The 57,671-nt window shown below is 63.4% G+C and carries 47 protein-coding genes (1 of these 47 only partly in view); 34 read left to right on the forward strand and 13 right to left on the reverse strand.

What is annotated here, in order from left to right; all coding sequences use genetic code 11:
• Together treY and treZ are read left to right on the forward strand one after the other, a co-directional pair.
• Nucleotides 1-606 carry the end of a malto-oligosyltrehalose synthase gene (treY, locus tag PALO_RS09585; RefSeq protein WP_015583379.1) on the forward strand. The gene continues 1,929 nt to the left of window position 1, outside the view, so the window shows 606 of its 2,535 coding nt (coding positions 1,930-2,535); its start codon lies beyond the left edge, outside the window; the stop codon is at nt 604-606.
• On the forward strand, nt 606-2,357 hold the full coding sequence (gene treZ / locus PALO_RS09590) for a malto-oligosyltrehalose trehalohydrolase (RefSeq protein ID WP_015583380.1): 1,752 nt from the start codon (nt 606-608) through the stop codon (nt 2,355-2,357). The genes treY and treZ overlap by 1 nt, the downstream gene beginning before the upstream one ends.
• A gap of 209 nt (nt 2,358-2,566) precedes the next feature.
• Here treZ and PALO_RS09595 read toward each other — a convergent pair whose 3' ends face one another.
• A complete protein-coding gene (locus PALO_RS09595) occupies nt 2,567-3,313 on the reverse strand; it encodes a twin-arginine translocation signal domain-containing protein (protein ID WP_023032273.1) in 747 nt (248 codons plus the stop codon).
• 589 nt (nt 3,314-3,902) lie between these two features.
• On the opposite strand from PALO_RS09595, the gene PALO_RS09600 reads away from it, so the two are divergent.
• The 10 genes from PALO_RS09600 (at nt 3,903) to PALO_RS11605 (ending at nt 17,363) form a co-directional block, all read left to right on the forward strand.
• A complete protein-coding gene (locus PALO_RS09600) occupies nt 3,903-5,285 on the forward strand; it encodes a sugar transferase (protein ID WP_015583382.1) in 1,383 nt (460 codons plus the stop codon).
• Complete coding sequence (locus tag PALO_RS09605; protein WP_015583383.1) at nt 5,285-5,782, forward strand: hypothetical protein; 498 nt, start codon at nt 5,285-5,287, stop codon at nt 5,780-5,782. The genes PALO_RS09600 and PALO_RS09605 overlap by 1 nt, the downstream gene beginning before the upstream one ends.
• 115 nt (nt 5,783-5,897) lie before the next feature.
• Nucleotides 5,898-6,581, forward strand: a complete 684-nt coding sequence (locus tag PALO_RS09615) for an acylneuraminate cytidylyltransferase family protein (RefSeq protein ID WP_004810342.1) — start codon at nt 5,898-5,900, stop codon at nt 6,579-6,581.
• Nucleotides 6,582-6,622: 41 nt separating this feature from the next.
• The gene (locus PALO_RS09620) at nt 6,623-8,887 is read left to right on the forward strand and encodes an N-acetylneuraminate synthase family protein (protein WP_015583385.1); all 2,265 of its coding nucleotides are present in this window, start codon (nt 6,623-6,625) and stop codon (nt 8,885-8,887) included.
• Nucleotides 8,887-9,930 (forward strand): glycosyltransferase family 4 protein, encoded by a 1,044-nt coding sequence (locus tag PALO_RS09625; protein WP_015583386.1) that lies wholly within the window; start codon nt 8,887-8,889, stop codon nt 9,928-9,930. Before PALO_RS09620 ends, PALO_RS09625 begins: the two co-directional genes overlap by 1 nt.
• Nucleotides 9,927-12,095: a glycosyltransferase family 4 protein gene (locus PALO_RS09630; protein ID WP_015583387.1), complete on the forward strand. Its 2,169-nt coding sequence runs from the start codon at nt 9,927-9,929 to the stop codon at nt 12,093-12,095. The genes PALO_RS09625 and PALO_RS09630 overlap by 4 nt, the downstream gene beginning before the upstream one ends.
• A 209-nt stretch (nt 12,096-12,304) precedes the next feature.
• A complete protein-coding gene (locus PALO_RS09635; RefSeq protein WP_231097128.1) occupies nt 12,305-13,243 on the forward strand; it encodes a polysaccharide pyruvyl transferase family protein in 939 nt (312 codons plus the stop codon).
• A gap of 311 nt (nt 13,244-13,554) precedes the next feature.
• Nucleotides 13,555-14,487 (forward strand): glycosyltransferase family 2 protein, encoded by a 933-nt coding sequence (locus tag PALO_RS09640; RefSeq protein ID WP_015583389.1) that lies wholly within the window; start codon nt 13,555-13,557, stop codon nt 14,485-14,487.
• 3 nt (nt 14,488-14,490) lie between these two features.
• A complete protein-coding gene (locus PALO_RS09645) occupies nt 14,491-16,383 on the forward strand; it encodes an ABC transporter ATP-binding protein (RefSeq protein ID WP_015583390.1) in 1,893 nt (630 codons plus the stop codon).
• 89 nt (nt 16,384-16,472) lie between these two features.
• The gene (locus PALO_RS11605; RefSeq protein ID WP_015583391.1) at nt 16,473-17,363 is read left to right on the forward strand and encodes a glycosyltransferase family 2 protein; all 891 of its coding nucleotides are present in this window, start codon (nt 16,473-16,475) and stop codon (nt 17,361-17,363) included.
• Between the two features lie 38 nt (nt 17,364-17,401).
• Here the strand turns inward: PALO_RS11605 and PALO_RS09655 are convergent, their stop codons facing one another.
• From PALO_RS09655 to rfbA, 7 genes are all read right to left on the reverse strand, one after another.
• Nucleotides 17,402-18,769 carry a glycosyltransferase gene (locus PALO_RS09655; protein ID WP_015583392.1) on the reverse strand — a complete coding sequence of 456 codons (1,368 nt, stop codon included), beginning with the start codon at nt 18,767-18,769 and terminating at the stop codon, nt 17,402-17,404.
• 79 nt (nt 18,770-18,848) lie between these two features.
• Nucleotides 18,849-19,898 (reverse strand): hypothetical protein, encoded by a 1,050-nt coding sequence (locus PALO_RS09660; RefSeq protein ID WP_015583393.1) that lies wholly within the window; start codon nt 19,896-19,898, stop codon nt 18,849-18,851.
• Nucleotides 19,895-20,896, reverse strand: a complete 1,002-nt coding sequence (locus PALO_RS09665; protein ID WP_015583394.1) for a CgeB family protein — start codon at nt 20,894-20,896, stop codon at nt 19,895-19,897. The genes PALO_RS09660 and PALO_RS09665 overlap by 4 nt, the downstream gene beginning before the upstream one ends.
• Nucleotides 20,897-20,984: 88 nt before the next feature.
• Nucleotides 20,985-22,229, reverse strand: coding sequence for an O-antigen ligase family protein (locus tag PALO_RS09670; protein ID WP_015583395.1), 1,245 nt, complete (start codon nt 22,227-22,229; stop codon nt 20,985-20,987).
• The gene (locus tag PALO_RS09675) at nt 22,226-23,803 is read right to left on the reverse strand and encodes a tyrosine-protein kinase domain-containing protein (RefSeq protein WP_004810326.1); all 1,578 of its coding nucleotides are present in this window, start codon (nt 23,801-23,803) and stop codon (nt 22,226-22,228) included. The genes PALO_RS09670 and PALO_RS09675 overlap by 4 nt, the downstream gene beginning before the upstream one ends.
• A 211-nt stretch (nt 23,804-24,014) precedes the next feature.
• Nucleotides 24,015-25,280, reverse strand: a complete 1,266-nt coding sequence (locus PALO_RS09680) for a hypothetical protein (protein WP_231097127.1) — start codon at nt 25,278-25,280, stop codon at nt 24,015-24,017.
• Nucleotides 25,281-25,413: 133 nt separating this feature from the next.
• The gene (rfbA, locus tag PALO_RS09685) at nt 25,414-26,280 is read right to left on the reverse strand and encodes a glucose-1-phosphate thymidylyltransferase RfbA (RefSeq protein WP_015583397.1); all 867 of its coding nucleotides are present in this window, start codon (nt 26,278-26,280) and stop codon (nt 25,414-25,416) included.
• A gap of 373 nt (nt 26,281-26,653) precedes the next feature.
• Here rfbA and PALO_RS09690 point away from each other — a divergent pair, with 373 nt between their 5' ends.
• From PALO_RS09690 to pknB, 15 genes are all read left to right on the forward strand, one after another.
• On the forward strand, nt 26,654-27,892 hold the full coding sequence (locus PALO_RS09690) for a hypothetical protein (protein ID WP_231097126.1): 1,239 nt from the start codon (nt 26,654-26,656) through the stop codon (nt 27,890-27,892).
• Between the two features lie 300 nt (nt 27,893-28,192).
• Nucleotides 28,193-29,191 carry a dTDP-glucose 4,6-dehydratase gene (gene rfbB, locus PALO_RS09695; protein ID WP_004810321.1) on the forward strand — a complete coding sequence of 333 codons (999 nt, stop codon included), beginning with the start codon at nt 28,193-28,195 and terminating at the stop codon, nt 29,189-29,191.
• Nucleotides 29,191-30,579: a sugar nucleotide-binding protein gene (locus PALO_RS09700; RefSeq protein ID WP_015583399.1), complete on the forward strand. Its 1,389-nt coding sequence runs from the start codon at nt 29,191-29,193 to the stop codon at nt 30,577-30,579. Before rfbB ends, PALO_RS09700 begins: the two co-directional genes overlap by 1 nt.
• On the forward strand, nt 30,579-31,295 hold the full coding sequence (locus PALO_RS09705; RefSeq protein ID WP_015583400.1) for a hypothetical protein: 717 nt from the start codon (nt 30,579-30,581) through the stop codon (nt 31,293-31,295). Before PALO_RS09700 ends, PALO_RS09705 begins: the two co-directional genes overlap by 1 nt.
• A complete protein-coding gene (locus tag PALO_RS09710; RefSeq protein ID WP_004810318.1) occupies nt 31,289-31,546 on the forward strand; it encodes a hypothetical protein in 258 nt (85 codons plus the stop codon). The genes PALO_RS09705 and PALO_RS09710 overlap by 7 nt, the downstream gene beginning before the upstream one ends.
• A 28-nt stretch (nt 31,547-31,574) precedes the next feature.
• The gene (locus PALO_RS09715; protein ID WP_015583401.1) at nt 31,575-32,510 is read left to right on the forward strand and encodes a nucleotidyltransferase family protein; all 936 of its coding nucleotides are present in this window, start codon (nt 31,575-31,577) and stop codon (nt 32,508-32,510) included.
• Nucleotides 32,507-32,776 carry a PqqD family protein gene (locus PALO_RS09720; protein ID WP_004810316.1) on the forward strand — a complete coding sequence of 90 codons (270 nt, stop codon included), beginning with the start codon at nt 32,507-32,509 and terminating at the stop codon, nt 32,774-32,776. Before PALO_RS09715 ends, PALO_RS09720 begins: the two co-directional genes overlap by 4 nt.
• A 5-nt stretch (nt 32,777-32,781) precedes the next feature.
• On the forward strand, nt 32,782-33,360 hold the full coding sequence (locus tag PALO_RS09725) for an arsenate reductase/protein-tyrosine-phosphatase family protein (protein WP_015583402.1): 579 nt from the start codon (nt 32,782-32,784) through the stop codon (nt 33,358-33,360).
• A gap of 5 nt (nt 33,361-33,365) precedes the next feature.
• Nucleotides 33,366-34,427, forward strand: a complete 1,062-nt coding sequence (locus PALO_RS09730) for a glycosyltransferase (RefSeq protein WP_015583403.1) — start codon at nt 33,366-33,368, stop codon at nt 34,425-34,427.
• 170 nt (nt 34,428-34,597) lie between these two features.
• The gene (locus PALO_RS09735; RefSeq protein WP_015583404.1) at nt 34,598-35,287 is read left to right on the forward strand and encodes an FHA domain-containing protein; all 690 of its coding nucleotides are present in this window, start codon (nt 34,598-34,600) and stop codon (nt 35,285-35,287) included.
• A gap of 2 nt (nt 35,288-35,289) precedes the next feature.
• Nucleotides 35,290-35,778, forward strand: coding sequence for an FHA domain-containing protein FhaB/FipA (locus PALO_RS09740; RefSeq protein ID WP_015583405.1), 489 nt, complete (start codon nt 35,290-35,292; stop codon nt 35,776-35,778).
• A gap of 3 nt (nt 35,779-35,781) precedes the next feature.
• Complete coding sequence (locus PALO_RS09745) at nt 35,782-37,236, forward strand: PP2C family protein-serine/threonine phosphatase (RefSeq protein WP_015583406.1); 1,455 nt, start codon at nt 35,782-35,784, stop codon at nt 37,234-37,236.
• A complete protein-coding gene (locus PALO_RS09750) occupies nt 37,236-38,642 on the forward strand; it encodes an FtsW/RodA/SpoVE family cell cycle protein (protein ID WP_015583407.1) in 1,407 nt (468 codons plus the stop codon). Before PALO_RS09745 ends, PALO_RS09750 begins: the two co-directional genes overlap by 1 nt.
• Nucleotides 38,639-40,066 (forward strand): peptidoglycan D,D-transpeptidase FtsI family protein, encoded by a 1,428-nt coding sequence (locus tag PALO_RS09755; protein ID WP_015583408.1) that lies wholly within the window; start codon nt 38,639-38,641, stop codon nt 40,064-40,066. The genes PALO_RS09750 and PALO_RS09755 overlap by 4 nt, the downstream gene beginning before the upstream one ends.
• 57 nt (nt 40,067-40,123) lie before the next feature.
• The gene (gene pknB / locus PALO_RS09760) at nt 40,124-42,004 is read left to right on the forward strand and encodes a Stk1 family PASTA domain-containing Ser/Thr kinase (RefSeq protein ID WP_015583409.1); all 1,881 of its coding nucleotides are present in this window, start codon (nt 40,124-40,126) and stop codon (nt 42,002-42,004) included.
• Between the two features lies 1 nt (nt 42,005).
• Here the strand turns inward: pknB and PALO_RS09765 are convergent, their stop codons facing one another.
• Nucleotides 42,006-42,635: an anthranilate synthase component II gene (locus PALO_RS09765; RefSeq protein WP_004810307.1), complete on the reverse strand. Its 630-nt coding sequence runs from the start codon at nt 42,633-42,635 to the stop codon at nt 42,006-42,008.
• Between the two features lie 66 nt (nt 42,636-42,701).
• On the reverse strand, nt 42,702-43,580 hold the full coding sequence (locus PALO_RS09770; protein WP_015583410.1) for a DUF881 domain-containing protein: 879 nt from the start codon (nt 43,578-43,580) through the stop codon (nt 42,702-42,704).
• A gap of 123 nt (nt 43,581-43,703) precedes the next feature.
• Here PALO_RS09770 and PALO_RS09775 point away from each other — a divergent pair, with 123 nt between their 5' ends.
• Nucleotides 43,704-43,985 carry a cell division protein CrgA gene (locus tag PALO_RS09775; protein ID WP_015583411.1) on the forward strand — a complete coding sequence of 94 codons (282 nt, stop codon included), beginning with the start codon at nt 43,704-43,706 and terminating at the stop codon, nt 43,983-43,985.
• 92 nt (nt 43,986-44,077) lie between these two features.
• Here the strand turns inward: PALO_RS09775 and lysS are convergent, their stop codons facing one another.
• Together lysS and PALO_RS09785 are read right to left on the reverse strand one after the other, a co-directional pair.
• Nucleotides 44,078-45,610, reverse strand: a complete 1,533-nt coding sequence (lysS, locus tag PALO_RS09780) for a lysine--tRNA ligase (protein ID WP_015583412.1) — start codon at nt 45,608-45,610, stop codon at nt 44,078-44,080.
• A 92-nt stretch (nt 45,611-45,702) separates the two neighbouring features.
• Nucleotides 45,703-46,992, reverse strand: a complete 1,290-nt coding sequence (locus PALO_RS09785) for an ABC transporter substrate-binding protein (RefSeq protein WP_015583413.1) — start codon at nt 46,990-46,992, stop codon at nt 45,703-45,705.
• 177 nt (nt 46,993-47,169) lie between these two features.
• Between PALO_RS09785 and PALO_RS09790 the strand changes: the two genes are divergently transcribed.
• Together PALO_RS09790 and PALO_RS09795 are read left to right on the forward strand one after the other, a co-directional pair.
• Nucleotides 47,170-48,906, forward strand: coding sequence for an ABC transporter ATP-binding protein (locus PALO_RS09790; RefSeq protein ID WP_015583414.1), 1,737 nt, complete (start codon nt 47,170-47,172; stop codon nt 48,904-48,906).
• On the forward strand, nt 48,903-50,963 hold the full coding sequence (locus PALO_RS09795; protein ID WP_015583415.1) for an ABC transporter ATP-binding protein: 2,061 nt from the start codon (nt 48,903-48,905) through the stop codon (nt 50,961-50,963). Before PALO_RS09790 ends, PALO_RS09795 begins: the two co-directional genes overlap by 4 nt.
• Before the next feature lie 102 nt (nt 50,964-51,065).
• Here PALO_RS09795 and PALO_RS09800 read toward each other — a convergent pair whose 3' ends face one another.
• Nucleotides 51,066-51,629, reverse strand: a complete 564-nt coding sequence (locus PALO_RS09800) for a YdcF family protein (RefSeq protein ID WP_231097124.1) — start codon at nt 51,627-51,629, stop codon at nt 51,066-51,068.
• Nucleotides 51,630-51,761: 132 nt separating this feature from the next.
• Between PALO_RS09800 and PALO_RS09805 the strand changes: the two genes are divergently transcribed.
• The 4 genes from PALO_RS09805 to cydC all read left to right on the forward strand — a co-directional run bounded on the left by PALO_RS09805 (nt 51,762) and on the right by cydC (nt 57,620).
• Entirely contained in the window at nt 51,762-53,282 is a 1,521-nt protein-coding gene (locus PALO_RS09805; protein ID WP_004810298.1) for a cytochrome ubiquinol oxidase subunit I, read from the forward strand.
• Nucleotides 53,283-53,295: 13 nt separating this feature from the next.
• Nucleotides 53,296-54,369 carry a cytochrome d ubiquinol oxidase subunit II gene (cydB, locus tag PALO_RS09810; RefSeq protein ID WP_004810297.1) on the forward strand — a complete coding sequence of 358 codons (1,074 nt, stop codon included), beginning with the start codon at nt 53,296-53,298 and terminating at the stop codon, nt 54,367-54,369.
• 75 nt (nt 54,370-54,444) lie between these two features.
• Nucleotides 54,445-56,019 carry a thiol reductant ABC exporter subunit CydD gene (cydD, locus tag PALO_RS09815; RefSeq protein ID WP_015583417.1) on the forward strand — a complete coding sequence of 525 codons (1,575 nt, stop codon included), beginning with the start codon at nt 54,445-54,447 and terminating at the stop codon, nt 56,017-56,019.
• Entirely contained in the window at nt 56,016-57,620 is a 1,605-nt protein-coding gene (gene cydC, locus PALO_RS09820) for a thiol reductant ABC exporter subunit CydC (RefSeq protein WP_015583418.1), read from the forward strand. Before cydD ends, cydC begins: the two co-directional genes overlap by 4 nt.
• Nucleotides 57,621-57,671 lie beyond the last annotated feature (51 nt).

A 57,671-nucleotide genomic window follows, 5' to 3' on the forward strand; every position in this document is an offset into this window, starting at 1 on the left:
AGTGACGAGTCGGTGGCTGAGGCGCTCGACGAATTCACCGAGACGACTCAGACGGCGGTCCGTGCGGCGATCCTTGGACGCGTTCTGGTGCAGTTGACGATGCCTGGGGTGCCCGACACCTACCAGGGCTGTGAGGTCGTCGATCTGTCCTTGGTGGACCCGGACAACCGTCGCCCGGTCGATCATGACCGGTCAGCTCGGCTGCTCAAGGTGGTGGCGTCCAATGGCCTTGACGCTGTGGCTGACGAGGATCGTCTGGATGCCGAGAAGTTGCTGGTGGTCCATCGAGCCCTGGACGTTCGCCGTCGCCATGCCAACGCCTTCCGTGGTGAGCATGCGAGCTACCGCCCGGTCGCGACGACCACCGGTCACGCGGTCGCTTTCGCCCGCGGAATTGACGATGAGCCCCCGACGGTCATCACCGTCGCCACCCGCCTGGCTGGAGCTCTGGAGGGGCGTGGCGGCTGGGCCGACCACCAGATCGTGCTGCCCGAGGGGACGTTCACTGATGTCATCACCGGGAAGACGATTGAGGGAGGCATGGTGAAGCTCGCCGATCTGCTGGACGAGATGCCAGTTGCGCTGCTGGTCGAGGAGGAGAGGTGATGACGAATCAGTTGACGGTCTGGGCCCCCGCTGTCACGAAGGTTCAGACCCTTCTCGATGGAGACCTCCTGAACATGACCCGAGCCGGGGGCTGGTGGACACTCCCCCGACCAGTGAAGGCCGGCCAGCGCTATCAGTTCGTCCTGGACGGGGGTAACCCCCTGCCGGATCCACGCAGTCGATACCAACCCGAAGGCGTCCATGGGCCATCGCAGGTGTACGTCCCGCGCGAACCAGCCCCCTGGGACGGCTTAGACCTCAAGGGACGAGTGCTCTACGAGATGCACATCGGCACCTTCACCGAGCAGGGCACCTTCACCGCCGCCATCGATCGCCTCGACGACCTCGTCGAACTCGGGGTGGAGGCCGTCGAGGTCATGCCGGTCGCCCAGATTCCCGGCACTCGCGGCTGGGGATACGACGGGGTGGATCTGTACGCCACCCAGAACACCTACGGCGGCCCGGCCAGCTTCCAGCAGTTCATCGACGCTGCCCATGCCAAGGGACTCGGGGTCATCCTCGACGTCGTCTACAACCACCTCGGACCGGAGGGGAACTACCTGGCCGAGTTCGGCCCCTACTTCAATCACCATCACCCGACCCCGTGGGGCGACGCGGTGAATTTCGACGGGGACGGCAACGAGCCCGTCCGTCAGTTCGTCATCGACAATGCCCATCAGTGGCTGGTGGAGTACGGGGTCGACGGGCTTCGGCTGGATGCCGTCCATGCCCTCGTCGACGGATCCGAGACCCACATCCTCGCCGAGTTGTCCACGAAGGTCGCCGAATGGTCCACGCAGATCGGCCGTCCGCTGACTCTCATTGCCGAGTCTGACCTCAACCAGCCCGACATGGTCACACCGGTCGGCGTCACGGAGGGGTCGCGCGGCATGACGATGCAGTGGGACGACGACATCCACCACTCCCTGCACGCGTTCTTCACCGGCGAGACCGACGGCTACTACTCCGATTTCGGGACCGCCGAAACCCTCGCCAAGGCCTTCACCAAGGTATTCGTCCACGACGGTGGATGGTCGTCGTTCCGGGAGCAGAACTGGGGAGCCCCGGTTGACGTCAGCAGTGCTTCCTACGACGCTACATCTTTCGTGAGCTTCATCCAGGATCACGATCAGATCGGCAATCGCGCCGTCGGAGACCGTCTGGGCCACAACGGAGCCGACCCGAATCTTCAAGCGGCAGCCGCCGCACTGTACCTACTGGGGCCTTTCACTCCCATGATCTTCATGGGCGAGGAATGGGCGGCCTCAACCCCATTCCCATTCTTCAGCGACCTGGGCCCCGATCTTGGCCCCTTGATCACTGCTGGACGCCGTCAAGAATTCCAGAAGATGGCGTGGCAGGGGGCCATCCCAGACCCTCAAGCCATGATGACCTTCCGGTCAGCGCGACTGAAGTGGGATGAGCGTCACGACCCAGAACACGCACGGATGCTCGACTGGTACCGCACTCTGCTAGGGATCCGCGCATCACTTCCACCCCACGTCGCTCATAGCCTGACGGCCACGACGATGACCGTGATCTCCCCCGATGCCGTCGTCATGAGGCGTCCCGGTGTCATCGTCGTGGCGAATCGAAGCGATGCTCCTGTCACGGTCGCGGGTCTGGTTGACGATCCAGCCCACACTGTGGCGAGGGGAAGCTGCGACGTCGAAGACAGCTCGCTCACCCTGCGTGGCCCAGGGTGCGTCGTCCAGACTGATCTGGGGATCCATGCCCAGTGGGCAGTGTGAGCTCACCCTGTGACGCCGAGACGCAGAACCACATCCCAGCTCAGCGGGCGAAACCATCATCGCTATGCGCGAGCTTTACCTGTACTGAGCGAATCTCTTCAGCCGCAACGACAGGACAAAGACAGAAAGACGAGGGCATCCCTCGTCTTTCTGGCACCAATTCTCATATCCGGGGCCATCCCCGATCAATGATGTCGGCCCGATGCCTCTCACACCTCGCAGCCGCAGGGATCCTTCGACCAGCGGATGGTACTAAGAGCTATCTGCTGGTAATTGTGGTCGGTATACTCGAGAGTGTCCTCATTTAGGTACAGGATGGAGAAACGATTGATCGGACCCTTGATCTTGATGAGCACGGTCCCCTTGGTGTCGCGGTTCATATTCCACTCATGAGTTTTGTCGGTCTCCTCGTGCTCGAAAGGAGACTCAACCTTGACACGATTACTTCCATTACCAGTGACGCGCAGGAAGTCTGGCTCAAGAGGCGACGCCGTGATCGGTGCACCATCAGCTGTAACGGTCACAGAATCCCGATAGTGATCTCTCTTGCCTGAGCCCTGTGAATCGATGTCATGAAGCAAGAACTGCACACAACTGACTGGGCCAGGGAAGTTAACATGCAGCAAAGTACCAGCAGTGCCGTCACCATTCTGAGCGATGGCAATCATCTCAGAGACCCAAGGGTAATCACTCTTAACCTTGACAAGCTTCCTCGGGTCAATGATGTCGCCATCCAAATTGGATGCATAGATACCGCCGGTGGTAATTTCCGCACCCGGGCGTGCTTCCCTTTGTGCCACCAGCCCGGAGGTAACGAAGCTCTCCTCCCAATGCGCCTCCGTGTACACGCAGTCCTGGCTGGCAGCTACCGAGGGCAGCGCAGTCGAGGCAGTTACTGCAGGCACAGCCCACGCCGCACCCTTGACCACATTACGCCGACTCAAGTTGTTGTTCATTTCTCTCCCCACGAATGCGAGATAACGCTGATGAGATCAGATGGGTGTCGGACTCGACGCACCACGTAACTGAAAGAATCTTTACATGGCCGTTTCGTGACTGTCAAGTCCCACGAACATGCCAGCAGCTGGTCATCTGTACATGCGAGGACATCGGTTCTGCTGATGCCGACCCATTCCGTGGTCAACCGTACATGCAGGAGCACCCCATCTCGCCGGCGGCACCCTCATCCTGAAACACCTTGCCAACACCGCCACTCCCGGACCGACTGCGCACAGATCTGAGATCCTGGCCATGATGCACGCGTCACCCCACCCTCCACGCAGGGATCGTGAAACGTCACCATACAATGATTTTTGACACCCAGAATACACGTGATACCCTAGTCTTCATCGGAGTTACACCGCCAGCAGTGATAACACCCTAAGAGATGCCCATTACGAGTCCCATTATCAAAATCGGGGAGGATGGTTCTTTTTGATGCCATCACCGAGCCTCCTGTCCCCGAGCCCACAGACGTTCGGCCTCCGGCCGGAGCCCCCTCCACGACAGCGGAACCACAACCGGGACAACCTTGGTCAGTACCGGGTGCGCATCGTCGTTGCCGACTTCATCATCATCGCCTTGGCGTCGTTCATCGCAGTGCGAGCACGAACGGCAATGACCATATTCCCAAAGAACACCGACGTGCAGGACAATGTCCTTCCATGGTCCGGGGGGATCATTTTCGCATGGTTGGTCATCATGGGACTCGTCGGCGCGTACCGGACAAAATACTTGGATTCAGGCGCGGCGCAGTACCGCGCCGTTTTTGAGGCTTCGGCCATCACAGCTGCCTTGCTCGGCGTCTCAGCGTACCTGTTCATGTATCCACTGCCCCGTGGATTCTACTTTCTACTGTTCCTCTTCAGCATTCCCGCGCTGCTCCTCGAACGGTTCTTCATGAGGCGCTGGTTGCACCACGAAAGACGCCGTGGCCGGTTCCGCAGCAGCATCATCATCGCCGGTGACTGCACTCATATTGACGACCTGGCCAAAGTACTCCAGCGTGAGAAATGGCTGGGGTATGACATCGTTGGCGTATTAACCCGTGGGCAAGAAAGGTGTCACAATGTCAACGTGCCAGTCCTGGGGACGCCTGAGGATGTCGTGGCCGCGTGCCAATACACTCGCGCTGCGGCGGTGATTTTCACCGAAGGATCATTCTCGCGGTCCTACCAGTTCAATCGGCTGGCCCGCACTCTCGAGAGCCAAGACACCGAACTAATCATCATTCCCGCTCTCTCCGACATCTCCACACAGCGCATGCATATCCGCCCAGTGGCCGGCCTGCCTCTGGTGCATATCGAGAAGCCTCAGGCCGAACGTGCAAGTGGCTGGTTCAAGAGGACCTTCGACATCATCGGATCGCTGCTTCTACTCATTCTCACCTCCCCGATTGTCCTTATCGCTGCTATCGCCATCAAGCATGAGGATGGCGGCCCGGTTTTCTACAAACAACGTCGAGTCGGACGTAAAGGGAAAGTTTTCGAGTGCTACAAGCTGCGCTCGATGGTTGTCAACGCCGACGAGATCAAGGCCAAGATGCTGGCCGACAAGAACGAGTCCGACGGTGTCCTGTTCAAGATGAAGGACGACCCTCGAATTACCAAATGCGGCAAGTTCCACCGACGCTACTCCATTGACGAGATTCCGCAGTTCTACAACGTGCTGCGTGGCGACATGTCGCTGGTGGGACCGCGCCCCGCTCTCGAGAACGAGGTCGCCGCTTACGAGTCTCACGTTCGCAGGCGCCTGGACGTTCGTCCCGGCGTCACGGGTCTGTGGCAGGTGTCCGGTCGCTCCGACTTGTCCTGGGAGGACACCGTTCGACTGGACCTCTACTACGTGGACAACTGGTCAGTACTGCAGGACATCACTATCCTCGCGAAGACATTCAGCGCAGTCTTCACCTCCTCGGGGGCGTACTGATGGTCCATCGAACCCAGCAGGTCGCACGGGCCCTGACATGGTTCTACCTTCTCATCGCCGCGGTCGGGGTCGTCGTACCCATGGGAGTTCGAATTGGGACCCTGAAATGGCGGATCGGCTACCGCCTCACCGGCGGAGTCACACCTATCGGGGCACGCCCGCTTACCGGCGACCAAGTTGCCATGGTCGGCGATCACGCCCTCAACGTTGTCATGCTTCTGCCCCTGACCCTGCTAGCCACCCTCGGCTGGCCGACAGTGCGCTGGTGGGTGTGGGGCATCGCCGCCACGATCATTGGCATCTGCTCCGAATCATTCCAATACGCCCTGCCCCAGCTGGGGCGTCGTCCTCTCATCTCCAATGCCGTTGAGAACGCCGCCGGCAGCTGGTTAGGGGCAGGTCTCGCCGCTGGTCTGCAACGGGGGCTCAGCCACCAATCGCACTCACCGTCTCATCCGCCCCATCGCAAATCATCCGAGAGGTATACACGCCAGTGAACATTGTCATCACGGGAGAGGCCGGGTTCATCGGCCAGTATGTGACTCGTCGGCTGCACGGTCATGATCTCATCATCCACCTCGTATCAGAAACTAGCACCGCGCAGGAGGTGCGATGAGTCCGACAACCCTTGCGATTATCCCTGCCCGGGGCGGCTCCAAGGGAATTCCTCGAAAGAATCTCAAGGACTTGGCCGGGAAACCCCTGTTGGCATGGACGATCGAGCAGGCCCTCGCCACCCCCGGCCTTGACGTGTACGTGTCGACCGAGGACGCCGAGATCGCTGCAGTCTCCCGCACGGCTGGCGCCGGGGTCATTGAGCGCCCCGACGAGCTGGCCCAGGACACCACCGCGACCGAGCCGGTCGTTGAGCACGCCATTGACGTCCTCACTGAGCAGGGCCACCGCCCTGACCAGGTGATGCTCTTGCAAGCCACCTCCCCGCTTCGTCTTCCCGACACGATGGGGCGCGCCTTGAGACAGTTCGCATCCTCCGGCGCCGATTCCATGGTGGGCGTCGTTCCCGAGCCGATCTTCATCTGGCAGAAGGAACCGAAGGTCGTCGCACACTACCCATACCAGAACCGTCCACGTCGCCAAGACATGACACCTGACCAGTTGCGTTACCGCGAGACCGGCTCGCTCTACCTGACGAAAACCGAGGTCTACCAGAACAACCACAACCGTCTCGGCGGCCGCATTGAGTTGTTCGTGATGGATCCGGTCGAGGGAATCGACATTGATTCCCCACATGATTTCGACATCGCCGCCACCGAGCTTCGACGCCTCGCACGCTAAACCTCACCGATCCCCAATCCCAGAGAAGGTTATCCGCGCCCATGATCGTCAACCGTCAGACCACACCCTTCGCCGTCTTTGGTGAGGACACCATCCTCACCGCATTGACAAAGATCACCGACAACAAGTCGGGCATCGTCTTCTGCGTCGATGAACACGGCATTCTCACCGGGTCCTTCTCCGACGGCGACTTCCGCCGCTGGATCACCTCCGAACCAGACGGCGACATGACGACGCCGGTGCAGGCAGCTGCCAATCGTGAGTGCATCCATGCACCTCTCGATGCCGATGCTTCGACCATTTCCCAACTCTTTCGCCCCGGCGTGGAGGTGATCCCCCTCGTTGACGAGCGTGGCCATCTCGCGGCGGTCGCCACTGAGGGTGCCGCCGAGATGACCATCGGTCGTCACACCATTGGCGATGGCCACCCTTGTCTTCTCATTGCTGAGATCGGCAATAACCACCAAGGTGACGTCGCGTTGGCCAAGCACCTCGTCGACCTTGCCAAGGAGGCCGGGGCCGACGCCGTCAAGTTCCAGCTGCGCGACTTGAATGCTCTGTACCGTCAAGCCGACGGTGCCACCGCGGGCGAGGATCTCGGCGCTCAATACACCCTCAACCTCCTGTCCCGGTTCTCGCTGAGCCCCGAGCAGATGATCGATGTCTTCGACCATTGCAAGGCCGTCGACATTGACGCTTTCTGCACGCCGTGGGACCTCCCCAGTCTCACAGTGCTGGCCGACTACGGCGTCCCAGCCCTCAAGATCGCCAGTGCTGACATGACAAACCACTCCCTGCTACGGGCCTGTGCCGCTGAGCACCTGCCGATGCTGATGTCGACGGGCATGTCGACCGAGGACGAGATCCTCGGATCAGTCGACGTTCTGCGCAGCGCCGGGGCTCAATTCGCTCTGCTGCAATGCCAGTCGACGTACCCGGCACCCTTCAAGGACGTCAACCTGCGTTACATGGACCGTCTGGCCGTCCTGGGCAACTGCCCGGTCGGCTACTCCGGTCACGAGCGCGGCTACCACGTGCCGATCGCAGCGGTGGCCCGTGGCGCCCACATCATCGAGAAGCACTTCACCATCGACAAGACCCTCGAGGGCAACGACCACCAGGTCTCCCTGCTCCCCGACGAGTTCGCGGAGATGGTCGACCGCATCCGTGAGGTCGAGCTGGCGCTCGGCTCCGACAAGGCCCGCTCGGTGTCGACCGGCGAGATGATGAACCGCGCCAACCTCGCCAAGTCCTTGGTGTCCACCCGAGCCCTGCACAACGGCGAGGTCATCACCCGGGACGCCGTGGCCGTCAAGTCCCCAGGCCGCGGGCTGCAGCCCAACCACCTCGACGAGCTGGTCGGTCGCACCATGCGTCGCGACATCGACGCCGGTGACTTCTTCTATGACACCGACCTGACCGACGCCGTCGCCCAGGGTCGCAACTACACCTTCCGTCGCCCGTGGGGCCTGCCGGTGCGCTACCACGACGCCCGCAAGCTGCTGTCCCACTCCGAGACCAACCCAAATTTCCTAGAGTTCCACCTGTCCTACAAGGACGTGGAGATGACGGCCGAGCAGATCGCCGAGGCCTTCGAGCACCGCAAGTTCGACGGGATGACCTACACCGTCCACTGCCCCGACCTCTACGCCGGCGACTTCATCATCAACCTGGCCTCCCCCGACGAGGACATCTGGGAGCGCTCGATCGCCGAGGTCCAGAAGGTCATCCAGATCGCCCGTGACCTCGACACGTGGTTCGACGCCGAGGAGCCCCCGGTCGTCATCTGCACCATGGGCGGGTTCACCAAGGACGCCTTCGTGGCCCCCGAGGAGCGTCCGGCCATGTACGCCCGGATCGCCCAGGCACTCGATCGGATCGACGAGGACGGTGTCCGTCTGACCTCGCAGACCCTGCCGCCCTACCCGTGGCTCATGGGTGGACAGCAGCACCACAACCTCTTCATGGGTCTCGACGACACCGTCGACTTCTGCAACCAGCACGGACGTCGTCTCACCCTCGACCTGTCCCACTCCAAGTTGGCCGCCAACTTCAACAAGATCCCGTTCAGCGAGTACATCGCCGAACTGGCACCGCTCAGCGACCACCTGCACATCGTCGACGCCGAGGGGGTCGACGGCGAGGGCCCGCAGATCGGTGAGGGCGAGATCGACTGGCCGGTGACTGCACGGCAGCTCGACGAGCTGGCCCCCGAGATCACCTTCATCCCGGAGATCTGGCAGGGGCACGTCAACAACGGTGAGGGATTCTGGACGGCCCTCGAGCGCCTGGAGCAGTGGTTTTGATGAACCGACCGACCGCCCTGTGGGTGTCCCCGGTGAGCAGCCTCGCCGGGGTGGCCCGACATGTCCTCGACGTCGCTCAGGTCGGGATTCCCGGCTGGCGGATGGTCGTCTCATGCCCCTCCGGCCCTCTCGCCGACAGGCTCCGGGAGATGGACGTCGAGGTCGTCGACCTTCCCGTCGAGACCGGGACCGCGGTCCGATCCTTGCGCGCGACGATTCAGCAACTCGGGCCTGACATCGTCCACTCCCACCTGGCCAAGGCCGATTTTCTGGCAACGATGGCCTCGGTGGGCACCGGAGTCAAGCTCGTGTCCACCGAACACACCATCCCGACGGACCGGTTCATGTACCACTCGAACCGTGCCTCAGCCGTCACCATGGAGACTGCACACCGTCTCCGGCTGACCCGGTTCTCCAGGGTCATCGCGGTGTCCGCGGCCACCGAACGCGAGATGCGTCGCCAGTGGCACACCAAGGTACCGATCACGGTCATACTCAACGGTGTCGACCGTCCCGCCACCCTGCCGTCCCGCGAGCCCGGTCTGAGGCTGCTGTCCCTGGCGCGGCTGTCGAAGGAGAAGAACATCTCCGCGACGATTCGCGCCTTCGAGCACATCACCCGTGAGCATCCGGAGGCGACCCTGACGGTTGCCGGCACCGGGGAGGAGGACACTTCCCTCAAGACTCTGGCCCACCGTCTGGGTCTCGACGACAAGGTGAGTTTCCCCGGCTTCGCCGACCCGGACGAGGCGATGGCCAGCCATGACGTCATCATGCAGCCCTCGAAGTCGGACAACTGCTCCTACGCCCTCCTCGACGCGGTGGCCCGAGGAATGGGCGTCGCAGCCAGCCCGATCGGTGGCAACCCAGAGATCCTTCCTCCGCGATGCATTGCCGAGGCCGACGACGTCGAAGCGTTGGCGAAGGTAGCCATCCGACAGGGACTTCATCTGGGCAATCGCCCCGCCCTGACCGATGCCATTCCCACCGTGGCGGGCATGACGGAGGGCATCTCTGAGGTCTACCGAGAGGTTGTGGGATGACCACATTCACCATCGCCTCCAACCAGGGAAGCATGGGCGGCGGTGAGGTCATGATGCTGGCCATCGCCGAGGCGGCCCGCGAACTCGGTCGTGAGGTCACCGTCGTCGCACCGCAGACCCCTGGGGACGTCGTCGAGGAGGCCCTTCGACGCGGCTTCCGTGTCATGGCCATCCATGGGGACACCACCGCGAAATATCTGGCCAGCCTGCGGCGCTGGGACGCCACCGAGCGCAGGGGTCTGCTGTGGTGCAACGGCTTGCGACCGGCTTTCGCCACCTCGGGGCATCTGAACCGGGTCGTCCACCTGCATCAGCGTCCTGCCGGCAAGCTGCGCGCCCTGGCCGTGGCGGCCCGTCGCGGCGCACTGGCAACCGTGGTCCCGTCGGCATATATGGCCGCGGCAGTCCCCGGTTCGCGGGTGATGTGGAACTGGAATCCGCCCGCGCGGACTCGCGATTTCACCGAGCCGGGAGCGACCGTGACGGTCGGGTTCCTGGGTCGGTTGTCCTCCGACAAGGGGGTGGCACGTCTCTGCGAGGCGATCTCCGAGCTGGAGGGACGTCAACCGGGTCGACACCGTCTGTTGCTGGCCGGGGAGTCCAGGTTCGTCGACCCCGAGGACGCCCGGCTGGTGGCCGAGCAGATCACGAATCTGGGCGACCTCGTCGACCATCGTGGCTGGATGGACCGCGACGAATTCTTCTCAGCAGTGGACCTGGCCGTCTTCCCGTCGGTCTTTCCCGAGTCCTTCGGGCTGGTGGCATCCGAGGCGATGTCGGCGCGATGCCCCTTCGTCATCTCCGATGCTGGTGGCCTGCCTGAGGTTGCCGGAGCCGAGCATCCCTACGTGGCGCGGACCGATGACGCCATCGACCTCGCCAATGTGATCGAGCGGGCCTCCGAGGGCTACGACGAGGAGCTCCTCGACGCAGCCCGTGATCGCTGGCAGACGAACTTCTCCCCCGGGGCCGGCCGCGCCCGACTCGCGGAGATTCTGGCTGATGTCGATCCCGAGCCCAGTTCTGGCGCCCCGCGCGTCGCCATCGCGCATGACTACCTCACCCAGCGTGGCGGGGCGGAGCGGGTCGTCACCCAGTTCGCGACGATCTTCCCCGATGCGCCGATCGTCACCGCAGTGTACGCACCAGACCTCACCTATCCCAAGTTCGCCAGCCACGAGGTCATCACCTCGCCCCTGAACCGGATCGGGTTGTTGCGTCGCCACTTTCGCGCCGGTCTTCCGCTATACGACTGGGCCTTCGACCACACCGAGGTGCCGACGGGGACGGACACCGTTCTCGTCTCGACAACCGGTTTCGCGCACGGGGTCAAGACCCCACAGAACTGCCGCAAGGTCGTCTACTGCCACTCCCCCGCCCGGTTCCTCTACTTGACCGACGACTACCTCGGCGGACAGTGGTGGCGTTCACCCAAGGGGATCGTGCTCAAGGCCCTCACCCCGCCGCTACGACGTTGGGATCGCCGGGCCGCCGCGTCCGCGGACGAGTACCTGTGTAACTCGACCGTGGTTCGCGACCGTATCCGTGACGTGTACGGGATCGAGGCAGCAGTCGTGCATCCGCCGTACTCCCTGGATCCCACCGGCCCCCAGGAGCCACTACCGGGACTGGATCATCCCTCCTTCTTCCTGGTGGTCAGCCGCCTCATGCCCTACAAGAATGTCGACATCGTGCTGAATGCCTTCGTGGATCTGCCCGATGAGCATCTGGTCGTCGTCGGGTCAGGGCCATTGCGCGATGAATTGCACGATCTCGCCCCGGCCAACGTATCCTTCTTCGAGGGCATCAGTGACGCCCAGTTGCGGTGGGCCTACGCCCACGCGGCTGCTGTCATTGCGCCGAGCAAGGAGGACTTCGGGTTGACGCCCGTGGAGGGCTTCGCCTTCGGAACCCCCTGCCTGGCCCTACATGCCGGCGGCTATCTGGACACCGTCGTGGACGGCGTCTCCGGACGATTCTTCGACTCCGCAACCCCCGGAGCCGTGACGCAGGCCGTCCGCCAGTTCCGCGAGAACCCTCTCGAGGAGCGCACCGTACTGGACCACGCGGGGAAGTTCTCCCCAGAGACCTTCGCGAGGGCGATCAGGTTGCACCTACGACCGGCACCCGAGCGCGGTGCCGTACCTTCCCACGACCAGGTGTAGACGGGCGTCCCCAACCCGTTGTGCGCACCAGATCGGGGAGAGAGGGGTTCCGACCCGGAGTACCGCTGTCGCCGGTCGGACGCGGGAACACCTCGCTCCCCGTCCCAGACCCATCGGGTTTCCCCCGCGGTCGAGGACATCACTCACAACCGAACTCAACCGACGATGTCGCCCCCGACATCCCATCACGAACGGGAGATTTCAACCTCATGGCACCAAGCAAGTTGACCGGGATTCAGCGCCGCCTACACGCCTCGAGGTCCGCTGCGATGACGGCGGCCAACAGCAGACTCCATCCCTCGGCACCCTGCACCACCGTGTACCAGTGGACCCATGTGAAGAACTTCGGCGACCTCATGTCGTGCCGTGTCCTCGCCGACGGCGGCATCCTCGCGTTCTCCAGGCGTCTCTCCCAGGCCGCCCTACTGTGCATCGGATCGGTCTTCAACCACCGTCCGACCAAGCCCCATCCCTGGATCTGGGGCTCGGGCATGTTGACTCCCGACGACCCGGTCCTCGAAGACCGCAAGGTTTTTGGTGTCCGCGGCTGTCTCACCCGCGACGTGGCCGGGCTCCCCGAGACCACTCCGCTGGGAGATCCCGGACTGTTGTACACCGACCGGATCAGACTGCCACGGGCACGTAGGCACAGGTGGGGCATCGTCTCGCACTTCGAGGACAAGCGTCACCCGTTCATCAAGGAACTCACCGAGCACGACGACACGATCGCGATCGACGTCTGCCAAGAGCCCCGCAAGGCCGTGAGTGCCATCAACAGCTGCTCCCACATCTTCACCACGTCGTTGCACGGCCTGATCGTGGCTGACTCGTTGGAGATCCCGGCGTGTTGGGGACGTCCCGACGCACAGTCCGACACCAGGGACTTCAAGTTCAACGACTATCACACGGCCTACCACACGATGGCCAGCGACCAGCGTCGCGCTGATCTCACCCGCACCATCAACCTCCGGGAGCTCGAGGACCTCGCGGCGTCACCGGACGTCGATGATGTCAATCGCGTGAAGAACGACCTCCGACGCTCCCGGAAGGATCTCGCCAAGGCCTTGGTGGTCCGCACCGGGAGGACCTCTACTGTCCGGAACGTGGCACGTGAGATTGGCCTGACCATGTGGCGCGGTCACGCCTGAGCAGAGATGACGGAAATCCGAGTGTTCGCGCCGGCCCTGCGGAAGTGGCATCGTAACGAGGTGGAACAACCAACTCGGGGCAGCGTATTCTTCTCTGGGCGTACGATGCCCCGTTGCGCCGGCTTCACCGCTCCCGCACCGGGTTGCATCGCTCCCCGGCAAGGAGGACCTCGGGTTGGCCACGGTGGCGATCGCCGGACGTGGGATCCGTCCCACTATGAGCCCCTCAACCATAACCGTACGGCCTTGCCGCACTTCCCCGAGGTCATCAGGGCCCAGCGCCCAGCCGCTCGAGAACCAGAAGGACTGAGATGACGACTGCATCGATCATTATCCCGTCGTATCGGGGGGCACAGCGACTGCCGCGTCTGCTGAGCGCACTGGCGGCACAGAGCGCCAAGGACTGGGAGGCCATCGTCGTCATCGACGGGGACATGGACGGCTCGGAAGAGGTCGTCGCCAAGTATTCCCACCTACCGATCCGGTCCTTGGTGTTCCCGCAGAATCGTGGACGTGTCGCGGCTCTCAACGCCGGTCACGAGGCCGCCGAGGGCGACGTCCTCATTCGCTGTGACGACGACCTGGAGCCGGCGCCCGACTACGTCGAGCGTCACGTCGCCAGCCATGCCGATCGCGAGCAAGGAACCATCGGCATCTACCTCAACGTCCTTCCCGACAACCGCTACACCGCCGTGTACGGAGCTGAGGCGGACGAGCGGGTCCGGGCCGGCGCCTACCGGGCCGATGACAACCAGACTTGGCGCTATTGGGCCGGAAACGTGTCCATCACCAAGGAAGTCTGGGATCGCATCGGCCCCTATGACGACCACTACCAGGCCTACGGATGGGAGGACGTCGACTACGGCTGGCGGCTCCACCAGGCCGGCATCCCAATCGTCGTCGATCCCGCCCTCGCGACAAGACACCATGCAGCGGCGGTCTCGACGCTTGCCCGCGTCAGCCGAAGCTATCGCTCTGGTCAAGCCCGTCGGACCTTCGACGAGATTCACGGACCGGGCACTTCTGGCGCCGTCCGTCCGGTAGATGACAGCATGTGGAACCAGCTTGTCTGCTCCACCGTCCCCCACCTGTCCTACCGCCGGAGCCATGCCCTTGCCAAGAGCGTCGACGCTGCTCTGCCCGGTATCCCAGCTCCGGTCGCACGAAAGGCCATTGCGCTGCTTGTCGAGGCGTCGGGCATCGCGGGATACGAGACCACCGAAACCGCGGAGAGAGACTTCTGACACATGAGCAAGATCGAAACCGCCCCCAAACGTGGAGGCGTCCTGAAGAACCTGTGGTTCCTCATCTCCACGTTTTCCCGCCCGACCCAGGTCAGGCTCGTCCTATACCTGTGTGCGCAGGCCCTGATCTCACTGATGGACATGGTCGGGATCGCCATGGTCCTGCCCGTGACCCAGGTCCTCATGGGGGCCGACCTCGACCAGGGCTACCTGGGAGTGGCCCACAGAATGGTAGGAAACCCGTCCACCAGAACGTTCACGATTGAACTCTGCGTGGCGATGGTGCTTGCCTTCCTCATCAAGGCAGTCGTCGGAACATGGCTGTCGTGGTGGTCCACCGGATTCGTCGCACGGCTGTCCGTGGGAACCTCGTCCCGACTGCTGAGGGCCTTCCTCCACGAGGACTACCTGTCGCACAAGAGAAGGGACGTCGCTGAGGTCATTCGCAATGTCGGTCCGGCCGTACAGTCCGCGCACACCCAGTCACTAGGCGGAATGATGAACCTCTCCGGACTGGTGTTCTCTAGCGTCACGGTGATGATCCTGCTGCTCATCATCACCCCGCTCCCGACGCTCCTCGCGATCATCTACTTCGGCATTCTCATCCTCTTCATCCAGAAGGCCCTCGGCCGCCGCAACGCCGACGCCGGCCATCTCGCCCAGGAGACGGCGTGGGAAGCCGGCAAGGCTCTCGTCGAGGCCATGAATGGGTTCCGTGAGATCAACGTCCAGGAGTGCGACACCCAGTTCATCGCGCAGTACGCTGAGAAGAACGCCGGGAACGCCAATGCCAGCAGGTTGGCGAACTTCTACACCGGTCTTCCGAAGATCATCCTGGAATTCCTCACGATCATGTTCATCGCGATCGTCCTCATCATCGTCTCGATGACCTCGGATCCCTCGTCGGCAATGGCAACGATGACCGTCTTCGTCGCCGCTGCCATCAAACTGCTGCCCAACATGTCCGCGATCACGGCCAGCATCGGGATGGTCCGCTTCGGCGCCGGCGGTCTCGACATCACCGTCAAGACGCTCAAGAACATGAGCGGCAACAAGGAGTTCCGATCGGACAGTCCCCTGCCCACGCACGAGGACGTCATCAAGCAGGTGCACCGCATCGGATACGGACAACCGCATCCGGTTCCCGTATCCGTAACCGACCTGTCCTTCACTTACCCCGACGGGACGGACCCGGTGCTGCAGAACATCACGATCGACATCCCGGCCGGCACCTCCCTTGCACTGTGTGGGTTGAGCGGTTCCGGCAAGACGACCCTCATCGACATCCTCCTGGGCCTGATCCCGTACCGCCACGGGGTCATCACCTTCGACGGGGTCGACATCCAGAACAACATGAGGTCGTGGCACGACCATGTCGCATACGTTCCCCAAGACGTCTACATCCTTGATTCGTCGATCGACGCGAACATCGCCTTCGGAATCCCCGAGGACGCGTGGGACCGACAGCGCATCGTCGAGTGCATCAAGGCAGCCCAGCTTACCGACGTCGCCAGCGAGTTCGAAAGCGGGCGTCTGGCCAGCGTCGGAGAACGTGGGGCCAGGCTCTCGGGAGGACAGCGTCAGCGCATCGGAATCGCTCGGGCCCTTTACCGGAACCCGTCGGTGCTGGTCCTCGACGAAGCGACGTCGGCACTCGACAACGAGACGGAGGCCGCCATCAGCAACACGATCCACTCCCTGCAGGGAGAGGTCACCACCGTGCTGGTGGCACATCGACTGTCCACCGTCCGCGACGTCGACCAGCTCGTCTACCTCGAGAACGGGCACATCGCCGCTCGGGGAACCTTCTCCGAGGTCCAGAAGTCGTCGAGATCCTTCGCACGGCTGGTCGAATTGGGCTCCCTCGATCGTGAGGTTCCTCGTGACGAACGATGATCGCGGGCCTCACCACGGTCCCCGGGCCCACGGTGAACCATCGCTTCGTTCAACGCGCAGCTGCCAGCACACACCGATGGGAGTGATCCATGTTTGACGCTAGCGTCATTATCCCTGCACACAACGCATCGAAGACTCTCGGTGCCCAGCTGGACGCCCTGTGCGAGCAGGAGACGGACAAGCACTTGGAGGTCATCGTCGTCGACGATCGGTCGACCGACTCGACCGCCGAGACGGCAAGGTCGCGTGCTGCCAAGATCAGGAGCACCATCGACGGTCGACTGGACGTCATCTCCACAAGTCCTGACGGGCCACACGGTCCATCGGCAGCGCGCAACGCGGGCGCCGAGCGCGCTTCGAGCGACAAGCTGCTCTTCTGCGATGCAGACGACATCGTTCCCCCAAACTGGGCGGAGACGCTGATCGCGGCCCTAGACCGTCACCCCTTTGTCGTCGGCCCGCTCAATCCCTTCATCGACGACCCGGAGAAATCCGACATTCCACAGCTCCCGAACTTCCAGATGTGGAACAACCTGTGCCCGACCGGGGCGTCGGCGAACATGGCCATTGATGCCGGCCTCTTCCACTTCCTTGACGGGTTCGACACTCGGCTGCCCATCGCCGAAGACATTGACCTGTGCGTTCGCGCTCATCTGGTGGGCTGGGACGTCGCTCCGACCGACTGCGCCATTGCCTACCGTTCCCGCAAGACGTACTGGCAACAGGTACGACAGTCCATCGGATGGGCAGGTTACGATGCGCTCCTGCGTGCGGGCTACCGCGATCTCATCGTCGCGTCGGGCGGCCGCGGTGTCCGCCTCTCGGACCTGACGTCCGACTTGGTGAAGACGGTGGTCAACCCGAAGAGGTGGCCGACGAACGTGCCGGACCTCAAGGTGTGGGCCCAACAGGTCGTCATCAAGGTCGAACGCATCCGTGTCGTTCTCGACTACTGGGCCAGGCACGGCGCACAGGGCTGACGACGAGTTACGGACGGACGCACCGTCCGCGCGAGACGTCAGCTCTGTGTCCGGGCGCGATCGATGATCTCCATGAGGTGATCGCTGAAGTGCTCGTGGTCGTACCCGGTTGCCCTTTCCCGAGCGGCCTGGGACGCAGCCTCTCGATCGTCCTCCGAGAGGTGGGCAATACGGACCGTCTCGGCCCGCAGCTCCTCGACTGTCCGCCACAGGCCGGCATCCTGGAGCCCTTCCGCGACCTCACGAGGTCCTGCCGTCGCATAGACAACGGGCACGCACCCGGCTGACATGGCCTCCACCGTCGTGATCCCGAAGTGCTCCTGGGTCTTGGGATCAGCATCAGCGTCCTCGCCGCAGCCCTGCGCATGCCAGTACATCGTCGCCCGCGAATAGAGTTCCCGCAGCACTTGGAAGTCAACATTCGGGTGGAACTCGACGGGTGCCGAACCAGCCCGCCTGCGAAGTCCGTCCAAGACCTGCTGCTTGGCCGGTGGACACGCTCCGACGACGTGGAGTTTCCAACCCTCGCGATGGAGGTCCTCCATACCCGCGAAGGCATCGACGAGCACGTCGAACCGCTTGTTCGGCACCTTCGGAACAACGGGCTCGAAGCGCCCGACCGTGATGATGTCGCGTCCCTTCGCCACACCGTCAACCGCCATGGTCGGGCACGAAGGAGGAAGAACCATCGAGTCGACGTTCCAAAGCCGGCTGACATGTCCGGAGGTGAAGTGGGAGTTCGCCACCACCATCTGGTAGTTGTGAGGGAACGGTGTCCAGGTGACGAGGACCTTCCGCGCAACGGTCATGACACCCATGTACAGGCGGTGCAGGAAGGTCGTGCACTGGTATTCCCGTCTGTGCGGGAAGTGACAGACGTAGATGTTCGTTCGTGCCGTCCCCGGGGTCTCATTGCCGGAGGCACAGTTGATGAAGAGGTCAGCATGGAATGGACGGAGCTGTAGTTTCCAGATCCAGTCCTCGATGAGGCGACACAGTGCGACCGGTAGCTGCCGCTCCATCCGGCTGAAGTCCTTGATTCGGTGGATCCTCACCCCGGACAGGTCAAGGCCGTAATGGTTTTCCAGCCAGGTGTGTGTGACGTCGACGTTCGCGAGGATGACGTCGTCGTAGCCGCGCTCCGCGAGAGCAGCCGCGGTCACAACGGCGTAGCGCTCCGCTCCACCACCGGGCTGCAGATACGGCATGAAGACGATGGCTGGCCCACGCGAGCCCGAACCCTGTTCCCCCGCGACACTGGCGTTGCGTCGGGGACCCAGGACCGGCCTCCACGCGGAGACACCGGTTCCGGGGTGGTGGTTCCTCAGGAACTCCCGGCCCTTGTCCAGTACGCGGCCGATCAGAGTGGGAAGAGGTCCCTGCGCGATCCGTGTGTCCTTCACCATGACTCAACCTCCGTCGTGCGAACGTGACGCGAACGGCCCGTCGGTGACCCGTTTGGGTTCGACAGCGCCGACAGTCACCTCAGCCTGCGTCCCTTCCTTGACCGGACAACGCCTTCGCAATGATCGAGGCGGGCTCGTCCCCCGATGAATCAATCGGCGCCGTCGGCTCGTCGCCCCACCTAGAAAGATTGTACCGACTCCAGAAATCCTCGATCCAAGCCGGCGGGTCGGGATGGTGAACCCACGACGGCAAACCTCGGCACGCCGCCTCGAGGGTCCCGGTGGAGAAGATGGAGACGACCGGCCGCCCCTCCTCGACCAAGGACTTACCTGATACCTCGATGACGACACCGGCCCTCGTCATGGTGCGATGCTGGACACGCGAGATGAAGTCCGCCTCGTTGGGATGGGGGCGGTAGATCGCACCGGTCGAGGTGCAGAACTCCGTGTATATCCGTTGTTTGGCAGCTCGGCCCAGTTCGGCACCGTGCAGCTGTCCCAGCATCACGGGCGTCTCGTCGAGGACCTCCACCTTGGGCAGCCTCGAAGCCTTCCACAGCATCTGGGAGCCGATCACCTCACTGGTGACGTCGGAGCGACCCGCGCACTGGTATTCGGCGTCGGCCTCGGACCACGCGAACAGGTGATCCCCCGGGCTCAGCGGAGGAGCCCAGGGCGTCAACAATCCGTGCTGGATGACACAGAACCGAGCATTGTGTCTCGTGGCCCAGGGCTTCACCTGGCGAGCCAGATGATTGAAGGTTCCCAGGGTGAGTACCTGTTCAATCGATGGTGGCAGCCACCCACCCTCGTTCCACTCCATGACGCGTACTGCCCCGGTCGCGGCCTCGCGGGCCTCGGAATGCGCCGAGAGAACGGCCGTGCGATCAGGGTCGAGGTGCTCCAAGGGGTCGAAGGTCGCGTAGCGGCAACTCACCGAGACCTGGTCAAGCACGACCAAGGCCGTGGGACGTTCCACCGGCAGGTACAGCTTCGCCGGAGTGACGGACGGCTGATGTCCCACGAGCCTCTTGACAGCTGCCAGTCCGAACCGCACCCGGTTCCGGCTGTCGGACCACCGGCACCACGCATCGAGGTCGTCGGGGAAGACGAGTCCTGGGCCTGTCATGACCACAACTCCTCGATGACAACAGCACGCCGATCCAAGGTGTGCTCGGCCAGCGTGCGGGCCTTCGCAGCCCGGCGCATGGCAATCATGCGAGTCCGATCCGAGAGGACCTGTCGGGCGAGCTCAATCGTCTCCTCAGCACTGTGCTGGACGAGTACTTCCTTGCCCGGTTCGTAGAACTCACTGACGTCGTCACGATCGACGATCTGGATCCCACCGACACCACACGCCTCGAAGGTACGCATGGTGAAGCCGTCCTGGTCGCCATGGACATTGAGCGTCGCGGCCGAGTCCCGCATGATGCCGTAGGCCTCACCCAGGCTGACGTCGCGGTGAGAAGGGATCCCGGTCGACCTCAGGCGCCACGTTCGCAACCGATCAACCGGATGATCGGACCAGTCGCGCCCATAGGCGACCAGTGGCAGGCCAGCACTCACCAAGGACGTGAAGAGCTTCTGTCGACCGGGCAGGCTGGACCCGACGAAGGTGATGTCGCTCTTGGGCCAATGCCCCTCAGGCTTCGTCGAAAGGTTGAAGCCGGTCGGGACGTAGTGGGCATCGATCCCCTTGCCCTGCAGCTCCGCGGTGTCGTCACGGCTGTAGGTGATGATGGTCGAAACGGTCGACGCCATCTCAATGTCCAGGGTCATACGTCGCAACTCGTCATAGAGCCACGCCACCGAGTGCTTGGTGGTGCGGTTGACCTCGTCCCAGTAGTCGGCTCCGAGGACGTCACCCCGGACTGTCAGGACCAGGTCCGGGTGGACGGCGCGGAGACGGTCGATCGCCCTGGCCGTCACGACCCCGGTCGACAGGTGCCCCTGGGTGCCGCGGATCTTGGCCGACAACTCATACCTGAGCTTGTTCCACGCCTTCTCAACGCGCGGAGCCGCGTCATACCGATGCACGACGACGTCGTAACCGGTCCTCTCAAACGCGTCACCAATGGCATCCCCGTAGCCATGGAAACTGGGGGTTACGACGAGGAGCCGCATCATTTCACCATCCTTAAGGAATCATGTCGGTTTCGCGTCCACCCAAGCGGACCACACCTTGACGGCTGCACGACATCGAGCGAGCTGGCCATCACTGCGCGTCCTTCGTCGTGGGAACCACAGCCATGGCCTGGCCAGTATCAAGAGACAACTGCTCCTGCGCCCTGATGGGCGAACCGTATCGCTCGCACAGCGCAATCCCGATGACGCTGAAGGCTGGGACAGCGAAGAACACCTCACCCAGTTTCCACGCACACACCAGGATGACGATTGCTGCGCCCTCCACGACCCGTTGCTCGTCGGAGACTTTCGTTCGCTGGTCCATGAGGCCCCAGACCACGAAAACGAACAGACCGACGACGGCGACCAACAGCGGAATACCACCCTCAACCCGGAGGGCTGCGTACGAGTCGTGGAACCACATCCGGCGGTCATCGGCGACCGCCACCCATGCTGTACCCAGACCCCTGCCGTACCAAGGAGTTGCATGCTCCTTGGCCACCGTCGCGACGTCGATGACACCACGGAACCAGTCAGTCCCCGCCCTGTCGGCGAAGATACCGGCCTCGGCAAGGTCCTCCTCGACATAGCGAATTCCGATCCAGCCAAGGAACGCCAAAACAAGGCGCAGGGTTAAACCAAGACGGTCACGGATAAACACCCAAACACAGCCCGCCGCAAACCCCATCATTGACGTCCGCGACCCCGTCGCAAAAAGAGCCGCACTGAATACCACGAATGCAATCGCGCGGGTCGTCGTCGTACGCAGGATGGCCAAGGTCATGATGCCGATCATCGCATAGACCATCCCGGACACGTTCTTGTCGCCGAGGAAGCCAAGCAAGAAGCCCTCGTATCCACTGCCTCGCAGCGATGTGAAGTTCGCCGGGATGTTGATGAAGATCAGGGCGAAAGCATAGCCAGCGATGAAGGAACGCCACAGCAGACGCCCCTGCGCCAGACAGACCGAGAACAGAACCAGGAGAAGGCACCGGAAGGACCTTTGCAGCCATGGCTCACCCTCGTGGATTGAGACCGCTATGACCCATGCGAGCGCCGTGACCCACATGAGCAAGTAGAAACCAAAACCTCGCACCTTGACGGTTGGACGCACGAAAGCACAGACGAAGATCGTACCTGCGGTGAGAATGACGTCAACGGGAATCGGCAGACCCGTGTGGTACCTACCGAAGATGAAGCTGCACCCCAACAAGAAGTCAGGCACCCGCGTACTGCCGACACGATCGGCAAGACTACGGGCCTTGGCGCCCATACCCGTACCCGGGCCCGCCACAGTGGCGGACCCGGTGCGCCCTTCAGCAACCAGCCCGATCATTTGGCTCGACGTGGGGTGATTTCTGAATCCGTGTCAACACGCTCCGTCTTCTGGGCTCGGACCAGCCTCTCCTTCGGCTGGCGATCGTCCTTGACAACGGCGATTGATTCCTGGCTGTCCTGCTCCTCCGTGCCATAGGAAGAGTAGTATCCATATTTTCCGTAGTCACCGTGGTAGGAGCCATATCCATAGGTCGAGGCTCCATAGCCATAGAGCACGTCACCCATCTTCTTGCGAGGCACACGAGCCAGGACCGAGCCCAGGAGCGGGGCGCCAACCTGTTCCAGACGCTTGGCCACCAAGGACACCTGATCGCGGTGAGTCTTCCCAACCACGGCTACATAGATCGTGCCGTCCGCTATCGTGCCGAGCAGGCCAGCATCCGTGACGGCCAGTAACGGCGGAGCGTCGATGACAACAAAATAGCCTCGCCTGCGCAACTCGGCTAGCAGATCCTTCATTCGCTGGGAGCCAAGCAGCTCGGACGGGTTCGGCGGGATACGCCCCGCGGCCAACATCTGGAGACGCTTGGTCTCGGTTCGCATCAGTGCGTCATCGAGGCTCACGTCGCCGGCAAGTACCTGCGAGAGCCCGACGCCCGCTTCGGTGCCAAAGGCCTTGTGCTGCACCGGACGGCGCATGTCGGCATCAATGAGGACAACCTTCTCGCCAGCTTGAGCCATTACCACCGCGAGGTGAGTCGAAACCGTCGACTTACCTTCTCCCGGATTTGCGGAGGTGATGACGACCGAACGAGGAGGGTTGTCAACATTGGCAAACCTCAGGTTCGTACGAAGTTGGCGGAACGCTTCACCAGTCACGCCGGAAATATGGACAATCGACCTCTCACGCTGTTCCGCAAGCTTCTTGTCATCTGGTACGACGGCAAGAGTTCCCGAACCCGTAAGCTCTTCGACCGTCGCCTGGTCCCTGACCCTGACGTCGAACTGCTTCCGAACAACTGCTATGACCGCACCGATGAGGAACCCAATCACCAAACCAGCGGCAAGGAATAATGCCAGCGACTTCCCACGGTCACCGGTTGGAAGGCCGGCGGACTCATAGCCGAGAACATGCACCGAGGTCATCTTGGCCAACTGGGCATCGCTCTTGTTGCCTGACCCGGCAGTCTGGCCATAGGTCTCCATTCGCAGGGCCTCGGAAATGAGCGCCTCCAGCCCCGCATTGGCAAGGGCCTGAGCATTCTTGGCAGTGCCGCCAGTCGCTTTGATCTCGATAAAGGCAGTGTCACTTGGGGCGGATGCTGTCAGCTGGCCACTCGCAGCCTCTGACATCCCCTGTTTCTTGAGGATCTCGGCTGTCTTTTGAGCCATGGTTCGCGTCTCGACGAGCTTCGTGTAGGTCGTTGCGCGCTGCTGGGCGATCGTGTTGCCCGACATGGCCCCGCCGACGGAGGCGGAGTCACCGGCCACCACCATGCCTGTCGCTTTGGCCGTAAACACCTCTGGGCGGGTCAACTGATATGCCGCGCCGATCAACCCGCCTATCACGGTGCAGATGATCAACAGGGCAAGATTGCGCCGCAGAATGCGGACTACGTCAACGACTGTCACGGGGATTGAACTCCTCTAATTCTGGGACTGCAGGCGCTGTGATGCCTCTCAAACGGCAAAGGACAGCCTACGGCCTGGCGTAGGCATCGAGCGAGTTGGGAGCAAGGCCCCTTGTCACAAGGCCCCGGCGTGCTGAACAGCTTGCTCCGCAGTCTCCGTACAGCCAAGAACGGCACGCTCCTCGCCTTCAGCACCGGGAACATGGCAACCGTCATTTTCCCTCCACCAAGATCGAGGTCGTCCACGCCAATGGCTGGTTCAAGTCTCCCGCCCTCGCAGCATCCACTTTTTCACGGAATTGGTCGAGCCGATGACCGAAGGCACTCGTCAGGAGAATCTCCTTCGAAACCTCGCTGGGACGGCCGCCGCCTTGAGCCACCTTACGAGGCGCGAGAGATGCACTCACCACAGTGGCACACAAGCCAATGGTCAGTAGGAGGCAGAGAACCTTCCGAACGATCCCTTCGGCGCGTTCGACGCGTGTCCCCACCATGTCCGGCCACATCAGAATCAAGACGACAATCAAGGTGGGCACGACTCTCTCCCCTGGATTGACGATGCCCAAGAAGTAGGGCGGAAAGATGGCTGCGATCGCTCCGAGGCTGACGAGCGCGAGAAGCTGCCACCTGGAGGTTCGCCACAGCGTGCTCCAACTCACCAGCGACAGGACGACCAGTACGACAAGGAGAACAGCGAACAGGAAGTTCAGGATGGCACCGCCGTAGAACAACCACGGGGCGATCTGATGATCCCCGACCGATGACGCGATGATGTTCTGATACCCCCCTGATTTCGCCAGCGTATAGCCCCGGTACTCGATGAAGTGCGTGACGGACTCGTAGCCAGTCTCCCGCCCCTTCGCCTCGTTGGACTTCAGGAAGTACCACAACACGAGTGCCATGGCCGGGACGACCCCGACGATGAGATCGCGGATTCTCCGGGAAGTAAGGGCTCGGACACCGGCTACGAGCCCCCAGCACCCGAAGATGATGCCGTGGGTGAAGAAGGTGGCCAGAGCGAAGGCCATGACGACAGGCCATCGAGTGGCATTACGGTCGCTCACCGCGAGGTAGCCGACAATGATGACCATCCCCCAGTACAAACCCACGTAGCCGTTCCAGTACTGTGAGCCGCCGAGCACACAGATCGCAAGGACGCAGGCCGTCATCACCGGTGGCAGCGCGCGCCGGACGACCAGCAGATCGGACACCCACGCTGCTGCCGCCGCGTGAATGAACAGGAACACAGTCGAGCCGCCCACGGCCCCGAAGATCAACTCACACAGCGACAGCAATGCCTGCGGAAGGAAGTAAGGCACCGGGTAGGTGATGAGGGTCCCAACATGCGGCTCTTCACCGGCAAGGATGCCAGCCACGACACGCGCTTGGTAGATCCACTCCCCAAAGTCCTGGAATGCCGGGAAGCCCATCGAACACGTGACCACCAGGAACTGGACACAGAACACTACAAACACCATGGCTCCAGCCACGTGTCTGCCAAGAAAACGCTTCATCAAAGACCTTTCGGGGAACATGCTCGCTGAACGGGATGAGCTAGGGAGCTGAAGGACCGGCGACACTCGTCGGATCGGAAACCCCCTGGGCTTGATTTCAGCTGGTCAACAGGCCACGCAGGTAAGCACCATATCCAGATTTCTCGAACTGCCCCGCCCTGGCGAGGAGATCATCGTCTGACAGGAACCCACAACGCCATGCAGCCTCTTCTGGGCAGCCCACCTGAAGACCCTGCCTGGCTTGAATGGCACGCACGAAGTTCCCGGCATCGTTGAGGGAGTCGAACGTCCCGGTATCCAACCAGGCGGTGCCGCGCGGCAGAAGCTCGACATGCAGACGTCGCTGTTCCATGTAGGTCCGATTGACGTCGGTGATCTCCAGTTCACCACGCGCCGAGGGTCTGAGACCACGAGCGACCTCAACGACATCGTTGTCATAGAAATAAAGCCCAGGCACCGCCCAATGTGACTTCGGATGCTCCGGCTTCTCCTCAATCGACAGTGCGAACCCATCATCGTCAATCTCGACGACGCCGTAAGCGCTCGGATCGGCAACCCGGTAGCCAAAGACGAGGGCTCCGTCCACTGATTGAGCCTTGGCCTGGAGGCGAGTTCCCAACCCCGGCCCTGAGAAGATGTTGTCCCCCAGAATGAGGCACGATGAATCACTCCCGATGAATTCGGCCCCGATGGTGAACGCCTGAGCGAGACCCTTGGGTTCGGGCTGCACTGCGAACTCGATGGATATTCCAAACTGGGAACCATCGCCGAGCAAGTGGCGAAAGGCCTCGGCCTCATGAGGGGTGGTGATGACCAAGACATCCCGGATGCCGGCAAAGATCAAGGTCGTCAGTGGGTAGTAGATCATCGGCTTGTCGTAGACAGGCATGAGCTGTTTACTCGTCCCCAGAGTGATCGGGTGGAGTCGGGAGCCAGTACCACCGGCCAAGATGATGCCTCGCATGCCCCCCATCATGCCAGACATGATGAACACGACACGGCGCAGGTTACACCGGCTGTACGTTCTTTCCGGGCATCATCGACATGAGCAACCGGATGAACGCGACACCGTCAGAGCACAAACCGAACAACTGCGTGAGGGAGCTGTTCACACTGTGGCCGGCACGCTTCATGTGGACCATGTGCACGTGCTATATTCTGGCCAATTCTACCGTAGCTACCGACAGACCCCCGTAACTCTCGGCAGAACCTTTGCCACTTCTCAAGGAGCAGACATGGACAGCAAAAACAGGCAAGCCCACGCAACTGGGCCATCGCAAGTATCGCGTCGGTCAGTGGCCAAGGGCACTGCTTGGGCAGTGTCGGCGATTACCAGCATGACTCTGGTGCCTCTGGTGCCAGCCTTTGCGGCCAGCGCGCAGCGCAAGCAGGTCACCATCACCTTCGACGCAAAGAAACACAAAGAGACCATCCAGTGCGTACGGATACCAGCCGAAGCCACCGACATCCGCTATTCCATCCGCGGCGGAGCGGGCGGCGCAGGCCCCAAGGACAGCTGGGGCGAACGGGGCGGATCCGGTGCCGAAGTACTAGGTCAGATCCATCGGCCCGGCGAGGGTACGGCCGCCGCACAGGAGTTCACCATCTGGGGTGTGGCCGGTGGCTACGGGCCCACGGCCGCATGGAACGATAATGCCGTCGAGTTCGCAACCGGCTACGGCAACGGCGGCCCGTCAATGGGTGTGCCCTACCACACCAGTATCGTCTCAACTGAGCAATGGTCTGAACGTTGGTGCCACGGTGGCGGCGCCGGTTCGGCAATAGCCATCGGCGGTGACCCCGAGGGGCCAGGCCAGCTCGTGGCGGTGGCCGGCGGCGGCGGAGCCGCCGGTACAGGCACGTATTCGCGGGAGGCGGCGAATATGGGCCCCAACGTCTGGCCCGTCCGAGAGGGTGGCAACGGAGGCAACGGAGGCAAGAGCTGGGACGGCGCCGATGGCGGCCAGTCCCACTACGAGACGAAATATGCCCAGGTCACTGCAGCCGGCGGCTCGGGAGCCCGTGGCGGTCAGGGCGGCAACGGAGGTAGCACGGCAAATACCTCGTACGTCCCCAAAGACCTCGAGTTCGACAAGATCATTGCGGGCCAGGCCGGCGGCAACCACGGCAGCGGCAACCACGGTGGTGGCGACGGGGGTGCGCCTGTCAAGTTCGAGCGCAGGCGTAGCGTCAGGGGGGACGGTCACATTGATGACTACATCGCGCTGTCCTCGGCTGCGGGTGGCGGCGGCTACGCCGGCGGTGGTTCCGGGGCACTCGTCGTCATTTCACGCGATCCGATCTTGAAGTGGGCGGCCAGCGACGTCCCTGGACAGTTGGGGGCCATTGGTGCCGGCGGCGCTGGCAGCAGCTACCTCGCACCCAGCCTGGACGGTGGTTTCAGCGCGACCGGGGAGATCGACTTCCCCGACACTGGTGGCGTGCGCACCAATGGCACAGTGCACATGGCACCCAGTCTGCCGAAGAACTACGGCAAGCCCGGAAACGTCACGATCAGTTTCTGGGTCCCCGAGGACATGTCTTCAAAACCCAGTGACTACACCGACAAGTGCTGAGGCATTCTCGGATGCCCTCGTGACAGGGAGGGGAAGGTGAATCTGATTCACCTTCCCCTCCCTGATCTTTGAGGGATTGACCAACGACTGACACCTGCTCACGACACAAAGGACAGTCAGCGAGCGAATGTCAAGCACCTCGTGGCGGGATGGCGATGTTGGCTCTCACGTGCCGGGCCACCAACGGGGGACGTGGTACTGCATGAAGACGGTTTGATGTGAGGACGGTTCCGCCGCGAAACCATGCCGCCCCAGCCACGGGTGAAGCCATCAAGCATTGCTTCCTCTACACTGCCTGTTATGCACTCCCTTCTCGTCACTGGCGGAGCCGGATTCATCGGCAGCAACTTTGCCCACTGGATCATCAACAACACTGACGCCACAGTGACGGTGTTGGACGCCATGACGTATGCCGCCAGTGAGGCCTCCCTGGAAGGACTGCCGCGCAACCGATATCAGCTAGTACGCGGATCGGTGTGTGATGCTGATCTCGTCGACGAGCTCGTCTCCCATCACGACGCCGTCGTCCACTTCGCCGCTGAATCCCACAATGACAATTCCTTGGACGGCCCGGCCCCGTTCATCCAAACCAACATCGTCGGCACCTTCACCCTGTTACAAGCCGTCCGCAAACACGAAAAGCGGCTACACCACATTTCCACTGACGAGGTCTATGGCGATCTTCAACTCGACGACCCCACCAAGTTCACCCCACAAACTCGATACAACCCGTCGTCGCCCTACTCAGCTTCCAAAGCCTCCTCGGACCTTCTGGTACGTGCTTGGGTACGCTCATTCGGAGTCCAAGCCACCATCTCGAACTGCTCGAACAACTATGGCCCACGCCAGCACGTCGAGAAGTTCATCCCCCGTCAGATCACCGAAATCCTTGAGGGACGACGCCCCAAGCTCTACGGCAGCGGTCTCAATGTTCGCGACTGGATCCACGTCGACGACCACAACTCGGCCGTGTGGACGATCCTCGAACGCGGCACGATCGGCGAAACGTACCTCATCGGAGCCGACGGTGAACTCGACAACAAAACCGTCATCGAACTCATCCTTGAACTCATGGGCCAGCCCATCGACGGCTACGACCACGTCAACGACCGCCCCGGCCACGACCTGCGCTACGCCATCGACGCCACCAAGCTGCGCCAGGAACTCGGCTGGCAGCCCGAGTACACGAACTTCCGCGACGGCCTGGCAGCGACCATCGACTGGTACCGCGGCAATCAGTCGTGGTGGCTCCCCCAGAAGGAGACCACCGAGGCCGCCTACGCCGCGAAAGGGCAGTGATGAGTGACCTGAGCATCGACACCACCGACATCCCGGGCCTTCTCGTCCTGCACCTGCCCCTGCACGGTGACAACCGCGGCTGGTTCAAGGAGAACTGGCAACGCGAGAAGATGACCGCTCTCGGCCTACCTGATTTCGGACCAGTACAAAACAACGTGTCGCACAACGCCCAGGCAGGCGTCACCCGAGGCATGCACGCAGAACCGTGGGACAAGCTCGTCTCGGTGGCAACTGGGCGCATCCTCGGCGCCTGGGTGGATCTACGTGACGGGAACTCCTTCGGCAACGTCGTCACCGTCGAGATGGGTCCGGAAACCGCCGTGTTCGTCCCCCGGGGCGTCGCCAACGGCTACCAGGCCCTCGAGGACGGCACGACCTACACCTACCTCGTCAACGACCACTGGTCGGCCGAAGCCAAGAAGTCCTACACCTTCGTCAACCTCGCCGATCCGGCGTTGGGCATCAATTGGCCGATCTGCGTGGACCAGGCCGAGCTGTCCGAGGCTGACCGTCATCACCCACCGCTGAGCGGGGTCATCCCCTTCCGTAAGCCGCGCACCGTCGTGCTGGGATCCAACGGCCAGCTCGGCAAGGCACTGCGCCCACTCCTGCCCGACGCCGAGTTCACCACCCGAGAGACCCTCGACCTGTCCAACCCGGCCAGCCTAGGCACCTTCGACTGGAGTGGGGTCGGCACCATCATCAACGCCGCCGCCTACACCGCCGTTGACGCCGCCGAAGACCCGGCCAACCGTGCCACAGTCTGGGCCGCCAACGTCTCCGGCGTCGCCCAACTCGTCCGGATTGCCGCTGACCGACGCGCCACCTTGGTCCACGTCTCCAGTGACTACGTCTTCGACGGCACCAAAACCCTCCACAACGAGGACGAGGCGTTCAGCCCGCTGGGCATCTACGGCATCACCAAGGCCGCCGCCGACGAGATCGTCACCGCGTACCCCCGCCACTACGTGCTACGCACCAGCTGGGTCGTCGGCGAAGGCAACAACTTCGTCAACACCATGGCCAGTCTGGCCCGTCGCGGCATCAGTCCTCAGGTCGTCTCCGATCAGCACGGTCGTCTCACCTTCACCCGTGACCTTGCCGCCGCAATCATCCACCTGCTGACGACCGGGGCACCCTTCGGCAGCTACAACATCTCCAACGAGGGACCGACGCAGACCTGGTTCGACATCGCGAACGAGATCTTCACCCTGCTGGGAGCCGACGGCACCGTCACCCCGACGACCGCCGCCGAATGGGGCAAGGGCAAGGACTTGGCACCGCGTCCCGAGCATTCCACCCTCGACCTGTCCCGCATCGAGGCCAGCGGGTTCACCCCGGCCACGACTGCTCATCGGCTGCGCGAGCACCTGGGCGTGACCAAGTGATGAATTTGGCAGCCCTCGGCACCACGGTGCAGATCGACGCATCCGGGACCGGGCTGGACCAGGGGGAGCTCCGCCACGCGTGGGCACGTTGCCTCAGCGCCCCGGATCCCGAACCGGTCCTGCTCGCCCCCGGACCGATGACGGCATCCTCCCTGACCCAAGAGATCACCCGGAAACTCATCTCACGTCAGATTGGCCGCCTCCTCATGTTTCACGCCGGCGCGGTGTGTCACCCAGCCACTGGGGACTCAGTTGTCTTCATCGCCCCTGGCGGCACCGGGAAAACCACCCTTGCCACGTACCTGGGGCGACGATATGGATACATCAGCGACGAAACGGTTGCCATCGAGCCCGACACCTGGCGGATCTTCCCTTACCCCAAACCGCTGTCTACCCGTCGTCCCGACCTCTTGGGGGAGAAGGCAGAATTCAGCCCCGACGACCTGGGACTGCAGCCCTGCCACCCCGACCCCCACGTCAGCCACCTCGTGCTCCTGGCACGAGACGATTCCCACGACACTCTCACCACCCCCGTGCGGCGTCTTGACGCCATGGTGACGATGGCCGAACAGTCCTCGTCCCTCCACAAACTCCCCAAACCACTGTGCCTGCTGGCCGATCTCATCTCGCACGCCGGAGGGGTCTGGCAAGCCCAATACGCGGAGCACGACACCCTCGGACCATTCATTGAGGACCTTTTGGGGGCACCATGCTGATTCAGCGTGCCAACGTCACAGACATCTGGTTCGAGGACGACGAGGCACTCGTCATCGTCGATGATGCCATTTTCCGGCTCTCCCCCCTCGCCGTCGCGATATGGGACGTTCTCGAGACCCCACTCGAATTCGACGAGTTGGGTCGCGAACTCGAGGCCCTTGTCGGGCCACCGCCCGACGGTACATTGACCGAGGCGCTCACGAGTTTCGTCGGCACCATGACCCTCAACGGGATATTGATGAAAACATGACGCCACTTCATTGATAAGCTCCAGAGCGATGACTGGCGTAATCGAGGGGACACTTCGCACCGCGAGTCGCATCGAGCTGACACATGGCGTCCTACAACGGCTGGCCGACCGATGCGGCGCCGACGTGCTACACATCAAAGGCCCCACTGTCTCCCCAGAACTTCTGGAGCACTGCATCGTCAATGACGAGGACACCGTCATCCCACGCGGCTCCACGGACGCAGACGTCCTCGTGCGTCCTGAGCACCTCGCCCAGTTCGAGACCACACTCGCACATCACGGCTGGCACAAAGTGGTTGACTTCCATGACGGCTCGGCCTTCGGTCATGCGGCCAATTATTGGCACGAACTCCTTGGCTACGCCGACATCCACCGTCAATTCCCTGGCATCAACATCGCGCCCTCACCGGCATTCCAAGCCCTGTGGACCCGTCGTCAAGGAATCGACATCGCCCACACCCCCATCCACACTCCCAGCGTCACCGACCAGCGTCTCATCCTCCTGCTGCATGCCGCCCGCAGTGGCAACCCGAACCATCCCGACAAGGTGCGGTGCTGGGACGACGCCAGCGATCAGGAGCGCCAGACGGTGCGCAGCCTGGCCCGCGATCTCGACGCCCAGGTCGCCCTGGCCGCCGCCATCGGCGAACTGGAGCAGTACCGCGAACACCGCACCTATGACCTGTGGCGACAGTTCTCGACCGGCGACCCCAGTCGTCTGCACGAGTGGCGCGCTCGAGTCCGCGCCGCTCCCACCCGCAAGGAAGCCGTCAAGGTAGTTCTGAATTCCCTCGCTCTCAATCGACCGCACCTCCGCATGGACCTCGGCCATGACCTCACCCGCGCCGACATCGTTCGCGGCTACTGGGACCGCACCGTCAGGGCCTCCCAGGAGGTCCTCCAGGTGGCCCGGAAACAGCTCAGGAAGCAGCTGGACCCCCGACACCGGAGGGGACACCGATGACGTGGCGGATCAGCCCCAACGTGGCCTGGACGTACGACGAGGATGGCGTGGCTGTGGCTACCGTCCCGGATACTCAGGTGTATCGCCTCGACAGCAGCGGCGGAATCATCTGGGACGCCGTCGCCGAGCGCCCGGGAGCGACGACCGACGAGATCGTCGCGGACGTTGCCGCCCTGATTCACGTGCCTGCCGACCATATCTGTGAGGACGTCATCAGCTACCTCCACCACCTGGAATCACTCGGTATCGTGATCGCGAGAGGTTGACGATCATGACCGAACACGCACAGTCGACGGCCCCGCTGCGAATCCATTTCGTCTGCACGGCCAATATCTGCCGCTCGGCGTATTGCCATGCCCGGGCAGCTCACCTGTTCAATCCCTCGCGCTTCGAGGTCTCCAGCTCAGGCATCCAGGCCGAGGAAGGCCTGCCGATGTGGGAGCAGATGCGCCGCGAGCTAGAACGCCATCAAGCCGAGGCGGCCGCGACCTCCTCCCACCAGATCGAGATCGACGACGCGGTGGAAGCCGACCTCATATTGACGATGACGGCCGGACAACGGGACGCCATCGTCGAATGGTGGCCGCAAGTGATGAAACGGACCTTCACCCTGCCGCAATTCGTCGCAATCGCCAGTGAGCTCACCTGGGACGATCCCACTATGGACCCTCGACAGGTCATTGGCAAGGCATTTCAGAACCGTTTCGCGGCTGGCTCGACGGACGACATCGAGGACCCCTACCGTCGCAGCAGCGAGATCGTACGGGCCTGCGCCGACGAATTGGACGGACTTCTCGAGGATCTAGAACACATGCTGACCCCCGTGAGGCCCCGTCGCGCGGCAGAATGAGCACCATGCACCTCGATCTCGGCCTCGCCCAGACCATCAACCGCGCAACCCACGTCACCCGCGGATTCCGCCGCATCGTCATGGTGACCGCCACCGGGGACAACCGTCCCAATCGCCTCGTCGCCGATCTCACCGACGAGTTCTCCCGCCGTGGAATCGAGGTGTCACAGCTTCCGATCGAAGAATCCAAGGACACCACGGCCCCCTCGTCGGTGCCAGCCCCGGCCCGCAAGGTCCTGAAAAAGTGGTCACTCCACCGTCAGGAGAAGGCTCGCCAGGACCTCGGCGAGAGCCTCGACCACCAGTCCGCGATCATCGTGACCGATCCCAGCCGTCTCGACGAGATCGCTGATCTCCCGGTCGCTGGTCAGGCCGACCGTCCGGTCGTCGTCCTGCTCGTCACCGACCCCGACAAGGCTCCTGATGAGCTCCCCCAGCTCGTCGACCTCGTCGTCACCCCGAACCCCGACACCAATCCCTGGAAGCACCTCGGTGTTCCGGTGCACTCCATCGGTGTGCCGGCCGCAGGCGCCAGCCCGACCCCTGGTGACCGTCCGAAGCGAGTCGCCCTGCTCGGCCCATGCACCGATGAGGAGCTCTCGGAAGCCCTCGCCACCTTCGACCGAGCCTGCCAGGTCGTCCCCGGCTGGTCCCTGGAGGTATGCCTCGACGACGAGACCCGCATCCACTCCGCAGTGGCAGCCCGCCGTGACGTCGGAATCCACCCGGCCGGATCTGAGAACACCATCATGAACCAGAGTGAGTTGGCCCTGGTCCTGACCCGCGAGGAGGACCTAGCCTCCCGGATCCTCGACGCCGCTGGTGCCGGACTGCCCGCCATCGCCTACGCCGACACCCCTGCGGCAGCTGACATCCTCTCTCGCAGCGGGTATCCGGCCACGAACATGGAGGAACTGGCCAGCGCTCTCTCCCAGGGCATGGCTGATGCCCCGCTGCGTCGTATCCAGCGCGAGTCTGCGGCCGAGGTCGTCTCCGGCCATGGCAGCTCGAAGATCGGCGACGCATGGCTCGACCTCATGTTCACCGTGGGGCGCAGCCGCCGCTGACCTTCCCACCGGCCCCGGTGGCGCTTCCGAAGCCGCTTTCGAGTGCAACGTCCGCCACGCGGAACACGGCCGTCACAGGGTATCGTCAGACCTTCTGGGTACACTCGCATGGTGGTAGTCCGTGTGAAACGGACGACCAGCCTGACATGTCAGCCGGAAGGAGGAGCCGGGTGGGTTTCCTGGACAAGGTCGAGAAGTCGATCGAAGGCGCCGTCAGTGGCGTCTTCGCGCGCGCCTTCCGTGGTGAGGTTGAGCCGGTGGAGATCGCCGGTCGGCTGCAGCGCGAGCTCGACTCCGAGGCGCAGATCCTGTCCCGCGACAAGTCACTGGTTCCCAATGATTTCGTGGTCCGGCTGTCCAGCCATGATTACGAGCGTCTCGTCCCCTACACCAAGACCCTCAATGCCGAGATCATCCCGACTCTGCGTGATCACGCCAGCGAGCGTCACTACGTGTTCAACGGACCCATCCACATCCGTTACGACCTGGACGGCTCCCTGCCGGTCGGCAAATTCACCGTTCTGACGGGCGAGAACCACGCCAAGGCCACCGCTGGCCGTCGTGCGCCGCTGGTACTGGAGGTCAACGGGGTGCGTCATCCCCTCACTCCCCCGGGCCTGACGATCGGCCGAGGTTCCGATGCTGACATTCGCATCAACGATCCGGGCATTTCTCGTCTCCATGCTCGTGTCAACGTCTGGCCCCAGGGCGACGGAATCGGCCTGTCCATCGAGGATCTCAACTCCACCAATGGGGTGTCGGTCAACGGAGTCAAGGTCTCCAGCGCTGAGATCAGCGACGGGTCACGCATCGAGATCGGCTCCACACGGATGCTGGTCCATTCTCCGACGGGGATGTGATCGTGAGCGAATTCCTCGTCACACTGTTACGCATTGCCTACTTGGCGGTGTTGTGGATCTTCATCCTGCTCGTCACGAACGTCATTCGTACCGACATCTACGGTCACCGGGTACCTCACAATGCTGAAGCCGCTGCCGTGGGTCCTGGGCGAGGTGGTAAGGGCCGCAAGGCTCGTCGTCGTGAGGTCGCCCCGGTACCGACTGGTCTGCAGGTCATCTCCGGCAGTGGGGCCGGCACATATGTCCCGCTGGCCAACGGCGTCACCGTGGGGCGCGGCAACGACTGCACCCTTCCCATTGACGACGACTACGCCTCCACCCGCCATGCCGAGTTCAGCCCCGGCATCGACGGCACGTGGTTCGTCGAGGATCTGGCCTCGACGAATGGCACCCATGTCAACGGTGAGCGCATCGAGAACCCGACGCGCCTGTCGGTGGGGGACGAGGTGCGAATTGGCAGGACCGTCATGACCGTCACCGGCGGGCGGTGAGCGATGGCCTTCTCCCTCGACGTTCGATGCCACTCCGAAATTGGCCTGGTGCGACGCAACAACCAGGACTCGGGGTACGTCTCCCCGAGGATGCTCGTCGTCGCCGACGGCATGGGCGGTGCCGCCGCAGGTGACCTCGCCTCCACCGTCGCCGTGCGTCACGTCGCCCGAGCTGACGAGAGGTTCTCCGGGGAGGACTCCCCGTGCCGCCCGCAGGGAGAGGAGATGCTCACCGTTCTGGCTGGTGCGGTGGCTGACGCCAATGACGAACTGGCCGACCTCGTGGCGTGGGACTCCTCCCTGGAGGGCATGGGGACGACCTTCTGCGGAGCGATGTTCTCAGGCACCCAGCTCGGCGTGGTCCACATCGGTGACTCCCGCGGCTACCTGCTGCGTCAGGGCCGCATGAAGCGGATGACCCACGACCACTCGTGGGTGCAGTCCCTCATCGATGATGGTCGGATCACCCCCGAGGAGGCCGCCGTTCATCCGCATCGGTCTCTCCTTCTCAAGGTGCTCAATGGCCAGCCCCAGCACGTCCCGGACACCCAGATCGTGGATCTTCGGTTGGGAGACCGCATTCTCTTCTGCTCTGACGGACTGTGCGGTCTCGTCGACGACGAGACGATCGCCGAGCACCTCAGCACCACCAATCTGGACGACGTCGTCGATCTGCTGGCGACGGACGCCCATGCCGGTGGCGGCACCGACAACATCACCATCGTCGTCGCCGAGGTCGTCGGGGCTGATCCCGTCCTGGACGCCTCCGAGCCCCACATCATCGGGGCAGCGACGACCCGCAAGGTTCCCGAGCACGAGGTCACCGCTCCGCTCTCCGTCGAGCAACCGTCCTCCGCGACGAAGGACGCCGGCACGTCGACCGTGCTCTTCGACTCCGAGGCGGAGGAGTCGATGCGCTATGCGCCCGTGGATTCCCGGACCCGCCGTCGTCGCCACTGGCTGTGGCCCGTGGTCGTCCTCGCCGTCGCCGCTGTCGTCGTCGGCGGCATCTTCGGCACTCGCGCCTACCTCAACACCCAGTACTACGTGGGTACCGACGGCAACGCGGTGGCGATTTATCAGGGATCACCGGACAGCCTGGCGTGGATCCAGCTCTCCCACGTCGCTGAGACGACGGACGTCAAGACCACTGATCTTCCGCGCTACTACCGAAATCGAGTCTCGGAGAACATCCGCGTCTCCTCGATGGAGTCCGCCCACTCCACGGTTGCTGAGCTGCGTACCGGAGCCGAGCATTGCAAGGCCGTGCGCGAAATGGCGACGACCCCGCCTGCTGCCCCGACCAGACCCTCGACGACCCTATCGGCATCACCTCAATCGTCCGCCAGCAGTTCCGGTATTCCTCACCCGTCCGCAGTACCGACCCCCGCGATGCCCTCACCGAGCGCCTCGGGGCATGAGGTGGACCTCCCCGCCGTCAGTTCGGGTGATTGCTGATGAGTGTCGTACCGGAATTCGATGACGGCACCGTCGTCGTCCAGTCCAAGAGACGCTGGACGGAACTCTTCATGCTTCTCATCGCCTGGGCCATTGGCTTCGGCGGCTGGGTACTCACCGAGCTCAACATCAACCATGAGTTGCCCGAGACCTGGATGACGGTCGGCGGTGTGTGGCTGGGGATGGCTGTCATCGCGCACATCTTCGTGAGGATCGTCATTCCTTACGCCGACCCCGTGATTCTTCCCATCGTCTTCACCCTCAATGGGCTCGGGCTCGCGATGATCCACCGCATCGACCTTGTCCCCGACCCGAACAAGAACCGGATGGACACCCAGGCCATGTGGACGGCCCTGGGCCTCATCTTGTTCCTGACGACCCTGCTCGTCCTGCGGGATCATCGCAAACTGCAGAAGTACCCCTACGTGCTGTTCATCGTCGGCCTGGGATTCCTCTTGCTGCCCCTGGTCCCCGGCCTGGGGATGTCAGTGCTCGGATCGCGAGTGTGGATCCGCATTGGCTCCTACAGCTTCCAGCCTGCCGAGGTGTCGAAGGTGGTGCTAGCCATCGCCTTCGCGGCTTACCTTGTGGACAACCGCGACGTCCTCTCCCGCGCCGGCCACAGAATCCTGGGCATCACCCTGCTGCGTGCCCGTGATCTCGGCCCGATCGCAGTGATGTGGGTCGCGACGATGCTCGTCATCGTCTACCAGAATGACCTGGGCACCGGAATGCTCTTCTACGGCATGTTCGTCGTCATGCTGTACCTCACGACCGAGCGTGTCGGATGGGCGATTCTGGGAGCGGTCAGCCTCGTCGGTGGCGCGGCGCTGGCGTACGCCTTCTTCGGCCACGTCCGCATCCGTTTCGATTCCTGGCTGCACCCCTTCACCGATTACAGCCAGAATTACCAGATCATCCAGGCTCAGTTCGGGCTCGCCTGGGGTGGTCTCGCCGGACGCGGCTGGGGGCTGGGACGTCCCGGGATGGTGCCCTTGGCATGGAGCGACTTCATCGCGACTTCGATCGGAGAGGAACTCGGCGTCACTGGCCTCATGGCCGTCATCATGATGTTCTTCATCCTCACCGCTCGCGGTATGCGCACCGCCCTCGGCTGCCGTGACGAGTTCGGCAAGCTCATGGTCGCTGGACTGTCCTTCACCCTTGCTCTCCAGGTCTTCGCCATCATCGGTGGCGTCACCCGGCTGCTGCCGCTCACTGGCCTGACGACGCCGTTCATGAGTCAAGGCGGGTCGTCCCTGGTCGCCAACTGGGTCATCGTCGCGATCATCATGATCGTCTCGCACCGCAATCGGAAACCGGCCGACGACTTCACCGCCACCGTGCCCGTTGATCCTCAAGCCCAAGAAGCCACCACCGTCATCCCGAATGGAGGCACGCGATGAACAAGCAAATTCGCGGAGTCTCCCTGCTCGCCGGGCTGATGTTCATGGCTCTCATGGTCAATCTCACCGGATCGGCCATCTTCCGGCAGGCCGGCCTCAACAACGATCCTCGTAACGTCCGGGTGCGCGACGCCGAGTTCTCCCAGAACCGGGGCGACATCCTCGTCGGTTCGATGCCCATCGCGACCACCAAGTCCAGGGATGGCAAGTTCGCCTACCAGCGCGTCTATCCCTCTGGCCCGGAGTACGCCCCGATCACCGGGTATTACTCCTACTACTACGGGCGCTCCATGCTCGAGCAGACCCAGAACGCCCAGCTGACGGGTACCTCGGACGCCCAGTGGCTTTCCCGGATCACGGGCACCCTGTCTGGCCACAAGCCTGAAGGTGGCTCGATCACGACGACGGTCAACGCCAAGGCCCAGGATGCCGCGTGGGAAGGCCTCAGAGGCAAGAAGGGCGCTGTCGTCGCGATGGACTACACCACTGGCGCGGTGCTGGCCATGGCGTCCTCCCCCTCCTACGACCCCAACGATCTGGCCTCCCAACGCCTCAACGACACCAGCCAGGCGTGGAAGGAACTCGTTGCGGACAAGTCGTCTCCGTTGTCCAACCGCGCCAGCCGTGAGATCTACCCTCCCGGTTCGACCTTCAAACTGGTGACGGCCGCTGCGGCCCTGCAGAACGGTTACAACCCGAACTCCACAGTGGATGCGCCGGAGAACTGGATCCTGCCCGGCACCCGCACTCCGTTGACGAACGAGACCTATTGCGGGGGCAAGCAGATCACTCTCACCCGTGCCCTCGACATCTCGTGCAACACCGCCTTCGGCAAGCTCGGAGTGGGCCTGGGCCAAGACAAGATCAATGCCCAGGCTGAGGAATTTGGATTTGGCAAGGTCGTCGACTCCGACATCTCGTCGGTCGCCTCGAAGTTCCCCAAGGACATGACCGATGCTCAGCTCGCGCAGAGTTCCATCGGCCAGTTCGACGTCGCAGCCTCCCCTCTCCAGATGGCGATGGTGACTGCCGGCATCGCCAATGGCGGCAAGCTCATGACGCCGTATCTCACCGCGCAGGTCCGGGCATCGAACCTTCAGGTGGTTTCCGAGCATCGTCCCAAGCAGATGTCTCAGCCGATGACGAAGGAGTCGGCCGAGCAACTGAAGTCGATGATGGTCTCGGTGGTCAACAACGGCACTGGTAAGAGGGCACGCATTGACGGGGTCACTGTGGGCGGCAAGACCGGTACTGCGCAGACGATGAGGGGGAAGGCTCCCTACGCATGGTTCGTGGGGTGGTCCGACAAGCCACACGTCGCAGTGGCGGCCTTCATCCAGTCGTCGAACACCGACATCGACGAGATCTCCGGAGGCCGGCTCGCGGCTCCCATCGCCAGAGATGTCATCGAGGCGATGCGATGACAACCACACACATGACCAGCACACTTCACCACGTCTCACCACAAAGGGGATCCCTCAATGAGCACTGAGAGTTGGCTCTCCGGGCGTTACGAACTGCAGAACCTCATCGGCCGTGGCGGCATGGCCGATGTCTGGAGGGCCCGCGATCACCGTCTCGGTCGCGACGTCGCGGTCAAGAGGTTGCGCGCCGACCTCGCCAGCGACGACACCTTCCAGGCGAGGTTCCAGCGTGAGGCACAGTCGGCTGCGCGCCTCAACCACCCGAACATCGTCGCCGTGTATGACACTGGTGAGACGCAAGATCCGACAACCGGCCTGCAGGTGCCTTACATCGTCATGGAACTCATTGACGGTCACACCCTGCGCGACGTGCTGCGCGACGGCCGTAAGATCCTTCCCCGCCGCGCTTTGGAGTTCACCCAGGGTGTGCTCGATGCACTGAGTTATTCCCACGCTGCCGGCATCGTCCACCGTGACATCAAGCCGGCCAATGTCATGCTGACCCGCGAGGGTTACGTCAAGGTGATGGACTTCGGCATCGCCCGCGCGGTTGCCGACACCTCCGCCACCATGACCCAGACCGCCGCCGTCATCGGCACCGCCCAGTACCTCTCCCCGGAGCAGGCTCGCGGCGAGACCGTCGACAACCGTGCTGACATCTACGCCACCGGCTGTCTGCTGTACGAGCTGCTCGTCGGACGCCCGCCATTCATCGGCGACTCCCCTGTCTCGGTGGCCTACCAGCACGTCCGCGAGATCCCGGCACCGCCGTCCTCGCTGGATTCCGAGATCACTGGCGAGATGGACGCCATCACCCTCAAGGCGCTGGCGAAGGAGCGGGCTGATCGCTACCAGACCGCCAAGCAGATGCGTGACGACATTGATCGCCTGCTGTCAGGGCGCGAACCGCTGGCGATGCAGGCTCACGCCGATCCCGATGCCGACACGGAGGAGCAGACCCACCTCATCCCCGCTGCTGCGGCAACGGCCGCCGCGCCTCCTGCCGCGCCGGCTGCCGCTGCACAGCGAGACGAGGCCACCCCCGCTCAAACCGAGAGCCCTGCAGAACCGGAAGAGCCTAAGCGCAAGCGTTGGCCGGTCGTCCTCGTGACGATCCTGGTCGTCGCGTTGCTCGCGCTGCTCGGATTCGGGTTGCACAGGATGCTCGGGCCTTCCTCGGCCCCCACCTCGTCGCCGACGCCGTCGAAAACCGTGAAGATGGTCGATGTCCCGGCGGTCACTGGTCTGAGCCAGCAGGGAGCCACGTCGACCCTCGAGAATGCCGGCCTCAAGGTGAAGGTCGAGCACGTCCAGAAGGACGAGTCGACTGCCAACCAGGTTGTCTCGCAGAATCCTGCTGCCAACCAGAAGGTCCCTGAGGGCAGCAAGGTGACGATCACCGTCAATGACGGGCCAAAGAAGTTGACGATCCCGCAGAACATCGTCGGGATGCCGAAGTCGGATGCCGTCAAGGCCCTCAAGGACGCCGGATTCTCGGACAACCAGATCAGGGTCAACGACGATGACCCCAAGACCGAGGCGAATACCGCCAAGGCGGGCACCGTTGACTCCGTCCGCCCGAGTGCGGGTACCTCTCTGACCCCCGAACAGCAGGTGACGCTGACGGTCGCGACTGGTAAGTCGGTCGTCCCCAACCTCAAGGGCATGAGCGTCGAAGAGGCCTACGCCGCTGCCAGCTCGAACGGATTCTCCATCTCCGTGGAGCGTCAGACGACATCCTCGGCTGCCCCCGGCACGGTGTTCAGCCAGGACCCGGATTACGGGGCCACTGCCAAGAGGTCGACCGCCATCAAGGTGCTCGTCGCCGTGAAGCCGTCGGAACCGACCCACGAGGCCCCGACGAGCCCTACTCCGAGCGAGGACGACCCCTCACCGGTTCCGACGTCGACGGCCAGTCCGTCGTCATCTCACGGCTGAATCAGCGGTCCGCCGCGCTCATCAGCGGGCTCATCTGGCTGGCGCGGGAGGGGGCTTCCGGGTCCCCGCACTCCATCAGCCAGGTGGCGAGCATCTGGTGACCGTGCTGGGAGAGTACTGACTCGGGGTGGAACTGCACCCCCTCGACCGGCAGTCTGCGGTGACGCAGGCCCATGACAACACCGGTGTCCGTGCGTGCTGTCACTTCCAGCTCGGCCGGGATCTCGTCCACGGCCAAGGAGTGGTAGCGAGTGACGACGAGCGGGTCTGGCAAGCCAGCGAAAACCCCCTTACCTTCGTGGTGAATCGGCGAGGTCTTGCCGTGCAGCTGTTCCTCGGCGCGTCCGACATGACCTCCCCACGCAATGGCCATAGCCTGCATGCCCAGGCACACACCAAAGATCGGTCGGCGGGCGCCGCGCAGGATGTCCACGCACACTCCGGCGTCCTCCGGATGTCCGGGGCCGGGTGACAGCAGGATGCCGTCGAAGGGATCCCACCACTGCGGATCCTCGAAGAGAGGATCATCGTTGCGAACCACCGTGGTGTCTGCCCCGATCTGTCCCAGGTAGGACACGAGATTCCACACGAAGGAGTCATAGTTGTCGACGACGAGGATCCTGGCTGTCATGGGATCATTGTGTCGCAGGCCGGCGTCGAGACGCCATCATGCTCAGGTTGTGTCAGGCGCACCGACTCAGCGGGGAGTGGCGTGGCCCATGGCGACGGTGCCGGTGTAGGCCGGCACCGTGACCGTACCGACCCGCTCCACCGACCATCCGAGCTGGTAGGCACTCACGTACCCCTTGTAGATGCGCACCGCCTCGGAGGTGTCGAGAGCTTGCTCCATGGCGGCGCGGTCCCCAATCGCCTCGATGACGTAGGGCGGGGCGTAGGCGACTCCGTGCAGGACGACGGTGTTACCGACACATTTCACGGCTGTGGTGGAGGTCACTCGTTGTCCCTGGATGGTCATGGCTTCCGCTCCCCCAGCCCAGAGGGTGTTGACGACCATCTGGATGTCCTGCTGGTGGACGACGAGCATGTTGGCGTCGACGCCATCGGGATTCTCACTGAGGGGAGCGTCATCGAGGGTGACCCGCAGGGCCTTGCCGCTGACAGCCCCCAGACCCACCGAGGGCGCCAAGGCTGACGCCGAGGAGACGGTCAAGGAGGTGACGCCCGGGGTCTGATCGGCCTTGGAGAGCTCGTCAACCTGGGCTCGCAGGCTGGCTGCCTCCTTCTGCAGGGCGGCATTGTGACTGGCCTGATTACGGACGAGGGTGGCCATGTCGGTGTCGCGTTCGGGACGAAGGTCATGACCACGCGAATTGACCGCGGCCGTCGTCATCATGAATCCGGCCGTCACCATGACGAGAACCGTGGCGAATCTGGCCAACCGTGGATGACGGGAGTCCGAGCGGATGTCCTGGATGAGGGGGCCACCGACGGCGTCCTCACCCGCCTCTTCGGGCGGGTCAGCCTCGTCAGGCGCAGGGTCGGTGGCGGGAGAAGGATCGGGATGCTCAGGGGCGGAGTCGTCACGACGGACGTCCTCGGCGTCGTCGTCGCTCATCGTCCCCTCCTCGCAGCCCGACCCGTGTCGCCGGAATTGGCGATCGTCCTCTAGGCTAGCCAGGTAAGACTTGTCCCAATCACGCTCGGTGGGCGTGTCCTCGAAACCCCAGGAGTAGTCACCGTGCCCGAATCCAAGGTCAGACCGGAAGCCAAGAAGAAGGCCCAGGCCAAGAACCGGACCAAGGTCGAGGAGCGCCGGGCCGAGAAGAAGGCTGCGCCGGTTGATCGTTCCTGGGTGCCGAAGGTGTTCGTCCCCCTCTTCCTACTCGGTGTGCTGTGGCTGATCGTCTACTACATCGCAGGCAACCAGATCCCCGGCATGAAGGATCTCGGCGACTGGAACGTCCTCATCGGCATGTGCCTCATGGCCGCCGGTTTCGGCGTCGCCACCTTGTGGAAGTGAACTGGCGCAGGCAGAGCTGGAGGATGGGGCTCGCCCAATCCTGACGCAGAACAGAAAGGCCCGCCGGGACATTCCCGGCGGGCCTCACATCGTCAGTGCTCGGGCTTGAGCAGCGGGAAGAGGATCGTCTCACGGATACCGGCGTTGGTGAACAGCATCACCAGACGGTCGACGCCGAGTCCCAGACCACCCATGGGCGGGCAGCCGAACTCGAGGGCTTCGAGGAAGTCCTCGTCGAGCTGCATGGCTTCCGGGTCACCGGCCGCAGCGGCCAGGGACTGCTTGGTGAGAACCTCGCGCTGGATGACGGGGTCAACGAGCTCCGAGAACCCGGTGCCGCGCTCCATGCCGCCGATGATGAGGTCCCAGGCCTCGACCATGCGCAGATCGTCGCGGTGCGGGCGGGCCAGGGGCTGGGCGATGGCCGGGTAGTCGCAGACAAAGGTGGGGTTGATGAGTTCAGGCTCGACGAGCTCACCGAAGAGCTCCATGACGACCTTGCCGGCCTCCCAGGACGGATCGAGTTCGATCTCGTGCTCGGCAGCAATGGCCTGCAATTCCTCCAGCGGGGTGTCGAGGGTGACTTCGCGTCCCAACTTCTCCGACAGGCCCGGGTAGACGCTGACCCAGCGCCACTCCCCATCAAGGTCGATGGTGCCCTTGGGCGTCTCGATCTGGTGGATGTCGAGGGCGTCGGCCACCTCCATGATGATGTCCTTGATGACCTCGGCGATGGTGAACTGGTTACCCCAGCTCATGTAGGCCTCGAGCATGGAGAACTCGGCCGAGTGGCTGGAGTCGATGCCCTCGTTGCGGAAGACACGGCCCATCTCGTAGACACGGTCGGTGCCACCCACCATCGCGCGCTTGAGGTAGAGCTCAAGGGCGATGCGCAGGCTCATGTCGATGTCGAAGGCATTGAGGTGGGTGTTGAACGGACGAGCCGCGGCACCACCGTGGACCAGCTGCAGGATCGGGGTCTCGATCTCCAGGAAGCCACGCTCATCGAGGGCGTGACGCACTGCGCGGGTGATGATGGCGCGGGTGCGCACCATCTGACGGGACTCGTCGCGGACGACCAGGTCGGCGTAGCGACGACGCACCCGGGACTCCTCCGACAGGTCCTTGTGGAGAGTCGGCAGGGGACGCAGGGCCTTCGATGCCATCCGCCACTCCGAGGCCATGATGGACAGTTCGCCACGGCGGGAGACGACGACACGGCCACGCACCCACACGTGGTCTCCGAGGTCGACGTCGGACTTCCATGCCGCCAGGGCCTCGTCGCCGACCTCGGCCTTGGAGAGCATGACCTGCAGACGTTCACCATTGGAAGTCTCGGTGAACCCGTCCTGGAGGCTGGCGAAGCAGAGTTTGCCGGTATTGCGGACGAAGACGACACGCCCGCCGATGGTGACCTCGTCGGTGGTCTCCTCGCCGGGGGCCAGGGTCAACTCGCCGAGGTCGTCGGTGTACTTCTGACGGATCTGGGCCAGGGTGTGGTCGCGCAGCAGGTCAACCGGGTAGGCCTGGCCTCCGTCGGCGATGATCCGGGCCCGCTTGTCGAGACGAACCTGCATCTGCTCGGAGACCTCAGGGGACTGGCTGGAAACGGTGTCAGAACTCACCGGGAAATCCTATCGAAGAGGAGAAGAGGGAACGATTTGGCCAAGCCATGTTTTTCGTGCACCCCCTCGGGACACAATGATGACGGGTCAAACTACCCCTCAGCCACCTTCAACCCACCAGCGACCAAGGCACCTCTGGCCGTCGATGCCAATGCAGGCAACGTCCCAGATACCTTCGTCTTCGTCGCCCACAGCTTCGCACTGGGGCGCCAGGCTACCGCGACCTCGTCCCACACCGGCGAGATCGAGGAGTCGTCGTCAATCTTGCGCCCCAGATCAGCCAGGTCCCCGACGACGTCCTCGTTGCCGACCAACGTCTTGAAGGACGTCGGCGTCGTCATCCTCTCGGCCTTACCAGCTGGGATGAGACCACGCCCCGTCAGCAATTCGGGCTGGTCGTCGAGGGCGTCAGCAAAGTCCAATGCCTCACTCGGCGTCTTGCATCCCTTGAGGACCACCCACGACGAGCCCTGATACGACGCCACCCGTGAATCACTGCCCTCGAGCGGAGGAATGGTGGTGACCTTCCAATGGTGCCGCCCAGCCCCGACGGCAGTCTTGAGATCCGGAAGATCAGCGGGAGCGCCAATGTGTCCGACGATCTTCCCGGAGGAGAAATCGGTCTGCACCGACTCCCATCCATGGGATACGACGAGTTGCTTGGCCTCGACCATCCGCTGCAACTCGTCGGTGAGCTTGCGCACCCCGTCAGAATCGATCCCAACCCGCCAGGTCGTGTCATTCACCGGGACGAACCATGGTGATCCTGTGGTGTCGGACATCGCTGCCAGCCACCCGGTTTTCTCAACCGGCATATCTGACACCGCCTTACCCGTAGACGCCAGAATCGTGGCCGCGGCGCGGAACTCCTCCCAATTCTTGGGAGCTGACACATGGGCCTCGGACCAGGCGTCGGAATCGTAGAAGAGGACCATCGGGGAGGTGTCCATCGGAAGCCCGTATGTCCGCCCCTGGTACGCAACCCGCGACATCGAGCCGCGGTCGTACTTGTCGCGGTACTGCTCGGCGTACTGGGTGACATCCTCCAGCACCCCGTGATGGGCCAATTTCGCTACCGACGTGCTCGGCACCTGGGCCATGCAGGGAGCCTTGCCCTCCTCAACCGACGTCTCCAAGGCGTTGAGGTACGTGTCGGTCGTCGAGGAGATCGCGTGCAAATTGAGTGTCACACCAGGGTTACGACGCTGATACCCGTCACCAGCGCTCTCCAGGCTCGGCAGGTCAGATGCCATGGACATCCGGTGCCAGACCTCGACCGAATCGTCACGACTGGTCTTGGCAAGTGGGGTCGACGTCTGTGAACACGCAGCTGTGCCGACGAGAAGCACCCCCGCCATCACAAGGGCCAGCTTGCGTCTCATCGTCACCTCTCACGACACAGCGGATTCGGTGTCTCACAGCCTACCGACAAGGCCGACCCGTCTGACGACATGCGGGACAACACTGCCCATCTCCTCTAGGGTGTCGATCGTGCCGCTCGCGGCCGCCCGGCAGATCCTCTGACGCCGGTTGCACATGTCCCTGTCCGAGGAGCACTCGTGCTGACACAACTCGTGGCCCGACACCTTCGGCCCTATCGCCTGCAGGTGATCGTCATCGTCGTCGCGCAGATTTGCGCCCAGATCGCCGCGCTGACCCTCCCGACGATCAACGCTGACATCATCAACCAGGGAGTCGTCCGCGTCGACACCGGCTACGTCACCTCACACTCCCTCCTCATGCTGGCCGTCGCCCTGGGACAGACGATCTGCCAGGTCATCGCAGTGTTCCTGGCCGCCCAGGTCGCCATGGGAATGGGGCGCGACATCCGCGACGCCGTCTTCACCCGCACCCTCGACTTCTCGGCCCGTGAGGTCAACCAGTTCGGGGCTCCGTCCCTCATCACCCGCACCACGAACGACGTCCAGCAGGTGCAGATGCTGGTCTTCATGACCCTGGCCGTCCTCATCGGAGCACCCATCATGATGGTCGTCGGCGTCGTCATGGCGATCCGAGCCGAGGTCTCCCTGTCGTGGATCATCGCCGTCGCCGTCGTGCTGCTGGGCATTGGAGCGGGGCTCATCGTCTCCCGGATGGGTCCGCTGTTCAAACGCCAGCAGAAACGTATCGACGACCTCAACCGCGTCGTTCGCGAACAGATCACCGGCATCCGCGTGGTGCGAGCCTTCGCCCGGGAACGCCATGAGGCGGCCCGCTTCGACGCCACCAACTCTTCCCTGCGCGACATCCAGGTCAGTGTCGGACGAACCATGGCCGCGATGTTCCCGCTCGTCATGCTCATCATGAACCTGTCCCAGATCGCAGTGTTCTGGTTCGCGGCCCACCAGATCGACAGCGGCAAGACCGAGGTCGGCGTCCTCGCCTCCTTCACCACCTACCTCATGCAGATCCTCATCAGCGTCATGATGGCCGTACTCCTAGTCGTCATGTGGCCGCGAGCCTCGGTCTGCGCCAACCGCATCGCAGAAGTGCTGCAGACCTCGTCGTCCCTCCACATTGACCCCGAACCGGTGACGACCCTGCCCGACAACCCCACCCTGCTGGAGTTCCGCGACGTCACCTTCAGCTACCCCGGAGCTTCCGCACCGGTGCTCCACGAGATTTCCTTCGCGCTGGAGCGCGGAACGACGACGGCCATCATCGGCTCGACGGGCTCAGGCAAATCAACCTTGGTCAACCTCATCCCGCGCCTCGTCGACGTCACCGACGGGCAGGTCCTCGTCAAGGGTGTCGACGTCCGCCGTTACGGCCCCGAGATCCTGTGGAGTTGCATCGGGCTGGTGCCTCAGCGGCCCTACCTCTTCGGCGGCACGGTGGCCTCCAACCTGCGCGACGGCCGCTCCGACGCCACCGACGACGAGCTCTGGGACGCCTTGCGCATCGCTCAGTCCGACGACTTCGTCTCCCGAATGGACGGGGAGTTGGACGCCCCCATCTCCCAGGGCGGCACCAATGTCTCCGGCGGCCAGCGACAGCGACTGTCCATCGCTCGGGCCTTGGTCAAAGCCCCCGAAATCTACGTCTTCGACGACTCCTTCAGCGCCCTCGACGTCACCACTGATGCCCGGCTCCGGGCTGCGCTGGAGGCCCATCAAGGCAGTGCCGCGATGCTCATCGTCGCCCAGCGGGTCTCGACGATCCGCAATGCCGACCAGATCCTCGTCCTGGATGCCGGACGCATCGTCGGCAAGGGAACCCATGACGAGCTCATCGAGTCCTGCCCGACGTACATCGAGATCGTCGACTCCCAGCTCTCCACCGAGGAGGCGGCATGAGAGGCAAGGTCGAGAAGGCTCCCGCCCGCAACGAGCATGCCGAGCTCGCCCGAGCCTCGTCACGACGAGGCGGCGGCCGGGTCGCCGAAAAGCCCATCTCCTTCGGCCCGTCCCTCAGGCGGCTGCTCGGCCAGCTCAAGCCTCATCGCCTCGTCCTGACCACCGTCGTCATCATGGCTGTGATCTCGGTGACCTTCAACGTCATTGGCCCCAAGATCCTGGGCCGGGCCACCGACGTCATCTTCGGCGGCATCGTCGGAAAACAGTTGGGCAGACACGTCCCTCAAACGCGTGGCATGACGGCCGGCGAATTCATCGACAAGCTCGGCCAGGCCGGTCAGAGTGGCGATCGCGGGAAGATCATCACCCTGCTGCAGCAGTACCCCGATGTCATCATCGGTTCCGGCATCGATTTCCACCGGCTCGGCGTCATCATGGCCTGGGCCCTGGGCCTGTACGCCTGCGCCGCCCTGCTGATGTTCCTGCAGGGATTCCTGCTCAACACCGCGATCCAACGATCCATGTACGACCTGCGTCGTCAGGTCAGTGCCAAGCTGGAGAGACTGCCGCTGTCCTACTTCGACGGTCAGCCCCACGGCGAGCTCATGAGCCGGATGACCAACGACATCGACAACGTCTCGCAGACCTTGCTGCAGACCCTCCAACAACTCCTCAACGCCTTGCTGACCGTCATCGGCGTGTTGATCATGATGTTCTGGATCTCCCCGTTGCTGGCGGTGATCTCCCTGGTCATCATCCCGGTTGCCGGAGTCATCGCGGGAGCCATCGGCAAGAAGGCGCAGGGGCAGTTCGCCCAGATGTGGAAGGCCACCGGAGAACTCAACTCCCACGTGGAAGAGGCGTATTCGGGCCACGCTCTGGTCAAGACATTAGGCCGCACCCAAGCCGTTGCCCAGGAATTCCACGAACGCAACGAGGAGCTTCGTCGAGCCACCGCCAAGGCCCAATTCATCTCCGGACTCATCCAGCCGGCGATGTTCCTGCTCGGCAACGCCAACTACGCCGTCATCGTGCTCATCGGCTGTCTGCGGGTGGCCAACGGCCAGATGCCACTGGGCAATGTGCAGGCCTTCATTCAATACTCCCGAATGTTCACCCAACCGATCACCCAGATCGCCTCCATGGCGAATCTGTTGCAGTCAGGAGTGGCCTCGGCAGAGCGCGTCTTCCAGGTCCTCGACGCCGACGAGATGTCCACAGAGGCCGACGACAGTCTCCCTGCCACCAAGGGACGTGTCGTCTTCGACCACGTGCGCTTCTCCTACAGCCCTGACAAACCTCTCATCACCGACCTCTCATTGGTCGCCGAGCCGGGCCAGACGGTGGCGATAGTCGGGCCCACCGGTGCTGGCAAGACGACGCTGGTCAACCTGCTAATGCGGTTCTACGAGATCGACGGCGGGGTCATCACCCTCGACGGCTTCGACATCTCCACGGTCCCCCGCACCGAACTGCGCTCTCGCCTGGGAATGGTGTTGCAGGACACCTGGCTGTTCAGCGGGACGATCCACGACAACATTGCCTACGGCCGCCCGGAGGCGTCCGAGGAGGAGATCCTCGACGCCGCCCGGGCCGCTCACGTCGACCACTTCGTCAACACCCTGCCTGACGGTTACCAGACCGTCATCGACGAGGACGGATCCAACGTCTCCGTCGGCCAGAAGCAGCTCATCACCATCGCTCGGGCCTTCCTCTCCGCCCCGGACCTGCTCATCCTCGACGAGGCCACCAGCTCGGTGGACACTCGAACCGAGATGCTCGTCCAGGAAGCCATGGCCAACCTGCGCAAGGGACGTACCAGCTTCGTCATCGCCCACCGGCTCTCGACCATCCGTGACGCGGATCTCATCCTCGTCATGGAACACGGCGACATCGTCGAGCAGGGGACGCACACCGAGCTCCTCGAGCGGCGCGGCCACTACCACGACCTCTACCAGTCGCAGTTCAACGCGGCGGACGCCGACGGGGCGACGACGGCCGGTCCCACGTGGCGCCCTGGCCGCCGACGCGACCGGGGCGGGTGGAACCGAGGATGATGCCGATGCGTGGGGTCGCCGACATGGGATCCTCCGATCGGGAAGCCTGACTGATTGACGCTTCAATCGTCATCATGGGCAGGCTCTTCCGCGGCGACCGGTTCACGGACAGCTCTGCACCTGCCCCACGACCCATCCAGCCGCCTGGTAGGCGACCCCCCGAAGATTGACGTGCCGAGAAGCCCGGTCCGTCGCCTCGACGACGGTGACGGGGATCGCCGCACACCTGTCCATCCACATGCGCGTGCGTGTGACGTGCGGGGGATCGGTGAGCACCACGGCGTCGGACCAGTGGTGCCGCGCCGCCAGGTCACGCAGGGTTGCCACCTCACCCCGAGTGGTGTACGGGTCGGGCACCAGACAGATGACCTTCCAATGGGGGGACGGGTCGCAGAAATCCTTGCGGTACTCCTCGCCGGTCCTCGGGTCGACGCTGATGGTCACGACGAGTGTCGAAGCCCCCGTGCGGCGCATGAGGTCACGGGCCTGAGCCATGTGGAAGTCCGCCGGTCCGATGGCGTAGACGACGTCAGTCCTCCTCGGGACCGGCTCGAGGCGTGGCCGAAGAACCCCGATCGCCAGCGGCACCTCGGCGACGACGAGCAGGACGAGCACCCCGACGACGACACACCACCACCGACGACACGATCGACTCACGCTACCCATTTTCACCCATCGGGCAAATCGCCGACCAGTACCGCCGTGACGACGGACGTTGGTACAGGATTTTTCATCCGTTTTGGCGCAACGCGACCCCGAGCGCCAAAACCGGGGCCGCCGAATAGTAGGGTGCGCGCCATGGATGCCCAACTGATCGCCCGATGGCAATTCGGGATCACGACGGTCTACCACTTCTTCTTCGTCCCTATCACGATCGCGCTGTCGATGCTCGTGGCAGTGATGCAGACGGTGTGGTTCAAGACCCGCAACGACCGTTATCTTCGCCTGACCAAGTTCTACGGCAAGCTCTTCCTCATCAACTTCGCCCTCGGCGTCGTCACCGGAATCGTGCAGGAGTTCCAGTTCGGTATGAACTGGTCGGAGTACTCGCGATTCGTCGGCGACATCTTCGGCGCCCCGCTGGCCCTCGAGGCCCTCCTCGCCTTCTTCATGGAGTCGACCTTCATCGGCCTGTGGATCTTCGGGTGGGACAAGCTTCCCAAGGGAGTCCACCTGGCCTGCATCTACCTGACCGCCCTTGGCACCATGGTTTCCGCGGTGTTCATCCTCGCGGCCAACTCGTGGATGCAGAACCCCGTGGGGGCCACGTACAACCCCGCCACCCATCGCGCCGAGTTGACCGATTTTGGTGCCGTTCTCACCAACCCGGTCTTCAAGGCAACCTTCCTTCACCAGATTTCCGCGTCCTACATGGTCGCAGGAGCCCTCATCGCCGCAATCGCCTTCTGGCACCTGGCAAAGGTCGCCAAGGGTCGAGCCACCTCTCAGATTTCTGACGCCGAGGAGGCCGAGACCGTGCGCACCTGGCGTTGGGCCTCGAAGTTCGGCGCCTGGATCCTCATCGTCGCCTGCGTCGGCATCGTGCTGAGCGGTGACTACCAGGGCAAGGTCATGACCGACGCCCAGCCCATGAAGATGGCCGCTGCCGAGGGCGCCTACAAGACGACCTCGGACTTTTCGGTGCTGACCATCGGCAACCAGGACGGCTCCGAAGAGGTGTGGGCCATCAAGATCCCCGGCATGCTCGGCTTCCTCGGCAACGGCAAGTGGGGTTCAGAGATCAAGGGCATCAACGAGCTCAAGAACTACCAGGTTCATGAGTACACCTACCACCGCAAGGACGGCACACAGACCTCTCTGCAGTCCTCCTACCAGGATGCGCTGCGCCAGAAGATCGACGCCAACGGCATCAAGTTGGAGCCGAACATCCCGGTTTCCTACTGGACCTTCCGCATCATGATCACCCTCGGCATGATCGGCGGCCTCGTCGGCCTCATCATGCTCATCGCGATGCGCGGTGACCGCAACCCGAAGCCGCACGGCTGGCTGACCTTCTTCATGATCTGCCTGCCGCTGTTGCCGCTGTTCGGCAACTCCTTCGGCTGGATCTTCTCCGAGATGGGACGGCAGCCCTGGATCGTCGCGGGTGTGCTGCCCACCACGGCGGCTGTCTCACCCGGTGTCTCCGCCGGCAGCGTGCTCTTCTCGACCATCGTCTACACGGCGGTGTACGGCATTTTGGCCGTTGTCGAGGTGAGTCTGTTCTGGAAGACCCTCAAGAAGGGCCTGCCTGAACTGCCAGAACGTCGTCAACCTGCTGTCGAGGGCGAGGACACTCCGCTGTCCTTCGCATACTGAGGAGGTCACCGACATGCTTCCTGTGCTTGAAACTGCTGCTCATTCGCCCCTGACGATCGTCTGGTTCATCCTGATCACCGTCCTGTGGGTTGGATTCTTCTTCCTCGAAGGCTTCGACTTCGGTGTCGCCATGCTGCTTCCCTTCATGGGACGTGATGACAAGGACCGTCGCCTCATGGTCAACACCATCGGCCCGACCTGGGACGGCAACGAGGTGTGGCTGCTCACCGCTGGTGGTGCCACCTTCGCGGCCTTCCCCGGCTGGTACGCGACGATGTTCTCCGGCCTCTACCTGCCGCTGCTGCTAGTGCTGCTCGGCCTCATCATTCGTGGTGTCTCCTTCGAGTACCGCTCGAAGCACCCGTCCTCGAAGTGGCGCAACACCTTTGACTGGATGGCCACCATCGGATCCTTCCTGCCCACCTTGGTACTCGGCGTCGGCTTCGCGAACTTCGTCCGCGGCCTGGCCGTCGGCCCGCACCCGACTCCTGACGGTGGCGTCGCCCCGCTGGTGACGACCTCCTTCTGGGGCCTGTTCACCCCGTTCGCCCTCATCGGCGGCATCCTGTTCGTGGTGCTTTTCTGCGCCCACGGGGCCAACTTCGTCGCCCTCAAGACGCTGGGTGACATGCATGACCGGGCTCGCAAGACTTCGGCCAAGCTGGGTTGGATCGCGACCGCCGTTGCTCTGGTGTGGGCCCTGATGTTCAACATCATGTACGTCACCAATGACGGACGCCAGGTGTTGACCTGGATCCTCTGCCTGCTCGTCGTCGTGCTGCTGGCTGCTGGTTCGGCCGTCGTCGCCAAGGGACGCGAAGGCCTGGCCTTCCTGTGCACCGGCCTGGGTATCGCCCTCATGATCGTTGCCTCCATGGTCGCCATGTACGGCAATCTCGGCTACCGCCCGTCGGGAATCCCCTTCGACATGTGGATCGCCTCGTCGACGCCGTACACCCTGAAGATCATGACGATCAGCGCCTGCATCTTCGTGCCGATCGTGTTGGCCTACCAGATCTGGAGCTACTGGGTGTTCCGCAAGCGCCTCACCCGTGAGGCCATTCCGGACACTGCGGTGGCCGCCTGATCCGTGGCAGCTCCGCTCGACCCGCGCCTGGTTCGCCGGGCGCGGGCCACTCTTCCCTTCCTCGCAGGTCTGTGCATGGTGGGCGTGGCTACGGCCGTGCTCATCCTCGCACAGGCCTGGTTATTGTCCCGGGGCATCTCCTCGGTCTTCACCACCCACCGTCTCGACGGCGTGGCTGATTGGTGCGGACTGCTCGCCGCGGTGTTCTGTGGCCGCGCTGGTCTGGCGTGGCTGCAGGAGTTCCTGGCCCATCGCGCCTCGGCGTCGGTGAAGTCCCAGTTGCGACGCGACATCCTGAGCGCCAGGTTGTCGCGTCCCGCCGATGCGACGACGCCGTCGGGAACCCTCATCAATCTGGTGACGACGGGTCTTGACGCCCTGGACGGGTACTACTCGAAGTATCTACCTCAGCTCGTGCTGGCCGTCATCGTTCCGGTGGTGTTGGCCACCGCGATCGGCTTTCAGGACATCAAGAGCCTGATCATCGTCGTCGTGACGATCCCCCTCATCCCCCTCTTCATGGCCCTCATCGGTTGGCGCACTGAGGCGGCCGTGGCGAAACGGTTCAAGGTCGCCACCCGACTCGCCAACCACTTCGCCGACCTGGTCGCCGGCCTGCCCACCCTGCAGGTCTTCGGACGGGCTCGCGCCCAGCTCGAGGGCCTGCGCCGCACCGAGTCGGCCAACCGCGACGAGACGATGCGCACCCTGCGCATCAGCTTCCTGTCCTCCTTCGCCCTCGAGTTGCTGGCAACCCTGTCGGTGGCCTTGGTGGCCGTCACCGTCGGTTTTCGGGTGGCCGCCGGTGGCATGGATCTGCGCACGTCCCTCTTCATCCTCATCCTCGCCCCCGAGGTTTTCCTCCCGGTGCGGCAGGTGGGCGCCCTCTTCCACGACGCCGCCGACGGCATGGCCGCTGCCGAGGTGTCCTTCGGTCTCATCGAATCGGGACGACCAATGGGTTCCGGCGGCGACGTCGACATGCCCTCACCGAGGGACGTTCCGGTGGTCATCAGTGGGTTGACTCACACCTACGAGGGCGCCGATCGCCCAGCGCCGGATGGGTTGTCCCTGCGGATTGATCCAGGGAACCTCGTCGCCCTGGCCGGACACTCCGGTGGTGGCAAGACGACCGCCCTGTCATGCCTGTTGGGATTCATCGACCCCGATTCCGGGTCGATCCTCGTCGGTGACCACGAACTCGTCGGGGCTGACGAGTCCGTCTGGCAGGCGTGGCGTCGTCAGTTGGCCTATGTGCCCCAAGCTCCCGCGATGATGGCAGGGACGGTGGCGCAGAATGTACAGCTGGGATACCCAGAAGCCCCCGACGCCGTGCTTCGTAATGCTCTGGATCGTTGTGGTGCCGTGTCCATCCCGCTGGACAAGCGGGTTGACGACGACGCCGAGGGTCTATCGGCCGGCGAGCGACGTCGCGTCGCCCTGGCACGTGCCCTGGTCAGAGTCGAACAGGCCGGGGCCGGTTTGCTGGTCCTCGACGAGCCAACCGCAGGTCTCGATGCCACCACCGAGGCCACGGTCCTTGACGCGGTGCGAGCCTCGGGAGCGTCAGTGCTCGTCGTGACCCATCGACGCAACGTCATCGAGGCGGCTGACACGGTCGTCGAGCTCTCGGCGGAGGTGGACGCATGAACACGCGAACCACCCAACTACTCACGACTCTCCTCAAGGACGTCCCGCTCGGCCGTTGGTTGCTCGTGCTCTCCACCGTGCTCGCCGCTTGCGCATCGGGCGCATCGGTGGCCCTCATGGGTGTCTCGGCATGGTTGCTGTCACGGGCCGCGGAGATGCCGCCAGTGCTGTATCTGGAGGCCGCGGCTGTCGGGGTGCGATTCTTCGGTATCTCCCGAGGAGTGTTCCGCTACGCCGAACGTCTCATCGGCCATGACCTGGCCCTACGGATGCAGGGGGCGCTACGGATGCGGGTCTACGACCGGCTGTCGCGCACCACCCTGCTGGGACGTCGCCGGGGTGACCTGCTAGTGCGGGTTACTGCCGACGTCGACGCGGTGTTGGACATGGTCGTGCGGGTGATCGTTCCGGCGTGCGCGTCAAGCCTCGTCATCATCGGGACGACGGTCCTGCTGGCCCGGTTCTCATTGGCTTCGGCGGCGGTCCTACTGCTGTCGGCCCTACTGGCTGCCGTCGTCATGCCGGCAATCACCAAGCGGATCTCGAAGGCGGCCGACTCCTCCTTGGTGCCGCTGCGTGGTCAGTTGGCCGACCGCACTCGCGAGCTGGCCCACTGCGCTCCTGACCTCGTTGCCTATGGGGCTCAGGACGCCATCCTGGCCGACGTGCTGGAGGTCGACTCCCGGCTGCGAGCGGCAGAGCGCAAGGCAGCCTGGGGACGCGGGCTCGGCACGGCCGGACAGATCCTGGCAGCCGGTCTGGCCGTCGTCTCCGCTCTGTGGATCGGTGGCAATGCGGTTGCCGACGGGCGTATCGGTGGGCGAATCCTGGCTGTGCTGGTCCTGACCCCGCTGGCCCTCCACGAGGTGTTCGGTGCCTTCACCGGGGCTGCCCAGACCCACACCCGGGCCAAGGCAGCACTACTGCGGGTCGTCGAAGTGTTGGACGCCCCGCAAGTCGGGACAGGAGACTCCCCCACCGCCGGGGCATCTGAGGAGGAGCCCTCCCTCGTCATCGACGGATTGACGGTCGGGTGGCCGGGTGGCCACCCCGTGCTGTCCGATGTGAATCTGACGGTTGCTACCGGGGAATCGGTGGCCGTCGTCGGGCGGTCGGGTATCGGCAAGACGACCCTCGCCGCAACCATCATGGGACTCATCCCGCCGCTGGCCGGTTCCGTGACGACGACCGGACGGGTGCGATACCTGGCCCAGAACGCTCATGTCTTCGCGACCTCGATCAGCGAGAACGTGCGCATCGGGTGCAGGGACGCCACCGAGTCGGAGGTCGTCACGGCCTTGGGCCGAGCCGGATTGACCATCCCGCCGGAAAGGGTCGTGGCCGAAGACGGCGGAACCTTGTCCGGTGGCGAGGCACAAAGGCTCGCCTTGGCTAGGGTGCTCGTCAACCACGACACATCCGAAGACCCTTCGGCCCATGATGTCCTCATCCTCGACGAACCGAGTGAGCACCTCGACGTCGAGACGGCCACCGCCATCATGGATGACCTGTGGGCCTCGACCCCCCATGCCGCCAAGCTCGTCATCACCCACGACCCGCTCGTGATGGCCCGATGTGACCGGGTGTGGGACGTGGGCTAACTTACGCAGCAAACTCGCCGGGGACCGCCAACGTCGGACACACCGGGAGCA

It is taken from the genome of Cutibacterium avidum 44067 (genome assembly GCF_000367205.1).
Classification (GTDB): domain Bacteria; phylum Actinomycetota; class Actinomycetes; order Propionibacteriales; family Propionibacteriaceae; genus Cutibacterium; species Cutibacterium avidum.

Coding starts and splice junctions, on each gene's coding strand:
- treZ (WP_015583380.1), top strand. CDS start 606: ATGACGAATCAGTTGACGGTCTGGGCCCCCGCTGTCACGAAGGTTCAG.
- PALO_RS09595 (WP_023032273.1), bottom strand. CDS start 3,313: ATGAACAACAACTTGAGTCGGCGTAATGTGGTCAAGGGTGCGGCGTGG.
- PALO_RS09605 (WP_015583383.1), top strand. CDS start 5,285: ATGGTCCATCGAACCCAGCAGGTCGCACGGGCCCTGACATGGTTCTAC.
- PALO_RS09615 (WP_004810342.1), top strand. CDS start 5,898: ATGAGTCCGACAACCCTTGCGATTATCCCTGCCCGGGGCGGCTCCAAG.
- PALO_RS09620 (WP_015583385.1), top strand. CDS start 6,623: ATGATCGTCAACCGTCAGACCACACCCTTCGCCGTCTTTGGTGAGGAC.
- PALO_RS09625 (WP_015583386.1), top strand. CDS start 8,887: ATGAACCGACCGACCGCCCTGTGGGTGTCCCCGGTGAGCAGCCTCGCC.
- PALO_RS09630 (WP_015583387.1), top strand. CDS start 9,927: ATGACCACATTCACCATCGCCTCCAACCAGGGAAGCATGGGCGGCGGT.
- PALO_RS09635 (WP_231097128.1), top strand. CDS start 12,305: ATGGCACCAAGCAAGTTGACCGGGATTCAGCGCCGCCTACACGCCTCG.
- PALO_RS09640 (WP_015583389.1), top strand. CDS start 13,555: ATGACGACTGCATCGATCATTATCCCGTCGTATCGGGGGGCACAGCGA.
- PALO_RS09645 (WP_015583390.1), top strand. CDS start 14,491: ATGAGCAAGATCGAAACCGCCCCCAAACGTGGAGGCGTCCTGAAGAAC.
- PALO_RS11605 (WP_015583391.1), top strand. CDS start 16,473: ATGTTTGACGCTAGCGTCATTATCCCTGCACACAACGCATCGAAGACT.
- PALO_RS09655 (WP_015583392.1), bottom strand. CDS start 18,769: ATGGTGAAGGACACACGGATCGCGCAGGGACCTCTTCCCACTCTGATC.
- PALO_RS09660 (WP_015583393.1), bottom strand. CDS start 19,898: ATGACAGGCCCAGGACTCGTCTTCCCCGACGACCTCGATGCGTGGTGC.
- PALO_RS09665 (WP_015583394.1), bottom strand. CDS start 20,896: ATGATGCGGCTCCTCGTCGTAACCCCCAGTTTCCATGGCTACGGGGAT.
- PALO_RS09670 (WP_015583395.1), bottom strand. CDS start 22,229: ATGATCGGGCTGGTTGCTGAAGGGCGCACCGGGTCCGCCACTGTGGCG.
- PALO_RS09680 (WP_231097127.1), bottom strand. CDS start 25,280: ATGGTGTTTGTAGTGTTCTGTGTCCAGTTCCTGGTGGTCACGTGTTCG.
- rfbA (WP_015583397.1), bottom strand. CDS start 26,280: ATGCGAGGCATCATCTTGGCCGGTGGTACTGGCTCCCGACTCCACCCG.
- PALO_RS09690 (WP_231097126.1), top strand. CDS start 26,654: ATGACTCTGGTGCCTCTGGTGCCAGCCTTTGCGGCCAGCGCGCAGCGC.
- rfbB (WP_004810321.1), top strand. CDS start 28,193: ATGCACTCCCTTCTCGTCACTGGCGGAGCCGGATTCATCGGCAGCAAC.
- PALO_RS09700 (WP_015583399.1), top strand. CDS start 29,191: ATGAGTGACCTGAGCATCGACACCACCGACATCCCGGGCCTTCTCGTC.
- PALO_RS09705 (WP_015583400.1), top strand. CDS start 30,579: ATGAATTTGGCAGCCCTCGGCACCACGGTGCAGATCGACGCATCCGGG.
- PALO_RS09710 (WP_004810318.1), top strand. CDS start 31,289: ATGCTGATTCAGCGTGCCAACGTCACAGACATCTGGTTCGAGGACGAC.
- PALO_RS09715 (WP_015583401.1), top strand. CDS start 31,575: ATGACTGGCGTAATCGAGGGGACACTTCGCACCGCGAGTCGCATCGAG.
- PALO_RS09720 (WP_004810316.1), top strand. CDS start 32,507: ATGACGTGGCGGATCAGCCCCAACGTGGCCTGGACGTACGACGAGGAT.
- PALO_RS09725 (WP_015583402.1), top strand. CDS start 32,782: ATGACCGAACACGCACAGTCGACGGCCCCGCTGCGAATCCATTTCGTC.
- PALO_RS09730 (WP_015583403.1), top strand. CDS start 33,366: ATGCACCTCGATCTCGGCCTCGCCCAGACCATCAACCGCGCAACCCAC.
- PALO_RS09745 (WP_015583406.1), top strand. CDS start 35,782: ATGGCCTTCTCCCTCGACGTTCGATGCCACTCCGAAATTGGCCTGGTG.
- PALO_RS09750 (WP_015583407.1), top strand. CDS start 37,236: ATGAGTGTCGTACCGGAATTCGATGACGGCACCGTCGTCGTCCAGTCC.
- PALO_RS09755 (WP_015583408.1), top strand. CDS start 38,639: ATGAACAAGCAAATTCGCGGAGTCTCCCTGCTCGCCGGGCTGATGTTC.
- pknB (WP_015583409.1), top strand. CDS start 40,124: ATGAGCACTGAGAGTTGGCTCTCCGGGCGTTACGAACTGCAGAACCTC.
- PALO_RS09765 (WP_004810307.1), bottom strand. CDS start 42,635: ATGACAGCCAGGATCCTCGTCGTCGACAACTATGACTCCTTCGTGTGG.
- PALO_RS09770 (WP_015583410.1), bottom strand. CDS start 43,580: ATGAGCGACGACGACGCCGAGGACGTCCGTCGTGACGACTCCGCCCCT.
- PALO_RS09785 (WP_015583413.1), bottom strand. CDS start 46,992: ATGAGACGCAAGCTGGCCCTTGTGATGGCGGGGGTGCTTCTCGTCGGC.
- PALO_RS09795 (WP_015583415.1), top strand. CDS start 48,903: ATGAGAGGCAAGGTCGAGAAGGCTCCCGCCCGCAACGAGCATGCCGAG.
- PALO_RS09800 (WP_231097124.1), bottom strand. CDS start 51,629: ATGGGTAGCGTGAGTCGATCGTGTCGTCGGTGGTGGTGTGTCGTCGTC.
- PALO_RS09805 (WP_004810298.1), top strand. CDS start 51,762: ATGGATGCCCAACTGATCGCCCGATGGCAATTCGGGATCACGACGGTC.
- cydB (WP_004810297.1), top strand. CDS start 53,296: ATGCTTCCTGTGCTTGAAACTGCTGCTCATTCGCCCCTGACGATCGTC.
- cydD (WP_015583417.1), top strand. CDS start 54,445: ATGGTGGGCGTGGCTACGGCCGTGCTCATCCTCGCACAGGCCTGGTTA.
- cydC (WP_015583418.1), top strand. CDS start 56,016: ATGAACACGCGAACCACCCAACTACTCACGACTCTCCTCAAGGACGTC.